General features: G+C 70.7%; 52 protein-coding genes and 6 pseudogenes (2 of these 58 only partly in view). 32 read left to right on the top strand and 26 right to left on the bottom strand.

The annotated features are described in order from the left end of the window. The 4 genes and pseudogenes from OHA81_RS02190 to OHA81_RS34565 form a co-directional block, all read right to left on the bottom strand. A protein-coding gene (locus tag OHA81_RS02190; RefSeq protein ID WP_329192174.1) for a hypothetical protein crosses the window boundary here: on the bottom strand, positions 1-354 show its beginning. It extends 489 nt beyond the left edge of the window; 354 of the gene's 843 nt are visible here — the first part of the coding sequence; its start codon is at positions 352-354; the stop codon falls past the left edge of the window. Beyond that, a complete protein-coding gene (locus OHA81_RS02185; protein ID WP_329192172.1) occupies positions 351-878 on the bottom strand; it encodes a SigE family RNA polymerase sigma factor in 528 nt (175 codons plus the stop codon). Before OHA81_RS02185 ends, OHA81_RS02190 begins: the two co-directional genes overlap by 4 nt. 125 nt (positions 879-1,003) lie before the next feature. After that, positions 1,004-1,888 (bottom strand): annotated as a pseudogene (locus OHA81_RS34570) (pectinesterase family protein); the annotation flags it as partial. Between the two features lie 114 nt (positions 1,889-2,002). After that, a pseudogene (locus tag OHA81_RS34565) lies at positions 2,003-3,346 on the bottom strand (pectate lyase family protein); the annotation flags it as partial. A 454-nt stretch (positions 3,347-3,800) separates the two neighbouring features. Here OHA81_RS34565 and OHA81_RS02175 point away from each other — a divergent pair. Continuing rightward, positions 3,801-5,036 carry a hypothetical protein gene (locus OHA81_RS02175; RefSeq protein ID WP_329192168.1) on the top strand — a complete coding sequence of 412 codons (1,236 nt, stop codon included), beginning with the start codon at positions 3,801-3,803 and terminating at the stop codon, positions 5,034-5,036. 162 nt (positions 5,037-5,198) lie between these two features. On the opposite strand, the gene OHA81_RS02170 is transcribed toward OHA81_RS02175, so the two are convergent. Beyond that, on the bottom strand, positions 5,199-5,801 hold the full coding sequence (locus tag OHA81_RS02170; RefSeq protein WP_329192167.1) for a VOC family protein: 603 nt from the start codon (positions 5,799-5,801) through the stop codon (positions 5,199-5,201). A gap of 211 nt (positions 5,802-6,012) precedes the next feature. On the opposite strand from OHA81_RS02170, the gene OHA81_RS02165 reads away from it, so the two are divergent. Genes OHA81_RS02165 through OHA81_RS02155 form a run of 3 tightly spaced genes read left to right on the top strand, consistent with a single transcriptional unit; the run spans position 6,013 to position 9,604 of the window. Continuing rightward, positions 6,013-7,203: a lycopene cyclase family protein gene (locus tag OHA81_RS02165; RefSeq protein WP_329192165.1), complete on the top strand. Its 1,191-nt coding sequence runs from the start codon at positions 6,013-6,015 to the stop codon at positions 7,201-7,203. 50 nt (positions 7,204-7,253) lie between these two features. After that, the gene (locus OHA81_RS02160; protein WP_329192163.1) at positions 7,254-8,039 is read left to right on the top strand and encodes a class I SAM-dependent methyltransferase; all 786 of its coding nucleotides are present in this window, start codon (positions 7,254-7,256) and stop codon (positions 8,037-8,039) included. Continuing rightward, positions 8,036-9,604, top strand: coding sequence for an FAD-dependent oxidoreductase (locus OHA81_RS02155; protein ID WP_329192161.1), 1,569 nt, complete (start codon positions 8,036-8,038; stop codon positions 9,602-9,604). The genes OHA81_RS02160 and OHA81_RS02155 overlap by 4 nt, the downstream gene beginning before the upstream one ends. A 22-nt stretch (positions 9,605-9,626) precedes the next feature. Here OHA81_RS02155 and OHA81_RS02150 read toward each other — a convergent pair whose 3' ends face one another. The 5 genes from OHA81_RS02150 to OHA81_RS02130 all read right to left on the bottom strand — a co-directional run bounded on the left by OHA81_RS02150 (position 9,627) and on the right by OHA81_RS02130 (position 15,241). Beyond that, positions 9,627-10,652: a DUF5914 domain-containing protein gene (locus OHA81_RS02150; protein ID WP_329192159.1), complete on the bottom strand. Its 1,026-nt coding sequence runs from the start codon at positions 10,650-10,652 to the stop codon at positions 9,627-9,629. Next, positions 10,649-11,668 carry a phytoene/squalene synthase family protein gene (locus OHA81_RS02145; RefSeq protein WP_329192157.1) on the bottom strand — a complete coding sequence of 340 codons (1,020 nt, stop codon included), beginning with the start codon at positions 11,666-11,668 and terminating at the stop codon, positions 10,649-10,651. Before OHA81_RS02145 ends, OHA81_RS02150 begins: the two co-directional genes overlap by 4 nt. Then, a complete protein-coding gene (crtI, locus tag OHA81_RS02140; protein WP_329192155.1) occupies positions 11,665-13,194 on the bottom strand; it encodes a phytoene desaturase family protein in 1,530 nt (509 codons plus the stop codon). The genes OHA81_RS02145 and crtI overlap by 4 nt, the downstream gene beginning before the upstream one ends. After that, positions 13,191-14,396 (bottom strand): polyprenyl synthetase family protein, encoded by a 1,206-nt coding sequence (locus OHA81_RS02135; protein WP_329192153.1) that lies wholly within the window; start codon positions 14,394-14,396, stop codon positions 13,191-13,193. Before OHA81_RS02135 ends, crtI begins: the two co-directional genes overlap by 4 nt. Before the next feature lie 521 nt (positions 14,397-14,917). Next, complete coding sequence (locus OHA81_RS02130; protein ID WP_329192151.1) at positions 14,918-15,241, bottom strand: hypothetical protein; 324 nt, start codon at positions 15,239-15,241, stop codon at positions 14,918-14,920. Positions 15,242-16,170: 929 nt separating this feature from the next. Here OHA81_RS02130 and OHA81_RS02125 point away from each other — a divergent pair. Then, positions 16,171-16,782: pseudogene (locus tag OHA81_RS02125) on the top strand (IS5 family transposase). 73 nt (positions 16,783-16,855) lie between these two features. Then, positions 16,856-17,149 (top strand): hypothetical protein, encoded by a 294-nt coding sequence (locus OHA81_RS02120; protein ID WP_329192149.1) that lies wholly within the window; start codon positions 16,856-16,858, stop codon positions 17,147-17,149. Positions 17,150-17,164: 15 nt separating this feature from the next. Here OHA81_RS02120 and OHA81_RS02115 read toward each other — a convergent pair whose 3' ends face one another. Further along, positions 17,165-18,148 carry an IS481 family transposase gene (locus OHA81_RS02115; RefSeq protein ID WP_329192147.1) on the bottom strand — a complete coding sequence of 328 codons (984 nt, stop codon included), beginning with the start codon at positions 18,146-18,148 and terminating at the stop codon, positions 17,165-17,167. Between the two features lie 144 nt (positions 18,149-18,292). Here OHA81_RS02115 and OHA81_RS02110 point away from each other — a divergent pair. The 3 genes from OHA81_RS02110 to OHA81_RS02100 all read left to right on the top strand — a co-directional run bounded on the left by OHA81_RS02110 (position 18,293) and on the right by OHA81_RS02100 (position 21,543). Then, a protein-coding gene (locus tag OHA81_RS02110; RefSeq protein WP_329192145.1) for an IS5 family transposase occupies positions 18,293-19,152 on the top strand; the annotation gives its coding sequence in 2 pieces (ribosomal slippage) (positions 18,293-18,653 and positions 18,653-19,152; 861 coding nt in all). A 98-nt stretch (positions 19,153-19,250) separates the two neighbouring features. Beyond that, positions 19,251-20,372 carry an IS630 family transposase gene (locus tag OHA81_RS02105; protein WP_329192143.1) on the top strand — a complete coding sequence of 374 codons (1,122 nt, stop codon included), beginning with the start codon at positions 19,251-19,253 and terminating at the stop codon, positions 20,370-20,372. Between the two features lie 268 nt (positions 20,373-20,640). Further along, positions 20,641-21,543 carry a hypothetical protein gene (locus OHA81_RS02100; protein ID WP_136227622.1) on the top strand — a complete coding sequence of 301 codons (903 nt, stop codon included), beginning with the start codon at positions 20,641-20,643 and terminating at the stop codon, positions 21,541-21,543. 376 nt (positions 21,544-21,919) lie between these two features. Here OHA81_RS02100 and OHA81_RS02095 read toward each other — a convergent pair whose 3' ends face one another. Further along, positions 21,920-22,426, bottom strand: coding sequence for a DinB family protein (locus OHA81_RS02095; protein ID WP_329192139.1), 507 nt, complete (start codon positions 22,424-22,426; stop codon positions 21,920-21,922). Between the two features lie 238 nt (positions 22,427-22,664). Between OHA81_RS02095 and OHA81_RS02090 the strand changes: the two genes are divergently transcribed. From OHA81_RS02090 to OHA81_RS34560, 8 genes and pseudogenes are all read left to right on the top strand, one after another. Then, the gene (locus OHA81_RS02090; protein ID WP_329192137.1) at positions 22,665-24,326 is read left to right on the top strand and encodes an FAD-dependent monooxygenase; all 1,662 of its coding nucleotides are present in this window, start codon (positions 22,665-22,667) and stop codon (positions 24,324-24,326) included. A 136-nt stretch (positions 24,327-24,462) separates the two neighbouring features. Continuing rightward, complete coding sequence (locus OHA81_RS02085) at positions 24,463-24,951, top strand: cupin domain-containing protein (protein ID WP_329192135.1); 489 nt, start codon at positions 24,463-24,465, stop codon at positions 24,949-24,951. A 368-nt stretch (positions 24,952-25,319) separates the two neighbouring features. Next, positions 25,320-25,856, top strand: coding sequence for a hypothetical protein (locus OHA81_RS02080; RefSeq protein WP_329192133.1), 537 nt, complete (start codon positions 25,320-25,322; stop codon positions 25,854-25,856). A 404-nt stretch (positions 25,857-26,260) separates the two neighbouring features. After that, entirely contained in the window at positions 26,261-26,677 is a 417-nt protein-coding gene (locus OHA81_RS02075; protein ID WP_329192131.1) for a CBS domain-containing protein, read from the top strand. Positions 26,678-27,028: 351 nt separating this feature from the next. Then, entirely contained in the window at positions 27,029-27,427 is a 399-nt protein-coding gene (locus OHA81_RS02070) for an SsgA family sporulation/cell division regulator (protein WP_329192129.1), read from the top strand. 122 nt (positions 27,428-27,549) lie between these two features. Further along, positions 27,550-27,939 carry a dihydrofolate reductase family protein gene (locus OHA81_RS02065; RefSeq protein ID WP_329192127.1) on the top strand — a complete coding sequence of 130 codons (390 nt, stop codon included), beginning with the start codon at positions 27,550-27,552 and terminating at the stop codon, positions 27,937-27,939. A 333-nt stretch (positions 27,940-28,272) separates the two neighbouring features. Further along, the gene (locus tag OHA81_RS02060) at positions 28,273-28,641 is read left to right on the top strand and encodes a nuclear transport factor 2 family protein (protein ID WP_329192125.1); all 369 of its coding nucleotides are present in this window, start codon (positions 28,273-28,275) and stop codon (positions 28,639-28,641) included. A gap of 487 nt (positions 28,642-29,128) precedes the next feature. Beyond that, positions 29,129-29,536, top strand: a pseudogene (locus OHA81_RS34560) (hypothetical protein); the annotation flags it as partial. A 113-nt stretch (positions 29,537-29,649) separates the two neighbouring features. Here the strand turns inward: OHA81_RS34560 and OHA81_RS02050 are convergent. After that, positions 29,650-30,252 (bottom strand): dienelactone hydrolase family protein, encoded by a 603-nt coding sequence (locus OHA81_RS02050; RefSeq protein ID WP_329192123.1) that lies wholly within the window; start codon positions 30,250-30,252, stop codon positions 29,650-29,652. A gap of 186 nt (positions 30,253-30,438) precedes the next feature. Continuing rightward, complete coding sequence (locus OHA81_RS02045; protein WP_329192121.1) at positions 30,439-31,686, bottom strand: M20 metallopeptidase family protein; 1,248 nt, start codon at positions 31,684-31,686, stop codon at positions 30,439-30,441. Positions 31,687-32,207: 521 nt separating this feature from the next. Between OHA81_RS02045 and OHA81_RS02040 the strand changes: the two genes are divergently transcribed. The 3 genes from OHA81_RS02040 (at position 32,208) to OHA81_RS02030 (ending at position 34,249) form a co-directional block, all read left to right on the top strand. Further along, on the top strand, positions 32,208-32,552 hold the full coding sequence (locus tag OHA81_RS02040; protein WP_329192119.1) for a hypothetical protein: 345 nt from the start codon (positions 32,208-32,210) through the stop codon (positions 32,550-32,552). 112 nt (positions 32,553-32,664) lie between these two features. Further along, positions 32,665-32,919: a hypothetical protein gene (locus OHA81_RS02035; RefSeq protein WP_329192117.1), complete on the top strand. Its 255-nt coding sequence runs from the start codon at positions 32,665-32,667 to the stop codon at positions 32,917-32,919. A gap of 46 nt (positions 32,920-32,965) precedes the next feature. After that, positions 32,966-34,249 (top strand): flavin-containing monooxygenase, encoded by a 1,284-nt coding sequence (locus OHA81_RS02030; protein WP_329192115.1) that lies wholly within the window; start codon positions 32,966-32,968, stop codon positions 34,247-34,249. A gap of 144 nt (positions 34,250-34,393) precedes the next feature. Here OHA81_RS02030 and OHA81_RS02025 read toward each other — a convergent pair whose 3' ends face one another. Both OHA81_RS02025 and OHA81_RS02020 read right to left on the bottom strand, forming a co-directional pair. Next, a complete protein-coding gene (locus OHA81_RS02025) occupies positions 34,394-35,167 on the bottom strand; it encodes an ABC transporter permease (RefSeq protein ID WP_329192113.1) in 774 nt (257 codons plus the stop codon). After that, entirely contained in the window at positions 35,164-35,772 is a 609-nt protein-coding gene (locus OHA81_RS02020) for an ABC transporter ATP-binding protein (RefSeq protein ID WP_329192111.1), read from the bottom strand. The genes OHA81_RS02025 and OHA81_RS02020 overlap by 4 nt, the downstream gene beginning before the upstream one ends. Before the next feature lie 339 nt (positions 35,773-36,111). Between OHA81_RS02020 and OHA81_RS02015 the strand changes: the two genes are divergently transcribed. The 5 genes from OHA81_RS02015 (at position 36,112) to OHA81_RS01995 (ending at position 41,323) form a co-directional block, all read left to right on the top strand. Then, a complete protein-coding gene (locus tag OHA81_RS02015; RefSeq protein ID WP_329192109.1) occupies positions 36,112-38,154 on the top strand; it encodes a M4 family metallopeptidase in 2,043 nt (680 codons plus the stop codon). Between the two features lie 246 nt (positions 38,155-38,400). Beyond that, the gene (locus OHA81_RS02010; protein WP_329192107.1) at positions 38,401-39,039 is read left to right on the top strand and encodes a hypothetical protein; all 639 of its coding nucleotides are present in this window, start codon (positions 38,401-38,403) and stop codon (positions 39,037-39,039) included. A 38-nt stretch (positions 39,040-39,077) separates the two neighbouring features. Further along, positions 39,078-39,464: a GNAT family N-acetyltransferase gene (locus tag OHA81_RS02005; protein ID WP_329192105.1), complete on the top strand. Its 387-nt coding sequence runs from the start codon at positions 39,078-39,080 to the stop codon at positions 39,462-39,464. 316 nt (positions 39,465-39,780) lie between these two features. After that, positions 39,781-40,224 carry a transglycosylase SLT domain-containing protein gene (locus OHA81_RS02000; protein ID WP_329192104.1) on the top strand — a complete coding sequence of 148 codons (444 nt, stop codon included), beginning with the start codon at positions 39,781-39,783 and terminating at the stop codon, positions 40,222-40,224. Between the two features lie 148 nt (positions 40,225-40,372). Beyond that, positions 40,373-41,323, top strand: a complete 951-nt coding sequence (locus OHA81_RS01995; RefSeq protein ID WP_329192103.1) for an aldo/keto reductase — start codon at positions 40,373-40,375, stop codon at positions 41,321-41,323. Between the two features lie 75 nt (positions 41,324-41,398). Here OHA81_RS01995 and OHA81_RS01990 read toward each other — a convergent pair whose 3' ends face one another. The 3 genes from OHA81_RS01990 to OHA81_RS01980 form a co-directional block, all read right to left on the bottom strand. Further along, positions 41,399-42,094 (bottom strand): hypothetical protein, encoded by a 696-nt coding sequence (locus OHA81_RS01990; protein ID WP_329192101.1) that lies wholly within the window; start codon positions 42,092-42,094, stop codon positions 41,399-41,401. 161 nt (positions 42,095-42,255) lie between these two features. Beyond that, complete coding sequence (locus tag OHA81_RS01985) at positions 42,256-42,642, bottom strand: VOC family protein (protein WP_329192099.1); 387 nt, start codon at positions 42,640-42,642, stop codon at positions 42,256-42,258. A gap of 237 nt (positions 42,643-42,879) precedes the next feature. Beyond that, on the bottom strand, positions 42,880-43,785 hold the full coding sequence (locus OHA81_RS01980) for a LysR family transcriptional regulator (protein WP_329192097.1): 906 nt from the start codon (positions 43,783-43,785) through the stop codon (positions 42,880-42,882). 144 nt (positions 43,786-43,929) lie between these two features. Between OHA81_RS01980 and OHA81_RS01975 the strand changes: the two genes are divergently transcribed. Together OHA81_RS01975 and OHA81_RS01970 are read left to right on the top strand one after the other, a co-directional pair. Continuing rightward, the gene (locus OHA81_RS01975; RefSeq protein WP_329192095.1) at positions 43,930-44,748 is read left to right on the top strand and encodes an inositol monophosphatase family protein; all 819 of its coding nucleotides are present in this window, start codon (positions 43,930-43,932) and stop codon (positions 44,746-44,748) included. A 57-nt stretch (positions 44,749-44,805) separates the two neighbouring features. Further along, the gene (locus tag OHA81_RS01970) at positions 44,806-45,402 is read left to right on the top strand and encodes an NADPH-dependent F420 reductase (protein WP_329192093.1); all 597 of its coding nucleotides are present in this window, start codon (positions 44,806-44,808) and stop codon (positions 45,400-45,402) included. 142 nt (positions 45,403-45,544) lie between these two features. Here OHA81_RS01970 and lpdA read toward each other — a convergent pair whose 3' ends face one another. The 3 genes and pseudogenes from lpdA to OHA81_RS01955 form a co-directional block, all read right to left on the bottom strand. Next, positions 45,545-46,957 (bottom strand): dihydrolipoyl dehydrogenase, encoded by a 1,413-nt coding sequence (gene lpdA / locus OHA81_RS01965; protein WP_329192091.1) that lies wholly within the window; start codon positions 46,955-46,957, stop codon positions 45,545-45,547. A gap of 603 nt (positions 46,958-47,560) precedes the next feature. Beyond that, positions 47,561-47,734 (bottom strand): annotated as a pseudogene (locus OHA81_RS01960) (DinB family protein); the annotation flags it as partial. Between the two features lie 55 nt (positions 47,735-47,789). Continuing rightward, complete coding sequence (locus OHA81_RS01955) at positions 47,790-48,329, bottom strand: MarR family winged helix-turn-helix transcriptional regulator (protein ID WP_443056400.1); 540 nt, start codon at positions 48,327-48,329, stop codon at positions 47,790-47,792. A 228-nt stretch (positions 48,330-48,557) separates the two neighbouring features. On the opposite strand from OHA81_RS01955, the gene OHA81_RS01950 reads away from it, so the two are divergent. Together OHA81_RS01950 and OHA81_RS01945 are read left to right on the top strand one after the other, a co-directional pair. Further along, entirely contained in the window at positions 48,558-49,628 is a 1,071-nt protein-coding gene (locus OHA81_RS01950; RefSeq protein WP_329192089.1) for an alkene reductase, read from the top strand. Positions 49,629-49,921: 293 nt separating this feature from the next. Continuing rightward, positions 49,922-51,139, top strand: a complete 1,218-nt coding sequence (locus OHA81_RS01945; RefSeq protein ID WP_329192087.1) for a M4 family metallopeptidase — start codon at positions 49,922-49,924, stop codon at positions 51,137-51,139. Positions 51,140-51,305: 166 nt separating this feature from the next. On the opposite strand, the gene OHA81_RS01940 is transcribed toward OHA81_RS01945, so the two are convergent. Continuing rightward, complete coding sequence (locus OHA81_RS01940) at positions 51,306-51,506, bottom strand: hypothetical protein (protein ID WP_329192085.1); 201 nt, start codon at positions 51,504-51,506, stop codon at positions 51,306-51,308. Between the two features lie 153 nt (positions 51,507-51,659). Here OHA81_RS01940 and OHA81_RS01935 point away from each other — a divergent pair, with 153 nt between their 5' ends. After that, complete coding sequence (locus tag OHA81_RS01935; protein ID WP_329192083.1) at positions 51,660-53,039, top strand: hypothetical protein; 1,380 nt, start codon at positions 51,660-51,662, stop codon at positions 53,037-53,039. A 27-nt stretch (positions 53,040-53,066) separates the two neighbouring features. On the opposite strand, the pseudogene OHA81_RS34555 reads toward OHA81_RS01935, so the two are convergent. Both OHA81_RS34555 and OHA81_RS01930 read right to left on the bottom strand, forming a co-directional pair. Next, a pseudogene (locus OHA81_RS34555) lies at positions 53,067-53,213 on the bottom strand (YxiG-like protein); the annotation flags it as partial. A 34-nt stretch (positions 53,214-53,247) separates the two neighbouring features. Beyond that, positions 53,248-53,745: a DUF4232 domain-containing protein gene (locus tag OHA81_RS01930; RefSeq protein ID WP_329192081.1), complete on the bottom strand. Its 498-nt coding sequence runs from the start codon at positions 53,743-53,745 to the stop codon at positions 53,248-53,250. Positions 53,746-54,303: 558 nt separating this feature from the next. Between OHA81_RS01930 and OHA81_RS01925 the strand changes: the two genes are divergently transcribed. Next, positions 54,304-54,771 (top strand): fibronectin type III domain-containing protein, encoded by a 468-nt coding sequence (locus tag OHA81_RS01925; RefSeq protein ID WP_329192080.1) that lies wholly within the window; start codon positions 54,304-54,306, stop codon positions 54,769-54,771. Between the two features lie 28 nt (positions 54,772-54,799). Further along, entirely contained in the window at positions 54,800-55,258 is a 459-nt protein-coding gene (locus tag OHA81_RS01920) for a hypothetical protein (protein WP_329192076.1), read from the top strand. A 96-nt stretch (positions 55,259-55,354) separates the two neighbouring features. On the opposite strand, the gene OHA81_RS01915 is transcribed toward OHA81_RS01920, so the two are convergent. After that, a protein-coding gene (locus OHA81_RS01915; protein ID WP_329192075.1) for a DUF2278 family protein crosses the window boundary here: on the bottom strand, positions 55,355-56,232 show its 3' portion. 124 nt of this gene lie beyond the right edge of the window; the window shows 878 of its 1,002 coding nt (coding positions 125-1,002); the start codon falls outside the window, past its right edge — the gene reads right to left on this strand; its stop codon occupies positions 55,355-55,357.

Here is a 56,232-nt window from a genome sequence, read left to right as displayed (position 1 = left end):
GCTGGGCTCGGGCGGGGCAGGGGAGGTCGGCGGCGCGGCGGAGGGAGGTGCGCCCGTCGGCGGAGGTGCGGGGGCGGAGGTGCCGGCGTCGGTGGCGAGCGTGGACTGAGCCGGGCCGGTGGCGCGGACGACGGAGACCACCGCGAAGCCGCCCACCGCCAGGACGGCGGTGGTGGCCAGGGTCGCGAGTACGACCTTCGGCCAGGACAGGGCCCCGCGGCGCTCGCGGTGGTCTGGGCGGCCGGGTGACTGCGGCCGGGCCGTGCCGCGCTCCACCCGGGCGAGCACGCGGGCGCGGTCGGGGCGGTGGCCTTCGGCGCTCTCGCGCAGCAGGCGGCGGAGTTCGTCGGTCATCGGCTCTTGCTCCCCACCAGTTCGCCGGCGGCCCGGGCGCCGAGCAGCCGCTGTAGTTCCGCCGTTCCCTTGGAGGTCTGGCTCTTGACCGTACCCACCGATATGCCGAGCACGTGCGCGGTGTCCTTCTCCGAGAGGTCGAAGGCGTAGCGCAGGACGACGCAGGCGCGCTTGCGGAACGGCAGCCGGCCGAGTGCCGCGCGCACGTCCATGACGGCCGCCACGTCCGGCCCGTCGGTACGCTCCGGGCGGTGCGACCAGAACAGCAGGACGCGCCGTCTCTCGCGCACCGCGCTGCGGATCCTGCTGCGGGCGAGGTTCGCGACGACCCCCCGGGCGTAGGCGGCGGGGGAGTCGGCGGCGCGGACCCGGTCCCAGCGGTGCCAGAGCGCGACCATCGCGTCGGCGGCGAGGTCGTCGGCGGCGTCCGCCTCGCCGGTCAGCAGGAAGGCGAGGCGGGAGAGTTCGGCGTGGTGGCGTTCGAAGAAGTCGTGGAAGTCGTCGGACGCCTCATCGGTGGTCATGGCCTCGGTGCGGCCTCTCGGTGCGATGTGGGCCGTTCCCGGGCAGGTGCGGGAGCGTGGCAGCCGGTTGGACGGTCGTTCGGCGGGCTCGGCCCGCCGGGGGCGGGTCGGTGTGGTCGTGCCCATCAGAGCGTCGGGTTCCAGCCGTCGGTGCCGGCCAGGTAGGAGCGGGCGGTGTGGGTGGTCGCCTGGGCCGCTGTCAGCTGGGGGCGGTTCGCTCCGCCACCGGCGCCGGGGCCGGTATTGGCGTACTCGGCGAAGTGGGCGGACTTCCAGGAGAAGCCGCCCATGTCGGTCCACGGAGCCCCGGTCTTGACGGCTGCGGGCAGGACCGTGTTGCGGATCACCAGCCGGCCGACGGCGTCCGGGCCGGGGTGCCAGGGCCGGCCGAGGTAGAAGGTGCCGGCTCGGGCGGCACTGTCGACCGTGCTGTCGGTGATGAGGATGCCGTACGGTTTCGCCGAGTCGGTGTTGGGCGCGGCCAGGTACCCGTTGTTCCCGCCGGCGGCGGCGCCCCGGTCGCGCAGCGTGATGTTCACGTGGTCGTACACGGCGGTGGCGTTGCCGAAGACGAAGTCGACGTCGCCCGCGACGAAGCAGTGGCGGAAGTACTGCCGGTACTGGGCGGTGGCGTGCGGGGCCCAGTTGAGGACGGTGTCCTGGTGGGCGATGAAGCGCGAGTCGACGTACTTCTGGCGGTCCCCGGAGGCGTTGAGCGCCACCGCCTGGGTGTCCTTGACGTCCGGGTGCGCGGACCTTTCCCACGTGTTCTGGATCGTCACACCGGTCACGGTGACGTCGTTCGCCGAGAAGGTCGCGGTGGCGCTGCCCGCGGTGCCGTACCGGCCGCCTCCGGGCTTGGCGGTGCCCGCCGCGTTGTCGTACGTGATGACCACGTCCTCGGGGTTGCCGGTGGCGCCCTTGAGCGTCAGTCCGCGCTTGGCTGCGGGGACGTCGATGGTCTCGTGGTAGGTGCCCCGCGACACCAGGACGGTGTCGCCCGCGGCGGCGGCGTCGATGGCGGCCTGCACGCTCCGGTGGGCCGCGGAGCCGTCATGTGCGACGGTCAGCGTGCGGCCGGTGGCGGAACCGGGCGCGGGAGCCGCGGCGTTGCGACCCGTCCCGGTCAGGACACCGGCGCCCGCCTTGGCCGCCAGCTCGGCGGGCAGCCCGTCGGCGGGCTCCAGGCCGGCGGTGAGGGTGGGCGTCCAGGAGACGGTGGTCTTGATCTTCTTCGTGGGGTGGGCGGCGTTGTAGGCGCCGGCCAGGTCCGTGGGCTTGCCGTCGACGAGGTTGCCGCTGCCCGCTACGGCTCCCGTGCCGTCGCCGCTGAGCAGGTCGGCCACCTCGCGGTCCGGTGACAGCTTCCAGTGGTTGTTCTGGGCCACGATCTGGGCGCCCGCACGGGAGTTGACGCTGTAGCTGTGCGCGTAGCCGTCCGACTTCGTGGTGTCGTAGTAGTTGTCGTACAGGTGGACCTGGCCCACGCGGGTGAGCGGGGCGCGCTGGACCACACCGCGGAAGACGTTGTGGTGGAGCGTCACCCGCAGCTTGGTGTCCTTGTCGCTGCTGCCGATCAGCATGGTCTTGTCGTGGTTGCTGAACGTGTTGTATCCGACGGTGACCAGGTCGGAGGCGTTGGTGATGTCGAGCGCGCCGTCGTGGACCTGGTACTCGCGCCCGAAGCGGGTCGGGTTGCCGGAGTCGGGGTGCGGGGCGTCGGAAAAGGTGTTGTGGTCGACCCAGACGTGGCTGGCGCCGCGCAGACTGACCGCGTCGTAGGCGGAGTTCCAGTTCCCGGTGGAGCCGTCGGTGGGGTCCCACTGCGGGAAGCAGTCCCGGACGTCGGTGAGCGACAGGTTGCGGAGGATCACGTTGTCGGCGTTCTTCACCACGAGGCTGCCGCCGACGATGCCCGCGCCGGTGCCGGGTACGCCGACGACGGTGGTCCGCGCCGGAACGTTGAACGTGATCCGCGAGGCCTGCCTGGCCTGGGCCGCCTTGCGGGCGTTCTCCTGCGCGCCGGACGGCACCTTGGAACGGCCCCAGACGGCCGGGTCGTACGCCTTGAGGTAGGCGTCGAGCGAATAGGCCGTGCCCCGTGCGTAGTCGGCGCAGCCCAGCGGTTTGCCGGCGTCGTCGGTGTTCGCGTCGATCACGCCCTTGACCTTGATGATCCGGGGACTGTCGGCCGGGCCGGCGGCCAGGGCCCGCGCCAGCTCGGTCCGGGTGGAGACGGTGAAGACACGGGCGGAGTCCGCGGCCCGGCCGCCGGTGGTGCCCGCGCCGCTCGCAGCCCAGCCGTCGCGGGCGGGCAGCACGTCGTGGGCGAGGTCGGCGGGCGCCGCGGCGCCGGCGCTCACGACCAGAGGTGCGGCACCGAGCCCGGCGGCGGCCACGGTGGCCGCCGCGAACAGGGCGAGCCTTCGACGGCCGGCGGGGCGGCGGTGGGGGGAAGCGGGGGACATGCGTGGTCGCTCCTAGGGGTGAGGTGCACTGTTCTCCCCTCAGTTGCCGCCGCGTACGGATTGGTTGCCGCTGACGGCGGGAATCCTGGGCGGTTCGCCGTCCCGCCGGACGGGGCTCAACCGGGCGACACCGTGTGCCGGCCCAGCGGCCCTTCGACGTCCTGCGGGCCCAGCCGACTCGCGCGACTCCCGGGACTTCGGCGACTCACCGGGCTCCCCCGGCGCACGGGCGTCCGGCGGCGATACGTATGATCTCGCTTCCCCCAGAGCGAAGGTCGAAGAAGCAGCGATGCCACTCCGTAAAGCCCGTGCAAGATACGCCGGTTGGATCGCCACCGCAGTCGCGGTGGTCCTCTCGGTTCCGGTGATCGGTTCCCCCGCCCAGGCGGCCCCAGGGGACGCGGCGACCGCGTCTTCCTTCAATCTCAGGTCCGGACCGGACCTCAGTGCTCAAGTGGCCTCTCTGAAAGCGGCGTTGCCCACGCAGGGCGTTCAGGACCTGCTCGACCAGGGCAACCGGGTAGCGCGGACGGGCGCGTCCTGTACCACCGACCCGTTCGGCTCGGGCGACGACGGCAAGGTGCTGGCCCCCGCCAGGAAGCTGTGCTGGGATCCCGGTGACTCCTCCACCGCGGACTGGATCCCCCAGGGCATCACCGGCGTCTCGGACGCCCAGGCGGACGAACTGTGGGGCACCCGCAAGCCACTGGTCACCGCCTGGTACGACAAGGCCGGCGGCAAGGGCGTACGGCTGTCGTTCCTCGACCCCGAGACCGCGATCCCGGGCGACGCCGACGGCCGGCGCTACCGTCACGTCCTGCTGGTGGAGCCGTACTACAACAGCTACGACCACGTCTCCTACAAGGCGGTCGACGTCCACGCGGGCGGCATCGCCTGGTACAAGTACTACCTCTACGTCGCGGACACCATGAACGGCCTGCGGGTCTTCGACATGCGTTCCGTCCTGGACCTCAACCCGGACCAGAACGCCTCGGTCGACGACACCACGCTGGACGGCCTCAAGAGCAACGTCCGGGACGACACCCAGATCGGCCGGCAGAACAACGTCTACTACAGCTACACGTACCGGTACGTGATGCCGCAGGTGGCGTCGTACAAGTTCGTCAGCGCCCAGGGCAACTCCTCCGCCGGGACCTGTGTGGCCACCGGAGCGCCGAAGGCGTCCTACATCTCCGTCGACCGCAGCGACACCGCCGCTCCTGCTCTGGTCATGGGGGAGTACTGCGACTCCGACGACGCGCACCCCGAGAAGGGCCGGGTCGGCACACTGCCGATCGATGACGGCACCGGCCTGCTGAGGTCGACCAACGGCGTGGTCAGCGCGACGGGCGCGTTCTACCTGCCCCGCGACCTCACCCAAGGCGCGGCGCGCTACGACGGCATGTACTACTTCAACCGCAGTTGGACCACCCACAGCGGAAGCCTGCGCCGGGCGACCGTCTCCGGCGGCCGTCTGGTGGACTACGGCGCCAACATCACCAACGCCGTCGGTCCGGAGGACCTGTCCTTCGAGCACGGGCAGGGCGTGCCGGGGGGCGGTACGCAGTACCTCTGGTCGCTGACCGAACACCGCGCGGACGCCACGGACCCGACCTGCACGGACACCGGCTCCCCGTGCGGCCGGGTGATCTACGCGCACAGGGTGACCGACATCCTGGCCCGGCCCTGACGGGCCGGCACGGCTCTGCCCGCACGCCGGCGCCGGCAGTCGAGCACGTCGGCGCCGGCAGTCGAGCACGCCGGCGCCGGCAGTCGAGCACGTCGGCGCCGGCAGTCGAGCACGCCGGCGCCGGCAGTCGAGCACCAAGCAGCCCAGTGCCCGTCGCCACGGTCAACACGTGATGTGGAACTCGTTCCCGCCGGGGTCGAGGAACTCGCCGTACTCCCCGTCACCTCCGGTGACCTTGGTGACCTCCAAGCGCAATCGGTTCCGGCCCGCCTTCGGTGCCGCCGGCGGTCCCCTCACCAACGAGACCGTGCTGAGGGGACTCCGGCGCAACCGAACGCACCGGTCGTGGTGCTCGGCCGCGTGCCAATTCGCCTGGGACTGCCAGAAGGCCGACTGGGCGTCGCGGTTCTCCTCGGCGACGTCGAGGCAGATCGCGACGAGCCCGGAGTCGGCGAGCACACCGGGGTGACCGGGGCGCAGCACGCAGAACTCGTTGCCCTCGGGATCGGCCAGCACGTCCCACGGGACGTCCCCCTGGCCGATGCCGACCCGCGTCGCACCGAGTGTGAGCAAACGCGCGACCTCTGCCTCCCAGTCCGGCCCCCCGGCCAAGTCCAGATGGAGTCGGTTCTTGTGCACCGCCCTCGGGACGGCGGACGACACGAACCGCAACCGCAGGCCGCCCGTCCGCCCCTGCGTGGCGTTCAGCCAGAAGTGATCCATGCGCGCCACATCCGTCGCGTCGAACACGATGCCCGTCAGCATCTCGTTCCCCCCCGAAGCAGTAGGACACTTCCCTTGCCGTTCTGGCCGGGGTCCGGCCCCAGCACCGCGGGCCACGGAGCGGCCCTCGACCGGCTGGGCGACCACGCGGCCACACGGCCACACGGGCGAGAGTGCATCCGTGACGGCCCGACCCGGGGAAGGAAGACAGTGGCAGAGGTCGGTGCGGCGCGGAGCGAGGGGGTCGGGACGCGTGGACGAGCACGCGGACGTGGTGGTCATCGGGGCGGGCGCCTCCGGGCTGAGCCTCGCGATGCGGCTGAGCGCCGCCGGGGCGTGGGCCACGCCCCGGCCCTCGGTGGTCGTCCTGGAGGCGTGCCCCGGCCCCCTGCGTGCACCGGACCGCACGTGGTGCTTCTGGGAGGAGGGGCCGGGTGAGTACGAGGCCCTGCTCACCGGCCGCTGGGACAAGCTCAGGGTGACCGGACCCGACGGTCGCGCCGCCGACTCGGAACTCGGTGCGTGGCGGTACAAAATGCTGCGCTCCGCCCCGTTCGAGGCCGCCGCCCGCCGCACGCTGGCGGACCGGGGTTGCGAACGCGTCCAAGTGGACGTCGAGTCGGTGCGGGAGTGCCCGGGCGGGGCGGAGGCGCGCGGGCACGACACGGACGGGCGCCCGCGTACGTTCCGTGCACGATGGGTGTTCGACTCGCGCCCCCCGCGGCCGCTGCCCCCGTCCCGCAGCGCGCTGCTCCAGCACTTCAAGGGGTGGTTCGTGCGGACCCCGGCCCCGGCGTTCGATCCGTCCTACGCCCACCTGATGGACTTCCGGACCGCGCAGCCCCCGTCGGGCCTGTCCTTCGCCTACGTGCTGCCGTTCAGCCCCACCGAAGCCCTCGTGGAGTACACCCGCTTCTCGCCGCGCGTGCTGCCCGACGCGGCCTACGACGAGGAACTGCGCCACTACTGCCGCGACGTCCTCGGCCTGGGCGCCTTCACGGTCACCGCCACCGAGTCGGGCGTCATCCCCATGACCGACTCCCGCTTCCCGCGCGGGCGGGGCCGCTCCGTCGTGCCCATCGGTGCGGCCGGCGGTGCGACCCGGCCCTCTACGGGCTACACCTTCGCCGCGATCCAACGCCAGACCCGCGCCATCGACCTGGCGCTGCGCCGCGGTCACGACCCGGTCGCCCCCGCTCCCTACGGTGCCCGTCCGCTGGCCATGGACGCGGTGCTGCTGCGGGCCCTCACGACGGGACGGCTGGACGGGGCGCGCTTCTTCACCGACCTCTTCCGCACCGTGCCGGCCGACCGCCTGCTGAGGTTCCTGGACGGCACGACGAGCTGGTGGGAGGACCTCCTGCTCGGCTTGCGCACCCCGGTCACACCCATGCTCCTGTCCCTGCTGGAACTGCCTCTGGTGCGCCGACGGACGCACCCGTGAACCGCCGAGGACGCTTTGGCGGCCGTCCCATGGAAGGAACCACGCACGACATGCCCACGCACGCCTTGCGCCCCCACCCCGTGCACACCCGCCCCGTGCACACCCGCCCCGTCCTGCGCGACGACGACCTGTCCGCGGCCTTCGACCACGCCGCGTCGACCTACGACCTGCTGGTCGGCGCCCATCCCGGCTACCACAGCCAACTGCGCCGCTCGGCCCGCCGCCTCGGCCTCCCGTCGCTGCCCCCCGGCAGTCGGCTGCTCGACCTGGGCTGCGGCACGGGTGCCTCGACCGCCGCGCTGCTCGCCTCGGGTGGCCAGAGGTGCCGGATCACGGCCGCCGACGCATCGGCGGGAATGCTGGAGCGGGCCGCGACGAAGCGATGGCCGGCCAACGTCACCTTCGTCCACACGCCGGCGGACCGTGTGGGTGACGTCGCGGCGGACGGCCCCTTCGACGCGGTCTTCGCCGCCTACCTCTTCCGCAACGTCACCGACACCGACGGCGCGCTGGCGGCGGTCCTATCCGCCATGGCGCCCGGCGGCCGCATCGCCGTGCACGAGTACACGCTGAGCGGCAGCCCAGTGCACCGGGCCGCCTGGAGCGCCGTGTGCCGAGGCGTGGTGATGCCGCTCGGCCGCGCGACGGGAAACGCGGCACTGTACGCGCACCTGTGGCGCAGCGTCGTCGCCTTCGACACGGCCCCGCGGTTCGCGGAGCGGATGCGGCGCGCGGGCTTCGCCGACGTACGGGCCCTGCCGCTCGCCGGATGGCAAGGGGGCATCACCCACACGTTCGTGGCCCGGGCCCCGAGGCGCGCAAGGCCGGCGGCATGACGTCCAGGGGCCGGGAGCGCCGCTACCCCGGAAGGGACCGGCGGGCCCACGAGGTGCCCGGGCACCCGGGCCGGGAGCGGATCGACGGGCCGGCACCCCGCGTCGCGGTGGTCGGCGGCGGCATCGCGGGGCTGGCCGCGGCGGTGCCGCTGGCGGAGCGCGGGGTGGAGGTGACCGTGTTCGAGCGGGAGCCCGGACTCGGCGGGCGACTGGCCGGCTGGCCGGTCCGTCTGCGCGACGGTTCGCCCGCCACGATGAGCCGCGGCTTCCACGCCTTCTTCCGCCAGTACTACAACCTGCGCGCGCTGCTGAGGCGTACCGATCCGGGCCTGCACGGTCTCGTGGGACTTCCCGACTACCCCCTACGGCACAGCGGTGGCGGCGTGGACGGCTTCGCGCGCGTACCGCGCACCCCTCCGCTCAGCGCGCTGGGGTTCGTCGCCCGCAGCCCGTCCTTCGGCTGGCGGGATCTGACGAGGATGGACGCGCGGGCCGCGCTGCCGCTGCTGGACGTGGCGGTGCCCGAGGTCTACCGCAGGCTCGACGGGGTGAGCGCAGCCGAGTTCCTGGCCGCCATCCGGTTCCCGGAGGCCGCGCAGCACCTCGCGTTCGAGGTGTTCTCCCGCAGCTTCTTCGCCGACCCGGCCCGGCTGTCGGCCGCCGAGCTGGTGCTGATGTTCCACATCTACTTCCTCGGTTCCAGCGAGGGCCTGCTCTTCGACGTGCCGCGCGAGCCGTTCCCCCAGGCCCTGTGGGAGCCGCTGGGTCGTCACCTCACCGCACAGGGGGCCGACGTGCGCACGGCGACGGCCGTGGAGGAGGTCCGCCCGGCGGGGGCCGCCGGCTTCGAGGTACGGGTGGCCGGCCGGGACGAACACTTCGACGCCGTGGTCCTGGCCATGGACGTCCAGGGCCTGCGGCGGGTCGTGGCGGCCTCGGAGGACCTCGGTGACGAACGGTGGCGCGAGGACATCGCCGGACTGCGTACGGCCGCGCCGTTCCTCGTCTCACGGCTGTGGCTGGACCGCCCGGTCCGGCCCGGACGGCCGGGCTTCCTCGGGACGAGCGGCTACGGGGACCTGGACAACGTCAGCGTCCTCGACCGCTGGGAAGGAGAGGCCCACCGGTGGGCGCTGCGCACCGGTGGCTCGGTGGTGGAGCTGCACGCGTACGCCGTGGATCCGACGCAGGAACGTTCGGCGGTCGAGACGAGGCTCGTGGAGCAGTTGCACAGGGTCTACGGGGAGACCCGGGAGGCCGGAACGGTCGACGTACGGCACGAATGGCGAGAGGACTGCCCGCTGTTCGAGATCGGCGGCCATGCCTCCCGTCCCGGGGTGCGCACTCCCCATCCCCGGCTGCTGGTGGCCGGCGACATGGTCCGTACGGGGCTGCCCGTCGCGCTGATGGAGCGGGCGGCCACCAGCGGGTTCCTGGCCGCCAACGCGCTGCTGGAGCAGTGGGGAGTACGGGGCGAGACGCTGTGGACGGTGCCGCGACGGGGGCGGTCCGCGCCGCTGCGGACGCTGGCGCGGCTGAGCCGCGCCCCGGGACAGGACGGTTGAGCCGCCGCACGCTCCCCGGGTGTCAGCCGGGGAAGCGGCCGCAGTCGCGCAGCTGCCACCGGCGTTCCGCGTAGGCCAGGTCGTCCTTCCACAGCCGGCCCGCCGCCCGGCGCATCAGCGGCCGCAGCAGGGTCGCGCCGGCCCGGGCGACGGCGAAGCCGGGACGCTCGGAGGCCGCGATCACGGCCTCCGTCACCCTGGTCCGGGGCCGGCCGTCGCGGCCCGGCCCCAGGGGGGTCGCATGGGTCTCCACCACGGAGCCCCGCCCTTCGCCCTCGGTGATGTGCATGACGACGGTCCGCGGATCCGGGGCGGTGAACTCGGCGGTGACGGGAATGACGATCCGGTCGGTGAGGCGGAAGGACACGCGGACGACCAGGGCTTCCCCCCGTGACGACGATGACGGTGTCGAAGACGGGTCCGGAGCGTCCAGGACGCGCAGGTCGACGAAGGAATACGGGTGGAACCAGGCCCCGTGCCACGGGTCGAGGCGGTTGGCGACGATGTCCTCGGGCTCGCAGATCCCAGTGGCCTCGTAGACGCAGGCCACCGCGCGGCCGGGGCCGGGGCGCCGGGGCACGACGGGCAGCGGCGACGGCTCCTCCTTCCCGTGAGCGTCGAGCCGGACCCAGCACAGGACGCCGTCGTCGTGAGCCGGGTAGGCGTTCCAGCCTGCCGAGGGGCCGCCGTCCAGGGCCATTCCGTGCCAGTGGCAGACGAGTGTCCCGCAGTGGACCCGGGCCTGCGCCAGCGGGGCCCCGAGGTGGGGACAGATCCCGGAGCCGGCCAGCAGACGGCCCCGTCCGTCGCGCCACACGACGATCTCCTCGCCGGCCACGGTGAATCCGTGCGGCTCGTCGGGTCCGATGGCCCGGGAGGCGCCGAGGACGTACCAGTTGCCCGACGGCCGGGCGAGCGCCCGCTCCAGCGACGCACCGATGATGCGGGGAGCGGCGGCGCGCCAGGTGGGTTCCTGCCGCTCCCAGGGGACGGGCGCCCGGCGCAGGCTGAGGGGGTAGCGGCCGCGGCGGGTGCGTTTCGCGCTCACCGTGCTCCCTCCGTCACGTTCTGCGCCGCGCCCCCGGCCGGGGGAGTGGGCACGGGTCGGGCCGACGCCGACTGCGGTGGCGCGCCGGGGCGGCGACGGCGTGCGGCGACGGCGCGCACGAGGCCCCGTCCGGCGATCGCCGCCCGTCGGCGCCGGGGCACCGTCGAACGCCGGTGGAGCGAGGCGTACCCGTCACGGGCGACGGCGTCGAGGATGTCCCCGTACAACACGAAAGCGGTACGGATGCAAGGGCGGCTCGCGGGCTGCAGCATGCCGATGCCGGGCTCGGCCCGCGCGTACACGCCCCGGGTGTGCGCCGCCGCGGCCTTGAGCGCCTCGGTGATGCGCGGATCGCCGCGCCCCGTCCCGCGGCTCCACAGCAGCAGGTCGCGGTCCACGCCGTGCGCGGACAGGAGGTCCGACGGCAGGTAGACACGGCCGCGGTCGAGGTCCTCGCCCACGTCCCGGATGAAGTTGGTCAACTGGAAGGCCTCGCCGAGCGCCGCGGCGTACGGCGCGGCCTCCTCCGGGGAGCCGACCGTGCCGAGGACCGGCAGCATCTGCAGGCCGATCACGGCGGCCGAGCCGTGCATGTAGTCGCGCAGGTGCCGCATCGTCGGATAGTGGGTGACGCTCAAGTCGCTGCGCATGGAGGCCAGGAAGTCGGTGAAGTGGACGGCCGGGATGCGGTAGCGCACGGCGGTGTCCGCCAGCGCGCGCACGACCGGGTCCTCGGTGCGGCCGCCGGCCAGAACCGACGTGAGCGAGGCGGTGAGGTCGCCCAGGAGCCGCGAGCGCTGCTCCTCGGTGGCGCCGTCGAGGTCGTCGACGATGTCGTCCGCCCAGCGCGCGAAGCCGTAGAGGGCGTGCACGGCCGGGCGCCGGTCGGCGGGCAGCAGGCGCGTGGCGAGGAAATACGTCCGGCCGTGGCGGGCGTTGAGGCGGCGGCAGGCGGTGTACGAGGCACGCAGGGCCGGTTCGGTGATGCCGGCCGCGTCGAGTTCGCGTCGCGTCACGCCGGTGCTCCGTTCTCATCGGCTCGGGCGCGCGGGAGGGGCCGTACGGCCGCCCCCGTGATGCGTGCGGCGGCGAGCTTGCCCGAGATCAGGACCGTGGGAACGCCGACACCCGGTGTCGTACCGCAGCCGGCCAGGACGGCGTTCGACGTGCCCCGCACGAGGTTGCGCGGGCGGAAGGGACCGGTCTGGGCGAAGGTGTGGGCGGCGGAGAAGGGAGTGCCCGCGGCGTGGCCCTGCGCGGTCCAGTCGGCCGGCGTGAACAGGGCTTCCTCTTCGACGGAGGCCTCCAGACCGGTCAGGCCCCGGCGTTCGAGCACGCCGAGGAGTTCCCGGCGGTAGTGGGGCCCGAGCACGGCCCACCGGTCTGCCGAGGGACCGATGTCGGTGTTGGGGCACGGCGCCAGGACGTAGTGGCTGTGCCGCCCCGCCGGCGCCAGCGAGGGGTCGGTGGCGGTGGGGCGGGTGACGAGGAGGGACGGGTCGCTCATGAGCCGCCCCGACCGTGTCACCTCGTGAAAGGTCTCCTTCCACCGGGAGCCGAAGAAGATCGAATGATGGGCGAGCCGGGACCAGCTACGGTCGGTTCCCAGGTGCAGGACCACGGCCGAGGGGGAGTGACGCAGCCGGAGCGGCCGTCGCGGCGCTCCGCCGAGGAGCCCGTAGACGACCGGCAGGTCGGGAGTGAGGACGACCGCGTCGCAGGCGATGCGCTGCCGGTCGGTGATGACGGCGGTGATCCTCTCGCCGCGCCGCTCCAGCCGTGTCACCTCCTGCCCGTACCACAGGGTGGCGCCCGCGTCCGCGGCGGAGTCGGCCATGGCCCGCGGCAGGGCGTGCATGCCCCCCGTGGGGAAGTAGACACCGGCGATGGTGTCCATGTAGGCGATGACCGCGTAGGCGGCAAGGGCGCGGGCCGGCGGCACGCCCGCGTACAGGGCCTGGAAGGAGAAGACCCTCCGCAGCCGCTCGTCCTTGACGAAACGTCCGATGGCGGGGTCCAGGCGGCCGAAGCCGCCGAGCGCCGCCAGCCGGGCCAGGTCGGGGTGCAGCAGCTGCCGGGGCGAATCGAAGTTCGTGTCGATGAACCGCCGGATCTGGGCCCGGTAGAGGTCCTGGAGCCAACGGCGCAGCCGCCGGTACCCCAGCGCCTCCCGGCTGCCGGCGAACCGTTCGATCTCCGCTTCCATCGCCTCGGCGCCGGTGTGGACGTCCAGCGTGCTCCCGTCGGCGAAGGAGGCCCGGTAGGCGGGGTGCAGCGGCGTGAGCTCCAGCCGGTCCTCCAAGCTGTCACCGACGGCCGCGAAAGCCTCTTCCAGCAGGTGGGGCATGGTCAGCACGGTCGGGCCCGTGTCGAAGCGGAAGCCGCCCTTCTCCAGGTACCCCGCCCTGCCCCCCGGGACTGCGGCGCGTTCCACCACGGTGACCCGCCGGCCCGCGCCCAGCAGGTGCAGGGCGGCGGCGAGGCCCGCGAGACCGGCCCCCACGACGACCACGTGGTCCGTACGACCGTCGACGGTCCTCATCGGTCGCCTCCCGCGCGCCGAACCGCTGCGGCCGGGGCCGACGCGGGGAGGCGGGAGCCCTCCTCCGGAGCGGGGTGGGGCGAAGCCACCTCGCGCAGGAGACGCACCAGGGCCACCTGTCCCGGGCCGCGAAGCTCCGCCCGGGACAGGTGGCGCTCGGCGGCGGCGGCCAGCCTCCGGATGCGCCGTTCGACGCGGGCGACCGCACCAGTGGTCCGAAGGACCTCCCCGACCTCGGCCAGACCCTCCTCGGTGAGGGAGCGGTCCCCCAGGAACCGGTCGAGCAGGTGCGTTGCGCGGGCATCGGGACCGGCGGCGGCGAGGGAGACCGCCAGCGCCGCCACGTAGGTGTTCTTGCCGGCCCTGATGTCGTCGCCCGCCGGCTTCCCCGTGACCTCGGGATCGCCGAACACACCGAGCAGGTCGTCTCGGAGCTGGAAGGCGACCCCGGCGCAGCGCCCGGCGGCGCCCAGTGCCGCCGCGGTGGCGGCGTCCGCCCCGGCCATCGCCGCCCCCAGGGCCATCGGCCGCTCCACGGTGTAGCGGGCCGTCTTGAGGCAGGCGGTGCGCAGGGCGAGCGGGGCGGAACGGGTGCCGGTGGCCTGGGTGTACAGGTCCAGGTACTGTCCGGCCACCATCTCCGTCCGCATGAGCCGCCATATGTCCAGCACGGAGTCCCGTGTGCCGCGCGGCAGGTCGGCCGCGGCCACGAGATCGTCGGCCCACGCGAGGGCCAGGTCGCCGGCGAGGACGGCGGCGGACGCGCCGAAGGCACTGGGGGCCCCGCAGCTGTCGGCGTACCGCGCGGCGACCTGCGTGTGGAAGGACGGGCCGCCCCGGCGGAGCGCGGACCGGTCCATCACGTCGTCGTGGACGAGGGCGCACGTCTGGATGAGTTCGAGGGCCGTGGCGACGCGCAGCAGCGCGGGTGTCAGATCCTCGCCGGCCCCGCAGGCACGGGCGGTCCACCACAGGAACCTGGACCGGGTGCGGCGCCCGCCGCGCAGGGTGAAGGCGGCAAGGCGTTCGGCCACGTCGGAGGCGAAGACGGGGTCGAGCGACCGGGCGCGGGCCAGCAGACCGTCCAGCACGGCTTCGAGTTCCCCGCGCACCGCTGCGGGCACGTCCGCGTCCACCCGCTCGCCCGTCGACCCGGCTCGTGCGGGGGTGGGTGCGTGTGCGAGAACGGCCTTCGCAATCATGTGCGTTCCTCCGTCGGATGGGCGGCTGCGCTCTCGTTTGTTCGGCGGCCGATGCGCCGTTGGATGCACCTGCCCGCCCGGATTGCTGTCGTCCGCGGCCGTGATCCACCTCTGTCCTTCCCCGCCGGGCGGTCACCGGACTGCGTTTGCGCCCGGACGGCCCAACCGGCGACCGCGATCGTCCCTCCATCCGGTAATCCGGCGCGTGGGCGGGCTCACGGCGTCCGGCGGCGTCCTGCGCGCGGCGTGGGGCGGCAGGGGGGAGGGGGGCCGGGACCGGGTCACGGTCGGCCGGGGAGCCGGGGAGCCGGGGGCCGCCGGGGGCGCGGTGTCGGGGGAGCAGTGCTCGCCGGCGCCTTTGGGGAACCGCTCGCGGCAGTGGGAGGAGCCGTCATCCGGCGAGTGGAGGAGGTGATGTGGAGGAAAACGGTGACCGCCGGCGGGCCGACCTCAGGCGGACGTCGGGCGCGTGCCGCTTCCGGCACGCGCCCGTACCGGCGGAGCGCTCCGGTGCCTGCGGGTCAGCACCACTTGTCGGCGAGGTGGGGGACGACCTTGCGGCAGTAGTGGCAGGTGGCCCCGGCCTCCAGGTTCTCGGTCGCGCCGGAGCAGGTGGGGCAGTCGCCCCGTTCGAGGACCGGCCCCCGTCCGGCCGCGCAGGCGGGGCAGAGGTGTGCGAGGACGTCGGGCGCGGCCGGATAGCCCGGCAGGGCCACGGCCGCCGGCCGGAGGGTCCACCCGGCTTCCGCGATCGCGTCCTCGAATCGGGCCTTCACCGGCTCCTCGGACTCCAGGTACAGGGCGAGGCAGCGCTCACGGTCGCAGGTCACGGCATGGCGGATCATCGGGTCTCCTGACTCTGGGTGTGGTTGATCCGAACCAGGCGCGTGCCCGGGGCGTTGCTGTTCCATGCGCTCGTGGAGCGGTGAGTGAGGGGCGTCGGCAGACCGGGCCCGGCGGACGGCGAGGCCGCTGCCGGCGAAGTGGGCGGCCTGGACTCCGCTACGGGGCCGGGCGCCGATCTTGCGGAACCGGTTCTGCTCCGGCTCGTTGAAGGGAACGGGATGCGCACCCCTCCCCCTCCCCGGTTGCCCCGAGCTTCCGGGGAGGGGCTCCGGTCCTACCGGTCGTCGTCCTTGGGCCTTCTGGGAGCACCGTGGCAGACCGGCAGCGCTGTCCAGCGGCGGCGGCGCCCCGGACGCGCGATCGGTCCCTGGGGAGCCGGGGGGGATGGCTTCCCAGGGACCGGATGTCGCTCGACCGCGGGGGGATGCGGTGTGCATTTCCGATGCGACGTCAGGTTGAACGATTCTCCAGCGCGCTGGTCACGGTCTCTCCTGCCACGGTCTGTCGGAGGAAGCCTTGACGGCATGCGGTACGCAGCCGGCGTGCGTGGGCGCGGCCTACCGCGCCCGCCCCTCGCCTCTTCGGGACAACCTCCCGGCCCATGCGCCCGGAGGTCCGCGGCTGTCGAACGCACCCCGGGGCAGTCGTGCTCTCCTGGGCCGTCCCTTCCGGATCTTGCTCCCCCAGCACCGCTGGGAGGTACCCCCGGACCCGCGCCGCCCGGCACCACACCTCTCCCCCGGCTACCGCTGGGAGGTGCCCCCACCGTTGTCGGGGCGCCGGAGTACGTCCAGTACACCGGCGCCCCTCCGCCTTGCGATGCACGGCGCCGGACGACGCGGGCTTGACCGGCAAGATCCGAAAGAGACGGCTATGCACTGTCCGGCGGATCATGCGGCTGTCGGATTGCTGGCTCGTTGATCCCGGCATGGGGCGGGGTGATCTGACGAATGCCGAGTTGGACCGGTTGGAGCCGTACTTGCCAGCGTCGGGGCAGCGTGGCGGCCGGTGGAGCGATCACCGCAGGGTGATCAACGGGATCCTGTTCCGGGTGCGAACGGGTCCCGGGGCGGTCTGACCTGCAAGATCCACCTCGCCGGTGAGGGTGGATGCGGGCCCATGGCCTTCCTGGTCACGCCCTAGCCAGTGGGGCGACGCGCCGCAGATGATCGAGGGCCTCGAACGCATCGCCGTTCCCCGACCGCAAGGCGGACGGCCGCGCACCCGGCCGGACCACATCGGCGGCGACAAGGCATACAGCTCGCGCCGCAACCGCCGCTACCTGCGAAGACGCCAGATCAAGCACACCATCTGCGAACCAAAGGACCAGCGGGCCAACCGCACAAGACGCGAAAGCAAGGGCGGCCGACCCACCGGCTTCGACCTCGAGATCTACGACCGCCGCAACGAGGTCGAGCGCACGATCAACCGGCTCAAGAGCTCCCGGGCCGTCGCCACCCGCTACGACAAGAGGGCCTACGTCTTCCATGGCACTGTCGCCGTCGCCGTCGCCGCGATCCGGCTCTGGCTCCGCCCGTGAGATACGCCCAGCACCTGGTCACACCCAGGACTCCTTCGCCGCCAGCAGCGTCGTCCCATACAGTGCGGAAGCTATGACGGCACTTTCATCCTTCACCTTCGTGCGCCACATCGACGGGCTCCGCTACCACTTCGAACGCGACGGCGAGCGCAACGGCCGCCCCGCCTACCGCCGAACGGACGGGAACGTGTGGTGTGTCTGGTCGCCGACCGACGGCTGGCACTGCGAGATCGCTGACGGCCTCGTCACCGCCCATCCCCTCGACAGCCACGTCGACGAACCCGAACCCCCCGCCACCGTCTGGCGCAGCTTCAAAAACGACCGCTCCTACCTCTACGACCTCCGGACCCTCGACCCCGAAGCATGATCCGCCGGACAGCGCCTAGTTGTATTGACCCGCAGGGTTGTTGACGCGGGTGATGGGTGGGTGTCCGCCGAGTGCGGTGTGGCAGCGGTGGTGGTTGTAGGTGTGGAGGAAGTCTGCCAGGGCCGCTGTCCGCTCGTCGTTTGACCGGTAGGGCCGCTGGTAGGCCCACTCGTCCAGGAGCGTGCGGTTGAAGCGTTCGACCTTGCCGTTGGTCTGGGGCCGGTAGGGCCTGATCTTCTTGTGGGCGATGCCGGCCGCGGTCAGGGTCTGGGTGAAGAGTTTCGACTTGTAGCAGGCGCCGTTGTCGGTCAGGACGCGTTCGACGGTGATGCCGTGGTCCTGGAAGAACGTGTGAGCCCGGGTCCAGAAGGCGATGGCGGTGTGTTGGCGTTCGTCGGTGAGGACCTCGCTGTAGGCAAGGCGGGAGTGGTCGTCGACGGCGGAGTGGACGTAGCTGTAGCCGATCACTGGCGTACTGTTTTTGCGCTGGGTGGTGGTGGCCTGACGGTTGTGGTCGCCGTCAGTTCGGCCCACTGCCCGCCAGCCGCCGCCGTGGGGGATGTTGCCGAGCTTCTTGATGTCGACATGGACCAGCTCGCCGGGCCGGGCACGCTCGTATCGCCTGATCGGCTCTCCGGTGGGCCGGTCCAGCCAGGCCAGGCGGTGCAGGCTGTGCCGGACCAGGATCCGGTGGACGGTCGAGGCGGGCAGGCCGAGGATCGGGCCGATTCGTGCGGGGCCGAGTTTGCGGCTTCGTCGCAGGTCACAGACTTGGGCCTCGGTCGAGGGCGGCGTCCTGTGGGGGGTCGAGCGGGGGCGGCTGGAGCGATCGTGAAGCCCGGCGTTGCCTTCCGTTCGCCAGCGGCGGACCCATTTGTGGGCGGTGGCCCGCGATATGCCCATCTCGGCCGCCACATGGGCGACCGGACGCCCGGCGAGGACACGTTCGACCAGTAGCCGCCTACCGAAGACAGTCAACCGGGCATTACGGTGGGACACGAAGGCCTCCGTGCGGTGAGTTCCTAGACAGCTCCCACCTCACCGGAGGTCTTCGTCATGTTCAAGACCAGCCGAATGTCAACAACGCTCGTGATCAATACACCTAGCGCGTGTCTCTTTGGACGGTAAGTCAGTTGATCGGATATGTCTGTCCGATTAGTGATCACTGATGCGATGTGGGACCGGATCGAGCCGCTGATGCCGGCCGATCCAGTCCGTGGCCGGCGGTGGGCCGACCACCGCCGAACACTCGAGGCCATCGCGTGGAAGTACCGCACCAACTCGCCCTGGCGGGATCTCCCCGGCGAGCTCGGCCCGTTCCAGACAGCCCACAAACGGCTGATCAGGTGGGCCGTCGACGGCACTTGGGAGATGATCCTCGTCGCCGTCCTGGCGGCGGCGGACGCCGACGACGACATCGACTGGACGGTGTCGGTGGACTCCACGGTCGTCCGCGCCCACCAGCACGCCGCCGGGGCACGTAAAAGGGGGCGGCTCGCTCCGGTGAGCCCGCCGATCACGCTCTCGGACGCTCCCGTGGCGGGCTGAGCACGAAGGTCCACCTGGCCGCGGACGGTGGGGCACGGCCTCTGGCTTTCACCATCACCGCAGGTCAGGCTGGTGACGCACCCGCCTTCAAGACCGTGATGTCCCGCATCCGCGTGCCCCGCACCGGCCCTGGAAGGCCACGAACCCGGCCTCTCGCTGTGCTGGCCGACCGGGCGTACTCCTCCCGCGCCATCCGCAGTCACCTCCGGCGCCGGGGAATCCGGGCGGTGATCCCGCAACCTTCCGACCAGATCGGCCACCGCCTGCGGCGGGGCCGACAAGGCGGCCGCCCACCGGGCTTCGACCGTGAGGTCTACAAGCAGCGGAACACCGTCGAGCGGTGCATCAACCGGCTCAAGCAGTGGCGCGGCCTGGCCACACGAACCGACAAACTCGCCATCGCCTACCAGGCCGCACTCCACCTCGCCGGCATCCTCATCTGGACCCGACGCTGACCAAAGAGACAGAACCTAGTGCTGTGACCGGGAAGGTTCGCCGGGTTGCTGGTTGTGCTGGTTGGAAATGAATTCTCCGACCAGCATGGGGAGGCGGGATGGCGCAACCGGTCCGGTTTCGCAGGCTGACCGAGCAGGAGGGGCAGAAACTGCAGCACATCGTCTGGCGGGGCAGTACCAGTTCTGTGCGGTTTCGGCGGGCGATGATGCTGCTCGCTTCGGCCGGTGGCAGCAGGGTCCCGGTGATCGCACGGCTGGTCCAGGCGGACGAGGACACTGTCCGCGATGTGATCCACCGCTTCAACGAGATCGGGCTTGCATGCCTGAACCCTCAGTGGGCGGGAGGCCGTCCCCGCCTACTCAGTCCTGACGACGAGGACTTCGTCGTCCAGACGGCCAGTGCCCGACCGGCCCAGCTCGGCAAGCCCTTCACCCGCTGGTCGATCCGCAAGCTTGTCGATCACCTGCGGCGCAACATGGCCAGGCCTGTCCGGATCGGCCGAGAGGCACTTCGATGCTTACTTGCCCGCCGGGGGATCACCTTCCAGCGCACGAAGACCTGGAAGGAGTCCCCGGACCTGGACTTCGACGCCAAGCTGGACCGGATCGAGTACGCGATCAACCAGCGGCCGGACCGCACGTTCGCGTTCGACGAGTTCGGCCCGCTCGGCATCCGCCCCACCGCTGGCTCCTGCTGGGCAGATCGGGGCCGGCCCGACCGCCTTCCGGCGACCTACCGCCGCACCCACGGAATCACCTACTTCCACGGCTGCTACTCCGTCGGCGACGACAAGCTCTGGGGCGTCAACCACAGACGCAAGGGCATCGACCACACCTGGGCGGCCCTGAGAACGATCCGGGCCGCACGCCCGGACGGCGGACCGATCTACGTGATCCTCGACAACCTCTCCGCCCACCTGAACTGGAGAATCCGCAGGTGGGCGGCCCGGCACAAGGTCGAGCTGTGCTTCACCCCGACCTACGCGTCCTGGGCCAGCCCCATCGAGGCCCACTTCGGACCCCTGCGGCAGTTCACCCTGGCCAACTCCAACCATCCAAATCACACGGTCCAGACCAGGGCCCTGCACGCCTACCTGCGCTGGCGTAACCAGAACGCCCGCCACCCCGACGTCCTCGCCGCACGACGACGCGAACGCGCCCGCATCCGCAGCGAGAAAGGCATCCGCTGGGGCGGCAGACCACTACCCGCCGCGGCCTGACCACCCGACCCGGCAAACCTTCCCGGTCACAGCACTAGGCGCCGGGCCTGGATGCGACGGGTCCCGATGCGGCGCAGAATGGACGAGGGCGTTGCACATGGGCGGGAATCGCCGGTGGGCGCCCTGTTGGAGCTCAGGTCGTGCCGCCCGTCGCAGCCTCGGTCGACCCGTGACGTCGGCCGCTGCGACCGCATCCAGGCGGGGAACCCCCTACGCACGGGCGACCCCACGACGCCCGACGCGCGCGCCCACCCGACGAAATGGGGCAATGATGAGGAAATCCCTGGTGGTCACGCTGGCGACTTCTGCAGTGGCGGTTCTGCTGGCGGGTCCCGTCACCCCCGCGTCCGCTTCCGCGTCCTGCTTCGGCACCAGCGGGAACACCTCGATCCTGTTCTACCGGACCGGTAGCGGCTCCGCCGTCACCGGAACCCTCTCCGCCGGCCACTGGGAGTCCAACGGGGAGTTCCACCTGCCGCGCGGCTACACGCACGCGGCGGCGAGCCACGATTCGCTGCTGCTGTACAACAAGATCACCGGGGCTGGGGAGGTCGGCACCTTCACCGACGGCGAGTACGCGCGCACCCGCACCTTTGGCAACTTCCCGACGGGTTGGACCCAGGTCGAGGCCTCCGGCGACTCGGTGCTCTTCTACAACGGCCAGACCGGCCACGGCATCACCGGCACCCTGCGGAACGGCAAGTACCAACAGGTGCGCACGTACGACGACTTCAAGAAGGGCTGGGTGACCATGGCCGGCTCGTGCGACACGCTGACCGCCGCGGCCCGGCCAGGGGCGGCCACCTTCTCGTGGGACAAGAGCGAGTACGGAACCCTGGAAGGCGGCGTCTACGGGCGCAGGGGCAGCTTGGTGGGGGAGGACCACCTGGGCCAGCTGACCGCCACCAGGGACTCGGTGCTGTCCTGGGCGAAGGCGGGCGGGAAACTCGACTTGCGGGCGGGCACGGCGACCGACGGCTGGGTCTTCCATTTCCGCGGGGTCGGCACCTCCGACCTCTGGGAGAAGGTGGGCCGAACCTCGGACAGCCTGCTCTTCTACAAGTCCGACGGCACCGCCTCGGCCTCGAAGCTGGTCGACGGCGACTACAAGAGCGTCGGGCCGCTGGACGACATCTCCCCCGGCTGGACCCTCATCGAGGGCGGCGTATAACCAGGGCATGGCCGCCCCCGCCCCTGGGCGTCAGGGCTTCGCCGCCGCCGTGGCCTTCACGTAGAGCTGGGCAACGTACGGCGCTCGCCGGTCGCTCCGGCCCGGTGAGACGCGACCGCCTGGCAGGCCCCGACAGGATCCCGGTGGCGGGTAGGCGGCACCGCGTCCCGTGTCCGGCCATTCGGAATGGCGATCCCCCTGAAGTATGTGGGGCCCAGCGCGCCGAGGGCCACCCTGGCGGCGGGCATTGAACCTGCTGCGTGGCGCCCTGAAGGTGAGGGCCCCGCGGTCGGTGACTGCGGGGCCCCATGCCAGTCGAAGTCGTCACATCCGACCAGCACAACGAGCAACCCGGCAAACCTTCTCGGTCACAGCGCTAGTCGCGGCGTTCCAGCTGGCGACGCATGTCGAGCAGGTGGTGGCGCAGCTCGTGCAGGGTGTGCACGGCGACCCAGCGCAGTGAGCGCTCCGTGGGCTCGGGGTAGCTGTACACCAACGTGCGATCCCAATCGGAGGGAGAGAGCCGGTCGAGAACGTCGTGGAACAGCGATGCTGCGTCCTGGAGTTGGCGCGCGACATCGGTGGGCGTTTGCTGCGCATATCCGTCGTGCTCGACCCGCTCGTCCCGCCCCATGGACTCGGCGACCGGCGTATCAAGGCGGCGAGCGGCCAGCACCCGTTCCCTCTGGACGAGCAGCACATCGCGCATGTGGCAGGCGTACTCCAGAGGTGACCATACGTGCGGCGAGGAGCGCTGCCGCAGCACCGGCGGCGCGGCTTGCAGCAGGTCCGCGTACTCGCGCGCGTGGCCCCTGGCGAGGATCGGGACACTGGTAGCCAGGGCGAGGTCGTACTCGAAACCGCATTCCGTACAAGCCGTCATGTACTCACGTTAACGGTCGGATGATCCGAAGCAAACGGCCTGGCCCCACCGAGCCGGGGGACAGGCGCTACGCCAACCTGGCAGCGGCCGGATGAGTGAACCTGAAACTTCGTCAACCCGTCCTGACCAGCACGTTAGCGGCTACGCCACGGCGGCCGAGCCGCCAATCCGCCGGTCGGTGCAACCTGGTGAAGCAGACTGGCTCGCGGACTAAGCCGGATGACGAAGGGTCCTGATCATGGCCGATATCGACGTACTCGTGGTGGGCGCGGGCCCGGTGGGCCTGACGGCGGCGGCCGAGCTGCGGCGCCACGGAGTGGACTGCCGCATCGTCGATCGGCTGGCCGGCCCGCAGCCCTATGCCAAGGCCATCGGCATCCAGCCCCGCACGCTGGAGGTGTGGGACGACATGGGCCTCGCCCGCGGGGCGCTGGATCACGCGGTGCCGCACCGGGGCCAGCTGGTCTTCATCGACGGCAAGCCGAGCCCCCAGGTCGAGTTGACCCTGCCGCCCGAGATCCCCTACCCCTTCGCCACGCTGCCCCAGTACGCGACCGAGCGGTTGCTCGGCGAGCATCTTGCGCGCTTCGGCACGGAGGTGGAGCGGCCGACCGAGCTCCGCTCGCTGGAGACGCACCCGGACGAGGTGGAGGCCGTCCTCGCGCACGCCGACGGCCGGACCGAGCGTCTGTCCGCCCGCTACGTCGTGGGCTGCGACGGCGCGCACAGCCTGGTCCGCAAGGCGGCCGGGCTGACCTTCGAGGGCGACGCCTTCCCCGAGCAGTACATGATCGGCGACGTCGAGCTCGACTGGGAGCTCCCCGTCGGCTACAGCATGCGGTCCGTGAACATGGACGACAACGGTTCGATGGCCGACATGCTCATTTGCATTCCGATGCCGGGCGTCCGGCGGTACTGGCTGTCGATGCTGCGCCCTGGCGCCGACGCCGGGGACGAAAACTCATTGAGCGCGCCGGACGGGATGGGGGACGGCCACGGACCGGACCTCGGCCAGATCCAGGCCGTGCTCGACCGGCTGTCCCCGGAGCCGACAACCGCCTCCACGCTGCGCTGGTCGTCCGCCTTCCGGGTCAGCCACCGCCTGGTGGACCGCTACCGGAACGGCCGTCTCTTCGTCGCCGGGGACGCCGCGCACATCAACCCGCCGATCGGCGGACAGGGTCTGAACACCGGCGTGCAGGACGCCTACAACCTGGCCTGGAAGCTGGCCCTGGCCGTCCGTGGTGTGGCCACGGACGAGGTGCTGGAGAGCTATCACGCCGAACGCCACCCGGTCGCGCAGGAAGTGGTCAACCGCACCGTCCGACACGCCCGCTCCGCTGGTCATGCCCGCTCCGGCCTCGGCAACAAGGGAGACGACCCCGAGACGACGCTGCGGCGCCAGGCCCAGCTGCTGGTCGCCTACCCGGACAGCCCGTTGATCCAGCCGAAGGGTGCGGACGGCACGCCCGTGGCCGGTCCCGCCACGGGCGACCGGGCACCGGACTGCCGCGGCCTGCTGAGCGACGTCGCCACCTACCCGTGGCGGCTTTTCGACCTGCTGCGCACCCCGCGGCACGTGCTGTTGCTGTTCGCGGGATCGGAGCACGCCTCGGGCGACAGCGCCGCACGGCTCGAAGCCTGCGCCGCCGAGGCGCACCGCGCCGCCCACGGCCTGCTCGACACCTACCTGATCACCGCCGCAGAGGTACCGCGGGACACCGGGCCGGTCTCCCTACGGCTGCCGCGTGTGTGCGACGCGGCGGGCGAGTTCCGCGACGCCTATGCGCCGCGCGACGGCGAGGCCCTCCTGATCCGCCCGGACGGCTACGTCTCCGGACGCTTCCACCCGGCCGTACCGGAACACCTGGCGGAACACCTGCGCCGCACCTTCGCCTGACCCGCGCTGCGCCCGGGGCAGGTCGCTGTGGCCGTCCACCGTCGGTGGACGGCCGGCAGCGTGCCCGTCACATCTCGACTCGCCGGTCCGTCAAGGAGACGGAGCCGCCGAACAGGCCGAGACGAGGAGCGCAACCATGACCAACACCCCTGACGCGGATGACGAGAAGCGTTTCGTCCTGCTGGAACCCGGTGCCGTCCGGCCGGGCCGCGTACCGCTGCCACCCGCCTTCGCCGTCAAGGCCGCCACGGCCGACACCGAGGGGCGGTTGTCGCTCCTCGAAGTGACCCTGGCGAAGGACATTCCGCGCCACGTCCACCGCCGGGCCGACGAGTGCGTCTACGTCCTCGAGGGCGTCCTCGCCATCGAGTTCGACGACCGCACCCACTCGGCGCCGCAAGGGACCTTCGCCTTGCTGCCCCGTGGCGTCCCGCACGCCCTGCGCCGCGCCTCCGACCCGCCCCCGCGCGTGCTGCAGATCTCCTCCCCGGGCGGCTGGGAGTGCTACGTCGAGGACCTGGTCGAGGCCGGCCCGAGCGTCCTCACCGGTGGGGAACTGGACCCCGAGAAGATCAACCCCATCGCTGCCCGACACCACATCCACTACGAGGAACGGCGCCCCTGAGGCCCCGCTCGTGCGACTCTTGCGGTCGCGCCGCAGGTCACGGCTGCCGGGGTGAGGTGTGGAGGGAGCTATGGTGTCCGGAGAGCAGGCTGTGGACGAGGAACGCTGGTCCAGGTGGCCGGGGATCCCGCGACAGCGACGCCGCAGCCGCCGGGCGGGCGTTGCGGCAGCTGCGGACGGATCTTCACCATCAAGGCAGCACGATCGCGGTGGCAGCGTTGGCGGTGCCTTTCCTGCTCCGGCTCGCGGCCGCCGGCTCTCCCGGGCTCCGCGCGGAAACCCTTCGCCTGGTCGCCGAGATCGGACGATGCCAGCACGATGGGGACGGAACACGCGAAGGCCTCCTCCAAGTCGCCGAGGACCCCTTGATGAGGGAGGGCACCACGGACTGCCCGGTGGACTGGACGATCCGGGCCGCGCGCGACGCCCTCACCGCCGACCTGCACCTCCTGTTCCCGCTTCTCCCCGACCCCGATCCCGATGTCCGCGCCGTGGCCGCCTTCGCCCTGGCGGCGGCGACCAGCGGGATTCCACGCGTTTCGTCAGCCCTGCGCGGCAGGCTGGCAGTGGAGGACGACCCGGTGGTCCAGGTGAGCTTGATCCTGGCGATCGCCCAACTCGCCCGGGAGCAAGGGGACGTACACGCTCCCGCGTGGGCCCGGGGCCTGTGGTCGGATCCCGGCCGAACGCCCGAGATCCGCATCGGCGCCGGGCTCGCCTGGCTCTGTCTGGTCGACGACCCCGTCCCTGACGAACTCCGCACCCTCCTGACCGACCTGAGCACCGGGCAACGCGGCGATCTGCTCCAGCGGGTGCCGTGGCTCCCACCGGTCGACACCACCAGCGGACTGCGCCGCTGCGTCCACGACATGCTCACGCCGGACATCCCCTGGCACAGCGGTTGACGGTTGACGGCCCTGCGCCCGGAGGGGCGCAGGACCGGGGCCTTCGGCTGAACGGGAGGGGGCAGCGCGCCGGCACACCCACGGCCAGGCCGGGTGCATCTCGATGTTCTCCATGCCAACCTCGGACGGCCGGACGGCCGGGCGACCGGGCGACCGGGCAGCCCAAACGGCCGACCGGGCCGGGCGACCGTCGAGCCCACCGGCGCGGGCGCCCCGGGGCCACCGATACCGTGCGCGCCCGCCCCTCGCGCGGCCGGCCGACTGGCATTGGGGTCGCCGAGTCGCGCCAAGGGGTGGCTGGGCGGCATGTGGCGTTATGCGTCCGTGGCTCGGGGCACACCTGGTTGCATCCCGCGGCTCCGCTCATCGGGCGGCGTCGCATCGCCGAGGTAAGGAGTGTCGTAGTGACGACGGCCCGCGAGATCATGACCGAAGGCGCCGAGTGTGTCGGTGCCGAGGAGACGGTGCTGGAAGCGGCGAAGAAGATGACACGGCTGGGAGTCGGTGCGTTGCCCATCTGCGGCACGGACGACAAGCTCAAAGGGATGCTCACCGACCGCGACATCGTGGTCAAGGTCCTGGGCGTGGGCAAGGACCCCGGTCAGATCAAGGCCGGTGACCTCGCGCAGGGTGAAGCGGTCACGATCGGAGCCGATGACGACGCCGAGGAAATCCTCCGCACGATGACCTCGCACCAGGTGCGCAGGCTGCCCGTGATCGACGGGCACCGCCTGGTGGGCATCGTCGCCCAGGCCGACGTCGCCCGCGCCCTGCCCGACCCCAAGGTCGGCGATCTCCTCCAGGCCCTGTCCACCGACTGACAGCCGGCAGCAGCACGCCGGTCTGTCGTCCCGGGGCGCCGGCCCCACCGGCCTGCGCCCCACCGCGGGCACGGACGCACGCCGGTGCCCCTCTGAGGGCAGGAGGACGCAGCATGAGGGAGTCCCGTGCGGAGTCGGGCAGCCGGCGCCGTGACTCCCCCCGGACGGTTCCCCGAGGGAGCGGGTCGGCGGTCGAGGAGCCCGTCGGGACGGCCGCCCGTCCTCCGGGGAACCGGGGGTTTCGCCGGGGTCGGAAACGAGGTGGTGTGGTCGGCGCCGGGATGGGCACACGCGGATCCGGCGCCGACGGCAGGTGCCCCGTCCTCGTGGAGGCCTTCTGTGACGTCCGGCATGACCTTTTTGATACACGCCCGCGTGGCCACGGCCGGCGGGGCGCCACTGCTGGTGCAGCTCTCCTACACCGCGTCGGACCCGGTCGCGGTACGGGCGGTGATCCTCCACGCCGGTGAGCCGCTCGCCTGCTGGTACTTCGAGCGGCAGATGCTGGCCGACGGACTACACCGGCCGGTGGGGGAGGGGGCCGTGCGCTTCCGGCCCGTGAGCAGTGGGCCGAAGCGAGACCTCCGCATCGAGTTGCGCGGAGCAGATCGGGCCGGTCAGGACCGGGCGGTGCTGCTCGCGAATGCCGACGGCGTCGCCGCCTTCCTGAACCGGACGTACGCGGCGGTCCCCGCCGACAGCGAGAGCGCACACCTCGATGATCAACTGGACGCGCTGCTCAGCCGTTGACCCGCCGCCCTCCTCCTCGGTGACCGAGGCCGGCCGAGACAGGCTGATCGGCCATCCGTGGTTTCGGTAAGTTGACGGATCGCGGGACCGATGAGTTTCTCCGTGATCAGCAGTCAGTGACCATGGCTTTGGCGCAATGCCCACGCAGGAGCGGACGAAGCGTGCACGGTCGAAGTTGCGGCACCTGGACGCGAGAGACCGAGGAACCCTCAGATGCGCACCCTGACCAGCACCGCGTTCATCTCACGATCCTGCGCCCGCTCGAGGAGGTCGCCGCGCTCAAGGAGACCGAAGGCGGCCCGATCATCCTCCACGGCAGCGCCTCGCTGAACCAGGCCCTCTCGGACGCCGGCCTGATCGACCACTACCACCTCATCGTGTACCCGCTCCTGCTCGGCGCCGGCAAGCGCCTCTTCAGCGCCACGGACAAGGACACCCAGAAGCTCAAGCTCGTCGAGCACGAGGCCTACCCCAACGGCCTGCAGAAGAATGTCTTCGACGTCATCCACTGACACGTCACGGCACCCGCACCCGCCCTGCCGTCGCATCCCCGGACGCGTACCGAGGCTCGACCGGCTCACCACGGAATCAGTCCTGCCCTCGCACTCTCCGGGTAGCGGCTGGTCAGCCGGATGCGTCGCAGATCCCGCAAGACCTGGACGGCCCGCATGCCCATCCATGCGTGCCCGAGTAGGTCGGGACTGCCATTACCTGAGTGGTAATCGCATGGTCGGGCGTGACGCGGCAGAGTGGAGCCATCGGACGTCGGGCCGGCCTCCTCCGGCCCGTCGACCGAGCCAACTCGCCTGACCTACAGGCGACTTCGACCGACAGGGAGTTCTGTCATGCCGATGCACGCTGCCGCCGTATCCCGTTACTTCGAGGCGTGGAACGCCACCGACGCCGACGGCCTCGCCAAAGCGGTCGCCGCAGCCTGGTCCGAGGAAGGCACCTACACCGACCCGCTGGCCGACGTGCGTGGTCACGAGGCGATCGCGGCGGTCATCCGGGCCGCGCACGAGCAGTTCCCGGGCTTCGAGTTCAAGCTGACCGGCGAGGTGGACGGCAACCATCACATCGCCCGCTTCAGCTGGGAGCTGGTCTCCACGGCCGACGGTTCCGCTCCGGTCGCCGGCTCGGATGCGATCACCCTGGCCGAGGACGGCCGGATCACCTCGGTCCTCGGCTTCCTCGACCGGATCCCCGCCGCCTGACGCTCCGCCCGACGGCCGCTGGTACCCCGCCTGGCGCGTACACCTGCTCCGCTGATTCGAGCCTTCCGGACGGGGTCCTCGTCCGGAAGGTCACCGCACTTCGATCCTGGCCTTCCAGGGCACGACCACCAAGGGACAGACCCGGTCTTGGTCGGCGCGACAGCGGGGTACGGCCGTGACGGTTGCGGTACCACCACCTTCCGCATGGAAGACGGCTGCGGCGGCCCCGCTCGGTGTCGTACTGCCGGAGGTACGCCGGAGAACAGCGGGGTCGCTGGAGGTGGGAGTGCCCCACGTGTAGGTGAGACCGTTTGCCCGGTGGGCGGTGAGCCGGACTTCGACGTCGTCTCCAGGGCTCGCGGTCACGGTCCGGCCGGCGTCCGCGTTGGTGAGCACCGTGCGGTGGGCGGACGGGGCTCGGTCGGGTGCCTGACCGTGGGCAGTCGTCGGTGCCGCAGCAGCGGTGACGGTCACCAGGGCCACGGCCATGCCCCGAGAAGCGGTGGACCACTTCGTTCCCACCATGGATCCTCTCTTCGGTTCCGCCGAACCGGATGTCATCCCGGCCGGCAACAGCGGGGCCATCCTTCCAGGTGGCTCGCCCTGCTACCGAAGGGCCGCGTCCAAAACCACCCGGGTGGCGGAGCCTGCCGGGCAGCGGCTGGAGCCTTCTACGTCTTGCGGGGAGTCGACGACCACGGTCACGCAGGCGACCGCCTACACCCTGCGGGATCTCGCCGCCGACGCGGCGGACCTTGCCGGGGCGCTCGGCGGGCGGCCTGCGCACCTCGCGGGGATCGGCGTGGGCGGGATGGTCGCCCAGCTCGCCGTACTCGACCATCCGGGCGCGTTCTCGGCGTTCACCCTGGTCGGCGCCCGCGCGGTTGCCCCCGGACCGCCCGACGACGACTTCCGTGGTGGCCCCTCTGACCAACGTCACGCGCGAGCGGCCGTCCCCCTACCGATCCGGCCGTTCTCGCGTTCGACTCACGGCCACAGCGGTCCCGGTCAGGCGGGTGCAGTCGAGGTTCCCTGCTTGATGTGGTCGAGGAAGTCGAGCACGCGGTGGGTGACCTGGGTTGCAGCGTGCTCGTCGTGCGACGCCAGGCTGCTGTCGGTGAACAGATGTCTGTCTCCGGAGTACAGGAACAACTCGGCACCGGCCACCGTCTCGACGAGCGCGCGGGCCGCGTCCACATCCCCCTCACCGGAGAAGAACGGGTCTGCGTCCATGCCGTGCACCTGGACCGGGACGTCCTGGGGCCAGGCGCCACCGAACTCCGAGACAGGGACGCATGCCTCCAGCAACAGCGCGCCCTTCGCGCCGGGGCGGGTCTGAGCCAGCTTCTGCGCCGGCAGGACGCCGAGCGAGATCCCGAGGTAGACGAGCTCCGCAGGCAGCTCCCCGGCGGCAGCGGCTCCGCGCGCGAGGACCGTATCGAAACCGACCCTCGCGGTGTAAGCGATGCCCTCTTCGAGGCTGTCGAATACCTGCCCCTCGAACAGGTCCGGGGCATGGACAGTGTGGCCGTACCGTCGCAGCCGCTCGGCGAACCGGTCTACGCCGCCGGTGAGTCCGTGCCCGTGATGGAAAAGCAGCACCTCAGCCATGTCGCTCCCCTCCTCCTGCGTTGCCGGGGCGGCGCCGCAGCACGAGTGTCACCGGCAGCACTGACAACCGCGCCGGGGCCACGTCCGTCCTCGACGGCCTCGAAGAGCGGTGGACCGTGCCCGACGGCGAGGGGCGCGGTGCGTGCACGGCACTTCGACCGGGTGGGCCGGGCCGGTGACCGGGCGTCAGGTCGGCGGCCCGTGTTGACCGGTGGCTTCGAGAGCCGTGGCCGCGTAGAGGGCCGCTCCGGTGGCCAGGGCGTTCTCGTCGAAGACGACCCGGTTGGAGTGGATGTCCGGTGTTTCCCCGGCTGGGAGGCCGGGTGGGCGGGCGCCCAGGAACGCCATCGCGCCCGGCACCTGCTGCAAGACGTAGGAGAAGTCCTCGGCACCCATCAGGGGCTGGGCGAGGTGGTGGACGCGGTCGGGGCCCAGGAGCGCGCTTGCGGTGGCGTGGAGGAGCCGGGTGCGGGCGGGATCGTTGATGACGGGTGGGTAGCCGTCGGTGAGGGTGACTTCGGCCGTGGCCGCGTGGGCGGCGGCGACGTGGTGGGCGACGCGGGTGATGCCTTCGTGCACCAGCCGACGGGTGGCCGGGGAGAGGCTGCGCACGGTGCCGTGGATCTCGGCGCAGGCGGGGATCACGTTGGTCGTGGTGCCGGCATGGAGGGAGGCGACGGTGACGACCGCCGGGTCGAAGACGTCGATCGTGCGGGTGACCATCGCCTGGATCGCTTGGACGATCTCACACGCGACAGGGACCGGATCGAGTGCCAGGTGCGGGGCGGAGGCGTGACCGCCACGCCCGCGGACGGTGATATGGAGCAGGTCGGACGCGGCGAAGGTCGGTCCGGGCCGCAGGTGGATCGTGCCGCTGTCGAAGCGGGTGGTGATGTGCAGGGCGAACGCCGATTCCACCCTGCCACCGGCGAGCTCCAGGACCCCCTCGTCGATCATGTGCCTTGCACCGCCGCCGGATTCCTCCGCCGGCTGGAACATGAACACCACCCGACCGGCCAGCGTCGAACGCCGGGCGGCGACCAGGCGGGCGGCCGTGACGAGCATCGCCGTGTGGGCGTCGTGTCCGCAGGCGTGCATGGCGCCCGGCACCTGTGAGGCGAACCCCAGGCCGGTCTCCTCCTGCAAGGGCAGGGCGTCCATGTCGGCCCGCAGCAGCACCGTCCGGCCGGGCGAGGCGCCTTCGAGGGTGGCCGTGACGGATGTGAGGCGCGACCCCGTGGCGATCTCCAGACCCAGGTCCGCCAAGGCGTCCAGCACGGCCCCTTGGGTGCGGGGCAGATCCAGGCCCAGTTCGGGGAAGCGGTGCAGGCTCCGGCGCAGCGCCACGGTCTCGGGCAGCAGGGTGTGCGCCTCGGTGAGCAACCCTGCCCACGCCCTCCGGGGCGCGGCGGCGCCCTCTCCTGACGCGCTCACCCAGCGGCCTCCCTCAGCCTCGACCTCGGACAGGGGAGAGCCAACCGTGTCCGGCCCGGTGAAGGCCGGTGACCAGCAGGGCTACGCGCACGACGTCTCCTCCAGCTGCGGGGCATTCGGTGTCGAGTGTCTTGACTGCCCGGTGCCGGCCACTGCCACTCCGCACTTCACCCACAAGGCACATCAGCCGCGGCGAACGGAGGGGGCGGTCTCGTGGACAGGCCGGTCGCGTTGCCGGACCCGGCCGAAGTGGGCCCCCACCCGAATGGTGGCAGTGGGCAGGACGCGGCCTCGGTGTCGTCCGACGCGCGGATGCGGACTGCACCCACGCAGATCGCGGAGGCACCGGTGACCGCGGCACGCCGCTTTCCGCACCGCGGGGCGAGGCCACGCGGCGCGGGCGCCGTCTGGGGTAAGGCGGATCGTTTCACTGCCACCCGTAAGCATGAGGCAGGGCTGTGAGGGTGCTCAGCGGGCATTGATGGCCAGGCAACGTTCCTCATCAGCAGAAAGACTCGTCGATGCGTCTTCGTTCCGCCTTCACTGCCGTTCTCGGTGCCGGGCTGCTTCTCGTTGCCGTCCCGGCTTCCGCCTCTGCCGCTTCGGGGCAGTTCCGCTACGACTACGTCACCGTCGAGGGCAATGAGGCGTCAGGCTTCCTCAACGCCCCGCCCAGCGACCGGTGCCTGAACCTTCCCGGTGTGGGTGAGGAGAATCCCGAGCCCGCTCATTCGCCGAAGAACCGTACGGACAGCTGGGCGAGGGTCTTCGCGGACCCGAACTGCGAGGGGCCTTCCTTCGATCTCCGCCCCTACGCGGGCGGCGGTTCCGACCGGCTGAAGGTACGTTCGGTCGTCTTCGGCTGACTGCCCCGCGGGAACCCCTGCGGCCGATAGGCGGTGTCGTCGTGTCCGTCGGCACACCAGATGGACTGTGGGCGAACCGCCCTCGGCATTGACCGGGTGCTCGACTGCTCCTGTGGCATCGGCGCAAGCCATCGGCCTCGCGCTGCGCGGCCATCGGCTCATCGGCTCACCGGGTCGTGGGCGTCGCGGAGCGCGGGAAGCCGGCTGCCCCACCACCGACATCGCGCACACCGTGACCAGCGGTCTGGTGCACCTCACCGTGTTCGCCTCCATGACCGCCCCCGCAGTCCACGCCCGTTCAAGCGGCCCGGTCTTGCGCACGCCCTGTTCCACCCGGCCGCTCCCGATCACCGCGTACTCCGCATGAGTGGTGGGCGGCACCCTGCGCGGTGCGGCTGTCGTTGCACCGGACGATGCACACCGTTGAAGATCTTCGCAATCAGACCGGCCGTGCGCCGGTACTCGTCGTCGGTGCCGGCTCGAGCGGGCTGGCCACCGCCGCCATGCTCGGCAAGGCCGGCCTTCCCGCCGTGGTCCTGGACGGCGCCGACCGCGTGGGCTCGAGTTGGAGCGAGCGGTACGACCACCTGGAGCTGCACACCACCCGCAGGTTTTCCGCGCTGCCCGGTCTTCCCGTTCCCCGGCAGGCCGGCTGCTGGGTCGGCCGTGACGACTGGGTGCGGTACCTGCGGGACTACGCCGATCACCACCGGCTCGACATCCGTACCGCCACTGTCGTCCGCCGTATCGAACCCGCCCCGCCGGCCGTGTCGGGTCGCGGTGCGCTGTGGCAGGTGTCCACTGCCGGGGGTCCTCGGCTGGCCGCGTCCGCGGTGATCGTGGCCACCGGTCGCAACCGCGTGCCGCGGATGCCCGACTGGCCTGGTCGCACTTCGTTCACCGGAGCTCTGCTGCACGCCGCCCAGTACCGACACCCCGGGCCCTACCGCGGGCGGGCGGTGCTGGTGGTCGGCGCCGGCAACAGTGCCGCCGAGATCGCGGTGGCCCTCAGCAACGCCGGTGCCGGACCGGTGTGGATGGCGGTGCGGACGCCGCCGCACATCGTGCCGCGCTCCAGCAACCATCTCCAGGCATTCGCCGGCGTGACCCAGCACATGCCCCGCGCATGGGGCGACTGCGCCACCGCGGTGATGCAGCGCCTGACACTGCCGGACCTGACCCCTTTCGGGCTCCCGCGCCCAACGGTCGGCATGTATACGCGCGCGGCCCGTGAAGAAGTCAACCCCGTGCTCGACCACGGCCTGGTCGACGCCATCCGATCCGGGGGTGTGCGCGTGACCGCCGCGGTGACGGGTTTCGACGGCCCCCGCGTACTGCTCGCCGACGACACCAGCCTGACTCCGGAGGTGGTCATCGCCGCCACCGGCTACCGCACCAACCTGCCCGAGTTGCTCGGACCGTCACCGGTCCTTGACGCCGCCGGTCTGCCGCTGGTGCGCGGCGAGCGCACCCACTCCAGCGCCCCGCACCTGTACTTCGCGGGCTTCGGCAATCCGCTCACCGGGGCACTGCACCACCAAGGCGTCGAAGCCCGCCGTATCGCCCGAACCCTGAGCCGCACCGCCCGAGCCCTGAGCCGCACCGCCCCGTCCGGGCGCGACGCAGCCACCGGCGACGGGGTGATGATCCCCCGCCAGGCATCCCGTACGCGCAGCATCTTCGCCCGCAACAGATGAGGAAGCAGGCAACACCGTACGGTCGTACCCCGCGCAGAAGGCGTCCCGGGCGGGGTGCGACCCGGAGCAGGACCCCAGGCCGTCAGCCGTCAGCCGGCAGTCGTCAGCCGTCCCCCGTCACGGCACCCGGCAGCCCTGAACGGTTCAGGTACGGGGAGTCCGGGCGTGTGCGACCCGGGTCAGCCGATGGAAGGCGGCCAGGGCGACGACGGCGGCGGCGGTGAACCACAGGCACTGGACGGCCACCGCGGGCACCGCAGACCGCGTCGTGAACGCGGCGGTCGTCGCGGCCTGGACCGCCCCGTAGCTGGGCAGCAGGATCATCAGCGGGCTGTCGGCGATCGCGCTGGCGACCGGGGTCTGCAAGGAGACGTCGACCAGGCTGATCATGACAACGGCGAACATGCCCGTGACCTCACGACGCAACACGGTTCCGAGGACGACACCCATCGCGCCGTAGGTCATCGCGCCCGCGAACAGTGCCCCCGCCACCCACACCGGCCTGGCCGGTGCGATGAACACGCAGAGCGAGGCAGTGGCGTACGCGGCGGCGAGAGCGCAGGCCAGCGACAGGGAAGCGAGTTTGCCGAGAACGAGGCGGAAGCGGGAATAGCCGGCGAGCGCGAGACGGTGGTCGAAGGCGTGGCTGGCGAAGGTGGCGGCGAAGGTCAGGAAGCCGATGATGAGGACCACGGCGTTGAGCGCGCCGGTCAGTTGCATCAACCGGTTTCCGGCCACCACCACGCTCACGTCGTCGGCGCGCAGCAGGAACGACACCGGCGTGGTGTGGGTGTCCAAGTAGATGGTCGTCGTCCACCCCGGGATGAACGTCGCCGCCAGCAGGATCGCGAACCGGTTGCGGCCGTATTCGATCAACGTGTAGCGAGCCGTCGTCGCGGCCTGGCCCACAGCGCTCACCGAGCCACCACCGATCCCTCCCTCTCCAGCACCCCGTCGCTCAGACGCCACAACACGTCGAGGTGGTCGCAGTCGTAGGCGAGGTGGGAGACGATCAGGACACGCCGGCCCTCGTCGCGCAGCCGGGCGGCCAAGGCCCAGAACTGCTGGTAGGTCTGCCAGTCGAACCCCTGGTACGGCTCGTCCAAGAGCAGCACCGCAGGATCGTGCATTACCGCCAGCGTGAGGTTCAGCTTCTGCCGTGTCCCGCCGCTCAGCCGGTCGGCCGGCACCCCCGCGTACCCGGCGAGTCCGAGTTCCTCCATCACCTCCCAGGCCCGCTGCGCGGTGGGCAGCCGGTAGGCGCTCTGGAAGTACCGGACGTGCTGGGCGACGGTCAAGGCGTCGTTGAGCACGACGTGCTGCGGGCAGTACCCCAGCTTCCCGCCGGGCTCGACCGAACCCCGGTCGGGCCGCAGTTGACCGGCCAGGATCTTCAGCAGCGTGGACTTGCCCGCACCGTTCTCCCCGACGATCCCCGCCAGCGTGCCCGGCCCCAGCCGAAGGTCCACGCCCCGCAGCACCCGGCGGCTTCGGTAGGCATGGTGCACGTCGTGTACGCGCACGGTGGACTCCTTACCCCGGGACCGGGCCGAGCGCCCCGCCGCAGCGCTTAACGACCCTGCCGGGCAAGCGTTTCGCCGCCGCGGACACCGAAATTCGGACTCCTTCGCCCGCGGGGGCAGGTGCGGCCACACCGGCTGTGCGCACATCGATCTGTCCGCTCAGCGGACTGCGAACGCCGATTTCAGGACTCGATTCGGCCGATTCATGACGCGCTCCTGACAAAGATCGAGATCGCTGGCAATCTCTCCCCATCCCCAGCACGAACAGCTCCGCACGCTCTGCCCCGGTCGGCCACTTTCCAGCCACCCGGTAACCCCCCACACGCAGAAGGAGTCCGCGTGAAGTCCACGCACCGTCGTCACGCCACCACCACGGCCACCCTGCTCACCGCAGCCGCCCTGCTCACCGTTGGCGTGCAGGCGGGCAGCGCCAGCGCGCAGCCCGAAGGAACCGCGAACGCCGCCGGCCCCAAGGGCCAGCCGGTACGTAACCCGGGCGCGCTGCCCGCACAGCTGTCCCCGTCCCAGCGCGCCGAGCTCATAGCCAAGGCCCAGAGCACCGTGGCCGCCACGGCCAAGGAACTCGGCCTCGGCGCCCAGGAGAAGCTGCTCGTCCACGATGTGGTCAAGGACCAGGACGGTACCACCCACACCCGGTACGAGCGCACGTACGAGGGACTCCCGGTCCTCGGCGGCGACCTGGTCGTCAGCCGTACGGCGGCCAACACGACCAAGAGCGTGACCAAGGCGTCCGGCGCCCAGCTGCAGGGCCTCTCCACCTCCGCCCCGGCCGACGCTCCGACGGCCGCCTCCAAGCAGGCCCTCGACGCCGCGAAGGCCGTGGGCTCCAAGGCCGCGCAGGCCGACGTCGCGCCCCGCAAGGTCGTGTGGATGGCCAACGGCGTGCCGACCCTCGCCTACGAGACCGTCATCGGCGGGCTCCAGGACGATGGCACCCCCAACCAGCTCCACGTCATCACCGACGCCAACACGGGTGCGAAGCTCCACCAGTGGCAGGGCATCGAGACCGGTGTCGGCAACACCCACTACAGCGGCCAGGTCACCCTCGGCACCTCGCAGTCCGGTTCGAGCTTCACGCTCAACGACGCGGGCCGCGGCGGTCACAAGACGTACAACCTGAACCACGGTACGTCCGGTACGGGTTCGCTCTTCACCCAGTCCACCGACACCTGGGGCAACGGCGCCAACTCCAACGCCGCCACGGCGGGCGCCGACGCCGCCTACGGCGCCGGGGTCACCTGGGACTTCTACAAGAACGTCCTCGGCCGCTCCGGCATCCGCGGTGACGGCGTCGCCGCCTACTCCCGCGTCCACTACGGCAACGCGTACGTCAACGCCTTCTGGGACGACAGCTGCTTCTGCATGACGTACGGGGACGGGACGGCCAACAACGACCCGCTCACCTCGCTGGACGTCGCCGGTCACGAGATGACGCACGGCGTCACCGCCGCCACCGCCGGCCTCAACTACAGCGGTGAGTCGGGCGGCCTGAACGAGGCGACCTCCGACATCATGGGCACCTCGGTCGAGTTCTACGCCAACAACCCCAGCGCGCCCGGCAACTACCTCATCGGCGAGCAGATCAACATCAACGGCGACGGCACGCCGCTGCGCTACATGGACAAGCCGAGCAAGGACGGCGGGTCCGCGGACAGCTGGTACTCCGGCGTCGGCAACCTCGACGTCCACTACTCCTCGGGCCCGGCGAACCACTGGTTCTACCTGGCCTCCGAGGGCTCCGGCGCCAAGACGGTCAACGGCGTCAGCTACAACTCGCCGACCTCCGACGGCCTGCCCGTCACCGGCATCGGCCGGGACAAGGCCCAGCTCATCTGGTACAAGGCGCTCACCAGCAAGTTCAACTCCAGCACCGACTACAAGGGCGCCCGCGACGGCACGATCGCCGCGGCCACCGAGCTGTACGGAGCGGGCAGCGCCGAGGTCACCAACGTCACCAACGCCTGGGCCGCCGTCAACGTGGGCACCCGCTCGAACGGCGGTACCCCCACCCCGGGGAACGTCTTCGAGAGCACCACCCGCGTGGCCATCCCGGACTCCCCGGGCCCCGCCGTCACCTCGTCGGTGAACGTCACCGGGATCAGCGGCAACGCGCCGAGCACCCTCAAGGTCGGCGTGAAGATCACCCACACCTACATCGGTGACCTGCAGATCGACCTCGTGGCCCCCAACGGGACCTCGTACCGCCTGCAGAACTCCTCCTCGGACTCCACGGCGAACCTCGACAAGACGTTCACCGTCAACGCCTCGGCCGTGGCCGCCAACGGCACCTGGAAGCTGAAGGTCCAGGACAAGGGCGCCGCGGACGTCGGCACCATCACGGACTTCAAGCTCACCTTCTGAGCAGCCGACCGAGCATGACCTGACAGGTGCCCGGGGCCCCACGGCTCCGGGCACCTGCGTTCGTGGTGGCAGCGTGGGCCGCGTCGGGGTCGACGCCGCCGGGTCCGGTTCCGCACTGCCGTGCGCCGGGGCCACGGTTGCCGCTTTGCCTGTCGCCCGTGTGAGACACTCTGCGGCACCTGTATGTCATGGACCGGACATTCGTGCTCCCTCACGGGGTGCACAAGGAGAAGGGGCTACGACACCATGAACAGAACCGCCTCCAGGGGTCTGGGCCGGGCGAGCCTCGCGCTCGGTGCGGCCCTGGCGTCGACCGTGCTCTGCGCCACCGTGAGTGCGGCGGTGCCCGCGGGGGAGGGCGGAGTCACGGGCAAGGGTTCCGTCGCGCGTCCGGTCGGTGAAACCGCCTGCCCCGTCGTGTACTTCGACCTGGGCGAAACCCTCGTACATACCGCCGACGACGGCAGCATCACCTATCTGCCAGGAGCGGCCTCCTATCTGCGCGCCCTGCGCGAGCGCCACATCGCCATCGGCCTGATCACCAACGTCCCGCCCTCCTGGGGCGCAACCGACGCCGAGCGCGCCGCCAGGCTGAAGAAGGAAGTCGACGCCGCGTGGAAGGGCTCTGCGCCCTTCGCCTGGGAGGACTTCGGCGACCGGATATTCACCCCCCGCACGGAGGCGGAGCGCAAACCGGCTCCTGCTCTCTGGCAGCGCGCGAGGGCCGCGTCAGGGCGCTGCCGCCTCGTCTTCCAGGCGGAGACGGTAGAAGAGGTCCAGGTCGCCGCCTCGCTGGGCTACGTGCCGTACCAAGTCGCACAGCCCCACCGGCCCGAGTTCCTCCCGGTCGGCCTGATCCGGCTCCTCGGCCACCGCTCCTCCTGACCGGAGCCGAAGCATCACTGGTACTGGACCTTGCCGTGGTGGAGCAGTCGACGGGCAACGTCATCGGCGAGGCGGTCCTGAACGAGTGGGATCCGCGCAACGAAAGCTGCAGCTTCCGCATCGGCCTGGTGCCCGGCACCCACGGACACGGTCTGGGCACCGAGGCGATCCGGTCGATCGTCGGGTACGGCTTCGAGCGACTGGGGCTGCACCGCATCTCGCCGGAGGTCTACGCCTTCGATCCGCGGGCTCGTCGCGTCTACGAGAAGGTGGGGTTCGCCGCCGAGGGCGTGTTGCGCGATGCACTGTTCTGGGAGGGCGAGCGGGTGGACGCGGTGGTGATGTCGATCCTGGCGCCGGAGTGGTCCCAGCACCGTGGGTGGCCGGAATCAGCCGGCCCTACCTGTGACTCACGCGGGCGCTGAACGTATTTGATAGGTCGCAAAGGGTGACATTCTGCCTGCCTGCTGGTGACACGGCCCATAGGAGCCGCGTCACATACGAGCCGGGATAGTAGGTCTGGGGGCCTTGTTCCGCCGACGAGGGCCCGACGTGCACGGCCCTGACAGGACGGCGCCGCGGGCCGTGAAGCGCTCGGTATGAAAGTGCCTAGTAGGAGAGGTCGTTGCCAGGTCCGCCCAAGCCTGGCTAACTGGTTGATGTCGCCGGGCGGCACGGGTGCTCCACCCGCCGCCGACGAATCCCTCTCCCCCGCGTGAGTGGTTCACGCATGTCTTCGGCATGCCGCGACCGTCCTCGTCCCCTTCGGAAGGTTCGTCCGTGTCCAACGCAGTCATCCGTCGCATCGCCGTTTCCAAGAAGACCCTCGCCGGTGGCATCGTCGCGCTGGGAGTGGCCGGCTCGATGCTCGCCACGGTTCCCGCTCAGGCGGCCCCGACGAGCGCCAAGGCGATCGCGCACCAGATGATCAAGGACCCGGCGCAGTTCGCGGCCTTCGACAAGATCATTTCTCACGAGAGCGGCTGGGACCACACCGCCACGAACGCCTCTTCCGGCGCGTACGGCCTGGTCCAGGCCCTGCCCGCCTCGAAGATGGCCTCCGCCGGCTCCGACTGGAAGACGAACCCGGCCACCCAGATCAAGTGGGGCCTGGACTACATGAACTCCCGCTACGGCAGCCCGGTAGGCGCTTGGAACTTCTGGCAGGCCAACCACTGGTACTAAGCGACCGGCGGGTAGCGAACACACGAAGACGCTCGGCAGGGACCTCCCGGCCGGGCGTCTTCGTGTATGCGGCCGCCGAGCCCATGACGGCGCGGTGCAGCGTCCGGCCTGCGCGCGACGGTTGACCGGCTGTCGTTAGGGTGCGGGTATGACGATCTCCCTGGACTCGCACAGGCTGCTCTACGGATGCATGGGGGTGGGTGGTGAGTGGGACGACACGCCTTACGGCGCGGCGGACCTGTCGCGGGCCGAGGAGGCGGTGGAGGCCGCACTCGACAGCGGCATCACCCTTTTCGATCATGCCGACATCTACCGTCACGGAAAGGCCGAGGCCGTCTTCGGTGAGGTCCTCTCCCGCGCGACGGGCCTGAGGGAGAAGATCGTCATCCAGACCAAGTGCGGCATCCGCCTGGGAGACGGTGTCAGGCCGGGAATGTACGACCTCCGGGGAGAAACCATCGTCCGCAGGGTCGAGGGGAGCCTGGAGCGTCTGCGCACCGACGTGATCGACGTGCTGTTGCTGCACCGGCCCGACCCATTGGCCGATCCGGAGGACGTCGCCGCGGCGCTGACGTCTTTGCACCGTCAGGGGTTGGTACGCGGCTTCGGCGTGTCCAACATGGGAGCGGCGCAGGTCCAGGAGCTGCAGGGCTTCCTCGACGTCCCGTTGGTCGCCAACCAACTGGAGATGAGCCTGGCGCGCCGCGACTGGCTGGAAGCGGCGGTGCTGGTCAACACGACCGCCGCCACCGGCAATGGGTTCCCTCCCGGGACCCTGGAGTACTGCCGCAAGAACGGTGTGCAACTGCAGGCCTGGGGCGCGCTGGCACAGGGGCGTTACACAGGGCGGTCACAGACGCGGGAGGACGAACGGACTGCGCGACTGGTCGCAGCGCTCGCCGAGGCCAAGAACACCACTCCGGAGACCATCGTCTTGTGGTGGCTGCAGCGACACCCGGCCCGTATCGCCCCGGTCGTCGGCAGCGCGCACCCCGGCCGTATTCGTGCCTGCGCCGATGCCGCCGGGCGGACGCCGGAACTCACCCACGAGGAGTGGTACGACTTGTGGCTGACGGCGCGCGGCACCCCACTGCCCTGATGGGTGGCAGGGTGGCGGCTGCGTGCCGCGTTCGAGGCGTGCACGCACCGCGGACCACCCTCCTCACCGTAGGCCTCAGTTGTCGGCGCAGATCACGTCGTAGGGCCGACCGATGGCGATGGTCAGCCGCATGGGTTCGCTGGTGCCGGCCGGGCACTCGTTCTCGTCCTTGACGAGGCCGAGCACCTTGTACGTGTCCGAACCGCCTGTGGCGCAAGGGGTTTCCTGGGCCTGCGAGGTCACGCAGTCACCCTTGACCAGCTGACCGCCGCCCGCGCCCGCGTCCCCGGGGTGGTCGTCGGCCAGATTGCGGCCGCACACCGTGTTCGTGGGGATGCCGCCGCCCTTCTTGCCGCCGTAGGAGATGCTCACCTGGATCATCAGGTCGGTGCCGGCAGGGCACTGGATGGTGCCCGGGATGATGCTGGCGTCCTTGATGTCGATCGCCTTGAAGGTCGCGCCGGACGCGCCACAGCGTTGCGGCCGGTACCCGTCGGGCTTGTCGTCCGGGTCGGGTCCGCCGCAGTCACCGACCTTCCACGAACTGGACGTGTCCGACGACGATTCGGGGGAGCCCGGGTCCGTGGAACGCTTGGGAGAGGGGGACGCGGTAGCGGAGGCCGACGCCGAGGGCTTCTTGTCGTCGCCGAGCCACTTGGAGAGGCCGAAGATCCCGCCGAGGATCAGGGCCAGGACCAGGAAGCCGGCGAGGCCTCCGCCCGAGCGGCGTCTGGGCGGCGGCGGTGGCGACACCTCGTACGGGTTGGCCATGCGCTCCTCCTGTGAGGGTGGTGGGGCCGGGGGGACGCGCGGACAGTCACGCGTCATGAACACCTCATGATTTCACGGTCGGGGCCCTCTCCCGACCGGTGCCGGGGCACCCCCCCCGGCGGCCGCCACGCGCGCCCGAGCCCCGGCCACACCCGACTGGCTTAGGCCTGCTCCTTGTACACGGCTTCGATGTTGTTGCCGTCCGGGTCGTCGACGAACGCGCAGTAGGCGCGGTACTCGGGCCAAAGCCGGGGTTCGTACCGGGACGTGCCCCCAGCGGTCAGGGCGGCCTCGAAGAAGGCGTCAACCGAGGCGCGGTCTCGTGCGGTGAACGCGATGTGTGCACCTCGGGTCACCGTGGCGTCGCCCGCCGGGTACAGACCGAAGGACGGAGTGTCCAGCTCCTCTTCCCAGAACTCCGCTCCGCCGTCAGCCGCTTCCCCGATCACACCGAGAGGCTTGAGTGCGGCAGTGTAGAAGCGGGTGCTCGCCTCGAGGTCCGAGGCGATGAAGGTGACGTGGTGGATGAAGGGCCATCGTTGTGTCATGACCGCGCAGTCTACGAGTGCCAACGTCAGTTCCGGGTACCGGGCTTGCTGTAGCGCCGCGTACGGCGACCCTGGAGGCCGCAAGGGCTCATGCGCTGCATTTCGTCCGCACCCACCACCTGGCAGCGTGGTCGGTGGGGGCATCTCCTTGCTGCGCGGCGTGGGCCGGACGGCCCACGGCCGGCGACCGGCCGGGCGTGCGCCGCGATTGCGGGTCAAAGCCCGGGACCACGCCGCTTACGACGTTCCGCAGGAAGTCAGCGCGTCGCGCGCCAGCCCGCGCAGCCAGGCATGGGCGCTGTCGGTGTCGTAGCGCTGGTGCCATGACAGGCATATCGGTGCCGACGGCAGGTCGAGCGGCAGGGGGAGTACGACGAGGCCGAGGTCGGCGACCGCCGAGCGCGTGGTGGCTTCGGGAACGCTGATCACCAGATCGGAGTCGCGCGCGAACTCCAGCGCGGCCGCTTCCGTGGGCGCGGTCGCCACCACGTGGCGGCTGAGGCCGAGCCGGCCGAGGGCGTCGTCGATGGCGTTGCCGAGGTTCCCGCGTCGCGAGACGGTGACGTGCTCGGCTGCTGCGTACCGCTGCGCGGTGAGGCTCTTGGCGCGGGTGAGGGGGTGCCCCCGTCTCACGACGATGACGAGGCGGGTTGCGCCCACGTCCTCGGTACGTACGTCCGGTGCGGTCGGGCGGTTGGCGTTCGCCTCCAAGTCGACTTCACCGCGCCGCAACTCGTGGGTGTCGACGCTCGATTCCGCGAGGAAGCGCAAGCGCACGCCGGGCGCCTGCCGGCGCACGGACGCGAGCAGCGCGGGCCCGCTGAGGGCGACCAGGGAATCGTGCCAGCGAAGCGTGAAAGTGCGCTCCAAGGTCGCCAGATCGAGTTCACGGCTCGGCGCCAACACCCCTTGCACCTGGTGCAACAGCTCGTGCACCTGGGCCCGGACGGCGATCGCATACGGCGTCGGGGTCATCGTGCGGCCGGTGCGCACCAGGATCTGATCCCCCGTCGTACGCCGGATGCGGCCCAGACTCCGGCTCATTGCCGGGGCGGTGACATGCAGGCGTGCGGCCGCCCCGGCCACACTTCCCTCCTCCAGCAGCGCGTCGAGCGCGGTGAGCAGGTTCAAATCCAATTGCATGCCGGTAATCCTAGCCGTGCTTGACATGCAGTTGTGGTTAATGCCCGGGCTCCATACCGTTGAGGCAAGGCGAAGAGCACGACGCAAAAGCGCGGCTCGGCCTGGTTCCACCTCACCAACCCTTCCTCAGACAGGAGCACCACCATGTCCGAAACGCTGCACACCCCGGCCGTCACCACCTCCGACGCCGAGCTGCTCGCCCAAACCGAGATTGCGGTGCGTACGGCCGGCTCGGCGCTGCACGAGCGCTTCGGCGAGGTGATCCGCTACCAGACCCGCGAAGAGCTGATGCACGCCCTCGCCGCCAACGACGACACGGCCCTCGACATCCTGCGCCCCCGCCTCTCACAGCTGCGCCCGAACGCCGGCTGGGTGGAAGACGAACTCGACGGCGGGGCGCTGCCGTCCGGCGAATGGTGGGTCGTGGACCCGGCCGAAGGCAACGTCAACCACCTCCACGCCCTGCCCGAATGGGCGGTCACCGCCACCCTCGTCCGCGAGAACCAGCCGGTGCTCACCGTGGTCCACCTGCCCATGACCGGAGAGACCTACACCGCGCTCGCCGGAGCGGGAGCCCACCTCGACGGCCGGCCCCTACACGTCTCCCAGACCGCGAACCTGGACCTGAGCATCGTCGCCACCAGCCAGGCCCGGCCGGACGAAGACGAGGAAGTCGTGCGGCGCGTCGGCTCCTCGATCACCGCGATGCTCTTCGACGCACTCGTCGTCCGCACCGCCGTGCCCGCGACCCTGCACCTGGCGAACGTCGCCGCCGGGAGGACCGACGTCTTCTGGCAGTTCGCCGGGGCCCGCGCGGACCTGCTCCCCGGGGCTCTGCTCGTCCGGGAGGCCGGCGGACGGATCTCCGACGCCCAGGGCCGTCCCTGGACCCCGCAGAGCGACAGCTTCCTGGCCGCCGCACCCGGAGTGCACGGCGAAGCCGTATCGACGCTCTCCCGCTGACCCCGTACGAAGACCAGAAAGATCAAGAAGTTCAGAAAGATCAAGAGGAGCGCATACATGAACGAGATCGCAGTACTCGGCAATGGCCGCGTCGGCGGCAACCTGGCCGCCGCACTCACCCGAGCAGGGCATCACGTCACGGTGGCGGACAGCACCCGGGGCGCCGCCGCGGACGCCGCCCGCGCAGCCCGGATGGTCATCAACGCCACACCCGGCGCCGGCTCACTGGAACGCCTCGCCGCGCTGCGCGAGGAACTGCGGGGCAAGATCCTCGTCGACGTGTCCAACGCCACCACCGACGGCCCGGACGGACTGCCCGCCGACCTGCTCTACCCCGGCTCCAGCCTCGCCGAGCGGCTTCAGGAAGCGCTCCCGGATACCCGCGTCGTCAAGACGCTCAACACCATGCTCTTTCCGGTGATGACCGCGCCGGCCATGCTCACCCGTCCGCCGACCGCGTTCCTCTCCGGCGAGGACCCGCAGGCCAAGCAGACCGTCCACGACCTGCTCACCGACCTCGGCTGGCGAAAGGAATGGATCAGCGACCTCGGTGGCATCCGGACCGCCCGCGCCACGGAGGCCGCGATCCTCTTCGTGCCGCATGTGATCCGCTCCAGCGGCTTCGCGCCGTTCGCGCTCTCCATTGCCCGCTGACCGGTGGGTGCGGGCGACTGCCGGGGTTGCGGGGCGCGGCCGCCGTGGCGGCGACCCTGGGATGCGGGTACGCCGCCCCGGCGGTGCTGCCGGTCCTCGGGTCCGGTGCTCGCCCGGGCGGAGCGGACACCGGCGACCCGCTCTAGAAATTGATCATGTGGCCGGCGAGTCCGTGGACCGCCTCCTTGACCGCCTCGCCCAGCGTCGGGTGGGCGTGGACGTTGCGAGCGACCTCGTGGACGGTGAGGTCCCACTGCTGGGCCAGGGTCAGCTCGGGCAGGAGCTCGGTGACGTCCGGCCCGATGAGGTGGCCGCCGATCAGCTCGCCGTACTTGGCGTCGCTGATCAGTTTGACGAAGCCGGTGAAGTCGCCGAGGCCGTGCGCCTTGCCGTTGGCGGTGAAGGGGAACTTCGCCACCTTCACGTCATAGCCGAGGTCACGGGCCTGGGCCTCGGTGTAGCCGAAGCTGGCGATCTGCGGCTGGCAATACGTCGCGCGCGGGATCATCGCGAAGTCCAGCTCCATGGTCTCCGCGTCCGCGATGGTCTCGGCCGCGATCACGCCCATGGCCTCGGCGGCGTGCGCCAGCATCAGCTTGGCGGTGACGTCGCCGATGGCGAAGATGTGCGGCACGGAGGTGCGGCAGCGGGCGTCGACGTCGATCGCGCCGCGCTCGGTGACCCGGACGCCGGTGTTCTCCAAGCCGTAGCCCTCGACGTTCGGGGCGAAGCCGATGGCCTGGAGCACCTTGTCGGCTTCCAGCACCTGCTGCGAGCCGTCCTTGGCGGTGACGGTGACGCGGACCTGCGGACCGGACTCGTCGATGGCGTCGACGCGGGTGGAGGTGAGCACGTCGATACCGAGCTTGCGGTACTGCTTGGCCAGCTCGGCGGAGACCTCGGCGTCCTCCAGCGGGGCGACCCGGTCCAGGAACTCGACGATGGTGACCTTCACGCCGTAGTTGTGCAGCACGTACGCGAACTCGATGCCGATGGCGCCGGCGCCCGCGATGACGATGGACCGCGGGAGGTCCTCGGCGAGGATCTGCTCCTCGTAGCTCACCACGCGGGCGCTGCGCTTGGTGCCGGGCAGCAGCTTGGGGGTGGCTCCGGTGGCGATGATGCAGTGGTCGAAGCCGATCGTGCGGTTGTTGCCCTCGTAGTCCGCGACCTGGAGGGTGTGCGCGTCGAGGAAGGTGCCGCGGCCGTCGAACTCCGTGATCTTGTTCTTCTTCATCAGGTAGTGGACGCCCTTGACCCGGCCGTCCGCGACCCGGCGGCTGCGGCGGAAGGCCTCGCCGTAGTCGAAGCTGATGGGGCTGTCCGACGTGATGCCGAAGGTCTTCGCCTCACGGGTGACGATGTGCGCGAGCTCGGCGTTGCGCAGCAGCGCCTTGGTGGGGATGCAGCCGACGTTCAGGCAGACGCCGCCCCAGTACTTCTCCTCGACGACGGCGACCCGCTTGCCCAGCTGCGCGGCACGGATCGCGGCCACGTATCCGCCGGGGCCCGCACCGAGGACAACGACGTCGAAGCGCTCGTCCTGCTCGACCATGAGGACTTCCTTTTCGGTGTGCTGTGAAGTGGTGTCCCCCGGATTGTTTCTCCCCCGACTCCGCCTCGCCACGCCGATCGCCGATCTGCCTCCGGGAGGAGGTGTGATCTTCGTTGCCTTGCTCGCGGGCGCAACATCTGTGGTGCGCGGCACCCGGGGCGGGCGAAACATCGCCTGCTGCGGGGTGCGGGACGACGAATCCGTCTGCCGCCGCTCTCTTCCAGGCGTGCCTGGACGAGAGCCGACAGCCCGACCGGTACGACGCCCGGCCGGACGCCGCAGCGTCTCGGCAGACCTCATCGACACGACGGAGGCCGTGCCAGGGCGTGGGTGACGGCACCCGGCACCGCTGCGCCGCTGCGCACGGACCCGTCCTGCATCCCGGCGTGGCGCCACGCACCCCCCGGTACGATCCGGGGCCGCGGCCGTCCGGCCGTGAGCAGGGTCGCGGGCGCGACTTGGGCCCGGCGGCGGTCGTGAGTTCGGTGACGAGGTGGCCCGCGCCCCCGGAGGCTCCGTAGAAGCGCGCAGCCACTAAGTGCCGTGGAGCCCACGTCGGTTGCCGAAGCCCGATCGCCCGTTGGGCAAAGCCATATGCGGAGCGCGGACCCCCGCGCTTCCCTCCCCACACATCGCAGCGAGCTGTCTCAGCGCCTCGTCAGCGGTCCCCGCGTAGGCGAACGTCTGGGAGTCCACCGTCCACTCTTCCGAACCTACCGACATCGGTGCGGCCGACGTGCCACGTCGGCGGATGTGCCGGCAGCCGCGCACCGGCTCCAGAAGTTCGCCGCCTCGCCCGGTCCTCCGTCCCGCCGGCGCCCGGCGGTCTGCGTCACCGAGTGGGGCCGGTGGCCTGATCGGGGGAGGCGACCGCTGCGGACAGTGCTGCTTCGATGCCTTCCAAGGCCCGCAGGGTCTCCCTGCGTTCGTCCGGGCTCAGGCCGGTGGTTGCGAGGCTTTCCAGCCGGCCCCAGAGCTGTTCGACTTCCCGGCGCAGCGCGTGGCTCGCGGGAGTGGGCTCGATGAGGGACGCGCGCTTGTCGGTAGGGCTGGGGCGCCGACGCACGAAGCCCGCAGTCTCCAGGCGGCGGACCGTGCGGGTCATGGTGGCCGCGTCGGAGTCGAGGAGACGGACGAGATCGGCCTGACGCTGGGGCCCGAGCTCCCACAGCTGCATCATCACCAGTTCCTGACCGGGATGCAGGCCGACGCGGCGCAGCAGCTGGCCGGCGAGCATGCGGTGCAGTCGGGCGACACGGAAGATCGCGTGGCTGATCGGCCCACTGCCGGCGGAAGCCGGTACCGCCACCGTCGCGTCAGCGCCGTCGGCCGGATCCGGCCCCCCGTCGCGAACCGCGTCACTGCTCTGCACAACCCGCTCCCTGCACCACGCTGACTGGCCGGACAGGAAAAGGGTAGCGCAGCTACGTCCGGTGCACGGATCCGTCCGCTCCGCCCTGGTCACGTCAGGGGACTGTGGTCGCCATCACACGGGAAAGGGAATGGGAGAGCCTACTTACCTGTTTGGACAGGTATTGGATTGCTGTCCGAACAGCTATCGGCCCCAGCGCCTCAGTCCTCCACGAAGGAACCGTGAACCATGAAGACCGCATTCGAACCGTTCGACCTGGGCGGGATCCGTCTGGCCAACCGCATCGCGATGGCTCCGATGACCCGCAGCCGCGCCTATGGCGAAGGAGCTTCCCCCACCGCGTCGACGGCGACGTACTACGCCCAGCGCGCCGGAGCCGGCCTGATCATCACCGAGGGCGTGCAGCCGTCGATCGTGGGCCAGGGCTACCCCGACACCCCCGGCCTGCACTCGGCCCGGCAGGTGGCCGCGTGGCGCCAGGTCACCGACGCCGTGCACCGCGAGGGCGGAATCGTCTTCGCGCAGCTGATGCACACCGGCCGGATCGGCCACCCCAGCCTGCTGCCCGACGGCATGCTTCCGGTGGGCCCCTCTCCCATCGCGGCCAAGGGCCAGGTATTCACCCACCAGGGTCCCAAGGACATGGTGGTCCCCAAGGAGCTGACAGAGGCCGGGATCCACCAGACGATCGCCGACTTCGTCGACGCTGCGCGCAACGCGATCGCCGCCGGCTTCGACGGGGTGGAGATCCACGGAGCCAACGGTTACCTCATCCACCAGTTCCTCGCCCCCGGCACCAACCGGCGCACCGACGCCTGGGGCGGCAGCACCGAGGGCCGGATCCGTTTCGCCGTCGAGGTCGCTGCGGCCGTCGCCGACGCGATCGGCGCCCACCGCACCGGTATCCGCCTCTCACCCGGAAACCCCTACAACGACATCGCCGAGGATGACCTCGAGGAAACCTACGGGGCCCTCACCGGCCGCCTCGCGAGCCTCGGCCTTGCCTACCTGCACCTGATGGAGGGCCCGGACCGGGAGCTGACCCACCGCCTGCGCAAGGCCTGGCCCACCGCCTTCGTCCTCAACCCCTTCACGCACCCGGACCCCACCGGGCCCGACGCCCTCGCGCTGATCGAGGACGGCACCGCCGACCTCGTCTCCTTCGGCGCGATGTTCCTCGCCAACCCGGACCTGCCACGCCGCCTGCAGCAAGGCGGCCCGTACAACGCCCTGGACGCGGCCACCCTGTACGGCGGCGACGACCACGGATACACCGACTACCCCGCCCTGCCCGCCTGACGGGCGAACCTCCTGCGCTGCCATCCCGGCTCGCCCGTTGCATGCTCGCGCTGCGATTGCCAGTGGCTACGGGCGGTCCGAGACTGGTGATATGAGCACGGCCCCGGCTCTGGAAACCGGGCTGGTCGGCGCCAATGCTTTTCTGCCATCGCCACATCCAGTCGGCTCTTGCCGTTCGCCCACGAGACCCTCGCGGAGGGCCGTGGCCATGCTGCGTCCGGCCGCACCCGACCCGACCACTTCCGGGCGTCGATGCGTGCTCGCCCGTTGCTCCTCTTCCCAGGAGGTGTCCTATGAACAGGACCTCCCGACTCAACTGCGTCATCCCCCCGTACCTGCTCAAGAAGCTTCTGGACAGCGAAGACGGCGAGGTGCGCCAGGCTGCCTTGGCCACCATGCTGACCACCGCGCGCCTGCGGGGCGAACGAGCGGTCCGGGCGTCCCTCGCCGGCCCGGCCGCAACCGCGACCGGTAACGGTCGACGCACCGTCTTCGACTGTGACCAGGGGAGCTTCCTGGCATCCGCAGTCCTGGCCAGGTCCGAGGACGGACCGGTGTCCGCGGACGAGTCCGTGGACCGGGCGTTCGACGGGCTCGGCCTGACGCGCGATTTCTACAAGGAGGTGTTCCGGCGCGACTCGATCGACGGCCACGGTATGCGCCTGGACGGGTACGTCCACTTCAGTGTGAAGTTCAACAACGCATTCTGGGACGGGCGCCAGATGGTCTTCGGCGACGGGGACGGGAAGATGCTGGGAGACCTCACCAGATCCCTCGATGTGATCGGCCACGAGTTGACGCACGGAGTCACCGAGCACACTGCGGGACTGGCGTACCACAACCAGCCCGGGGCCCTGAACGAGTCGATGTCGGACGTCTTCGGTTCGCTGGTCAAGCAGTGGTCGCTGAAACAGTCGGCCGAGGAAGCGGACTGGCTGATCGGGGCCGACGTGTGGACCCCGGGGATCGATGCCGACGCCCTGCGCTCGATGAAGGCCCCGGGGCACGCGTACGACAACGCGCTGTTCGGGAAGGACCCCCAGCCGGACCGGATGAGCAAGTTCGTCCACCTGCCCGACACGGAGGAAGGGGATTCCGGCGGCGTGCACTTCAACTCCGGGATTCCGAACAAGGCGTTCTTCCTCGCCGCCATGGGCATCGGCGGGTTCGCCTGGGAACGCGCCGGGACCATCTGGTACGAATCGCTCAAAGCGTCCGGCGCCGAGACCCAGTTCCAGGATTTCGCGGACACCACCTTCCAGAAGGCAGGTGAACTCTTCGGAGCCGGCAGTGCCGAGCAGTCGGCTGTGCTGGCGGCATGGCAAGGAGTGGAAATCCCCATCAGGGGCGTGCCGACCGGAGTCGCCCGGGCGCGGAGCCTTGCGGTCAACGGGGAGGCCGGGATGGGGCGACACGACGGCCTCGGAGCCCTGAACAGGCAGGTGGGGGAGCTGAGTGCCGAGATGGCGAGGCTGGCCAAGGACGTGGCCGCACTGAAGCGCGCCGGCTGACCACCTCCACTCCGGAGCGGACTGCACACCCCGGGCGGTCGAAGCGGAATGCACTCCTGCCGCCGGGGGCACCAGCCGTGTGGTGTCGAGGCCCGTGTGGTGCCAAGGCCGGGAATCACGCCGAGCAGCCCACGTGGTGGGGCAGGGGAGCAGGTCCGGCCGGCACTCAGGTCGTGATGGGTTCGTCGTCGTACCTGCCGCCTATGCAGGTCCACAGTCCGGTGCCGGAGTCGTACACCACCTTTCCGTGGGCTGCCACGCACGCCGGTCCGGTGACAGCCGGTGCCGCAGCCTGAGCGACGGGAACCGCGGCCCCGAGAGCAGCCAGTACGAGGGCGCTGATGAATCCGAGAAGTCGAGTACGCATGGGGAACTCCTGCAAGGACGAGCACTTCAACACATCACACAGCAACACAACAACTCCAGACTCACCCTGTGTTGGGTCGAGCGCACCCTGGAGGGGTGATCAAGAGGCGCGCTCCGGGCGGCGTTCCCTGCGGACGAGCGGCAGGCTGGAGTTATGGAGAACACGCCTGAGGTGACCGTCGGCGGGAGTGACGGCCTCGGTTTGCGGAAGGTCCTCATCGACGGCAGGCCCGTCGGCAGCGTTCGGTCCCGCAGGGAGCTCCGAGGACTCCTGCGTCGTGCCGGTCTGCCGCCTGACCAGCCGGTCCGTTGGTTCGGTGCGGACGACACCGTCTGGCCGGACCGAGCGTGGCGGCGACGGGCGATCGGCTCCTTCATGGTTCTCGGGCTCCTGGTGACCGCGTACCCGCTCTTTCGGATCGGACTCTCGGACAGCGGTGACGCCCTGACCTACGGCGGGAGGATCGCTGGATTCACCGTCCTCGTTGCCGCCCTGATGGAGTTGGCTGCGGCCGCAGCCGCTGTCGACTACTGGCGGAGGAGACGATGGAGTTACTCGGGGGTGACGGTTCTGGCCGGAGTGGTCCTCTCCCTCGTCTGCAGCATCCTGTTCCTCTCCCTGCAGATAGGCGAGTGCTTCACCGGCTACACCCTGATCGGGATGGCCCTCGCGGCGTGGTCCTCGGTGGCGCTGTTCAGGCTCATCAGGTGCCGGGCGTGGCAGGGTCTTCACGTTCCGAGGAGAATCGCGATCGGGGTGATCGTCTCCACCCTCCTCGCCGTTACCAACCTTGCCTACACGCAGCTCTACGTTCCCTACGTGATGCCCCCGGTGCTACAGAGTGGGGCCGAGTTCAGGGACTCGGTCCTGGCGAGGGGAGGGAAGCGCATGTACGTGACGGTCCATCTGCACGTGAAGAACGCCGGCCAGGTCCCTGTTTACGTCCTCGACAGCATCTACTGGATCCACGGTGGTTCGGCCAGCAGTTTCTCCGACGGCAAGGCTGCGAGAGACGATCTGATCTACGACGGCGCGTTCGTCACACCGGTGGGGCGCGTGCTGAACCCGGGTGAAGAAGTCCTGCAGGATGCGGTGGTCGAGATCAACGATCCGCAGGCGCGCAATTACGAAGCGATCAAAGCGCAGACCGAGGTGTACGTGATCAGGAAGGACAGAATGACCATGCCCGCCGATTACGAGCGTTCCAAGGCGGTGGGCGCGAGGATCAGCAGGGAGGCCGGAGGAGGGGATCCCCCCAATGCCGAGTACAGGTATCGGTCTGACATCTCGAACAGTAGTGAAATCCTCAACTTGACCCGGCGTCGGCAACGCATCTCAGTGTGGAAGGTCAACTATGGGGAGTGGCCTGCCATCGTGGTGGACGTGTCACCGCCGGGTGATCGCATAGTCTTCGACCCCGTGAGCGTCTACAAGAACCAAAAGGTCATCGACCGGTACGGCCTCACGCGGGTCCGCGGTTCCATGGCGCAGATGCCCTACCGTGAGCTCCTCGACAAGGCCCGCTCCGACTAGGACCGGCGGCGATGGCCGCAATCGGTCCTTCGCGCCCCAGACGTACCCGCCGAGGTCTGGGTCAGCGGTTTCGCGGTCGAGGAGACGGTCGTCCAAGGAGGCCCGCCAGACGTCCGCGGAAGGGAACGTCTTGCAGCGGGCCTCGACGCAGTACCGGAAGAGGTACCGCAGGTAGAGATCGTGGGGGAGCCGGATGGTGGGGGCGCGGTCAATCCGAGGCTTGTACCGGGCTGATCTCGAAGGCCCCGCACAGCCGCAGGTGGGAGGGGATCTGGACGGCCTGGAAGCTGTTCGGCGGGTAGACCTTGACGTAGGTCGACACCGGGCGGCAGCTCGGCACCACGCTCCGGCTGTTCGTGCGGAAGACCGCAGTCACGGTCTGGCCGGGGGACACGGACACCGTGTTCACCGGCTCGCCGGTGCGGATCGCCGAGGTGCCGATCTGCCGGTGCTGGACGTCGATGACGCTGACTCCGGGGTATCCGCGCAACGCGCAGGTGTGGGTTGAGGTATTGGTGAACAGGATCGGGTAGTAGAGGGATCCTGCGGCGCCTTCCGGCTCGCCGACCGTCAGGTGCAGGTCGGCCACGTGGCAGGTGGGGGCACTTGGCAGGGCCGTTGCCTGGGTGGCGCCGACGGAGACGCCGGCGGTTGCCAGGAGGGCTGCGGCAGCGATGGTCGTTGCCCGGTTCACGACGTTGCTCATGACGCCAACTCCTCTGTCATGACGAGGGTATTACTGGCATTCGGCGCACACGAATGGGGCTGTGCCGGCGCTTTCGCGGTTGCCCGGTCGAGCGGTGCACTCCGCGGCGGGCACTGCACGCCTGATGGCGCCATTCTACCGGCGCGGGGTCCTCGCGGCTTCTCGGCGGCGGGAGCACGGAAAGGGCGCGCGCCACACGGCCCGGCAGCTCCTCCCGCCTCCTGTGCACCAGTTGCCGGCGGTGGAGGTCTCCTTCACACCCGGGTGCGGCCCAGGACCGGAACGTCGGCCCGGCAGGCGGTCTGCGCCTGTCCGACTTAACTTGGAACCGTGGTCTCACGGTGAGTGCGGGCAGCACAGCGGGCGGCAGACGGTATGCGCCGCCGGCGTCAAAGGCCATCGGCTCCACTGCCCAGCGATGCCGTACCAACCTCTCCTGAAGTCGGCCCGAACGCGCCGCCGAGCAGGAGTTCCCATTTTCCTTCGGAGCGCATCATGAGTGCTTTGAGATGGCGTAGCACACTAACGGTACTTACCTCAGCTGTCTTCGTTTCCGGCATGGTCGCCGCACCGAGCGTCGTCGCTGCCGGGCCGCGGGCACCGCAGAGTACGACCGTCCACGTCCTCGGCGGCGCCTCCGGGCAGTCGCCGGACCTGAAGAAGGGGTGTTTCTTCCGCGACGGTACGGCGCCGAACGGAGGAAGTGACATCGGAGGTACGCCTCCCCGCTTCCAGTACGGCAACAGCCCCTACCTGGGCGCGCAATTCGACTCGTGCGGCGACGTCGTCAGGGTCTACTTCGGCGGATACAACTCCACCCACTACAACATCCGCTATGTATCGCCCACCTCTGGACGCTGGGTACAGACAGAGCTCACCGGAGGCCCCCGGAGAGTGTGGACCATCACCGCCGAGGCGGGTGACTACAACTTCGTCGTCCAGGCGTGCAACCGCGGCGGCGCTCTGAGCCACTCTTCCTGCACCCGTTGGTCCCCGCAGATCTACCTGAACGCCCGCCCGTGGTGACGGATTCGAACCGGTTGAAGGAGCAGTCATGGGCACGCTTCCACGTTCGGCCTCCCACTGGCCGCGACGCTTCGTGCTGAGCGCGACAGCACTGGCCGCGATCGGCCTCGCCGCCTCGCCGGCCGGCGCAACTCCCCCCGACGCAGCCACCCCGGCCGCGTCAACCCGAGCCGCTCTGCACAAGGCGCCGGGGAACCTCTATTTGTTCCAGTACACCTACCGGGGGCACCTCAAGATCGGCGGAGGTAACTTCACCCTCGGCGGCAAGGTCTATATAGCCGTCAAGTACAACTTCGGGCAGGTCAGGTACCAAGACAACGTGATCGCGAAGACGAATTCGGGCATCCCCGGCGGAGCCGTCTACCTGGAGACGAACATCTCCGCTCCCTGCGCCCCCGGCAACAACGGCTACGCCCAGGCGTACGACTACAACACCAGGACCTGGTCGCCGAAGCTACCGGTGGCGATCTGTGTGCGGTTCGACTGAACCACCGGTGCGCAGCGCGCAAAATACCGCCCTCGTCGGCCGACCAGATCGCTTTGGCCGGCCGGCGAGGGCGCCGTCGTTCTGCCGGGCCGGTGTTCAGAAGGTGATGGTCCGTCCCTCGGGTTCCGCCTGTCGCGCGGTGTAGGCGACGCCGTGGACTTTGATGCCGTCCGGGTTGAGGAGGGTGATCGTGCCGCCCTGGTCGCCGAGGCGGAAGCCGTTGCCGCTCGCGACGGTGAGGGTGGTGCCGGGTTCGAGAGTGCCCGCCGGCAGCGGGAGGGGCTGCCGGTTGCGGTCGGTGAGCTGCCAGCCGCGCAGGTCGACCGGGGCCGGTGAGGTGTTGAGCACGGTGACGGCTTCCGGTGCGGAGCCGGATGGGTTGACGAGTGCGGCCATGATCCGCAGGGGTTCGTCGCGGTCGCTGGAGCGGGGCGGTGCGGTGTCGATGGAATGCCCGGTGTTGTCGTCGGTGTGCCAGGACTGGGACTGGAAAGCGAGGAAGATGCCGACCCAGCGGTTTTCGGCGGGGAGGTGCACGAGCATGGCGCCGTCCTGCCGGACGCCGTCGTCGGAGCGGAAGCGCCCGCTGTTGCCCTGGTTCATGTGGATGTCGTGTACGCCGTTGCCGGGCCGGAAACCGAACACCTTGTCGGGGATGTTGGCCTCGGGGCCGAACCGTTGCCCGAAGACGTAGAGGGTGGCGGTGGGGTCGGCGATGGCACGCTGCACGTAGTGGTCGAGCAGGTCGGCCAGGTCATTGTCGGCGCCCTCGACATCGGGCGGGAGCACTCGCATCGAGGCGGGGTCGAACAGGTTGCCGCGGATGAAGTCCAGGCCGGCCGTGCCCGGCCGTGACGCCAGGGCCGTCCATCCGCTGCCGGCCGGCGGGAGCAGCTCGGTCACGGGGTGGCGCAGGTCGTCGTCGACCAGGTAGAGCAGTTCCGAGGGCGCCTGTTGCGACTCGACGTTGACGG

This window comes from Streptomyces sp. NBC_00667 (assembly GCF_036226825.1).
Lineage (GTDB): Bacteria > Actinomycetota > Actinomycetes > Streptomycetales > Streptomycetaceae > Streptomyces.
This window is presented reverse-complemented; position numbering and strand designations above follow the sequence as displayed.

Excerpts from the sequence above, each read along its gene's own strand:
- OHA81_RS02185 (WP_329192172.1), bottom strand. The coding sequence starts at position 878 with ATGACCACCGATGAGGCGTCCGACGACTTCCACGACTTCTTCGAACGC.
- OHA81_RS02170 (WP_329192167.1), bottom strand. The coding sequence starts at position 5,801 with ATGCTGACGGGCATCGTGTTCGACGCGACGGATGTGGCGCGCATGGAT.
- OHA81_RS02160 (WP_329192163.1), top strand. The coding sequence starts at position 7,254 with ATGCCCACGCACGCCTTGCGCCCCCACCCCGTGCACACCCGCCCCGTG.
- OHA81_RS02155 (WP_329192161.1), top strand. The coding sequence starts at position 8,036 with ATGACGTCCAGGGGCCGGGAGCGCCGCTACCCCGGAAGGGACCGGCGG.
- crtI (WP_329192155.1), bottom strand. The coding sequence starts at position 13,194 with ATGAGGACCGTCGACGGTCGTACGGACCACGTGGTCGTCGTGGGGGCC.
- OHA81_RS02135 (WP_329192153.1), bottom strand. The coding sequence starts at position 14,396 with ATGATTGCGAAGGCCGTTCTCGCACACGCACCCACCCCCGCACGAGCC.
- OHA81_RS02130 (WP_329192151.1), bottom strand. The coding sequence starts at position 15,241 with ATGATCCGCCATGCCGTGACCTGCGACCGTGAGCGCTGCCTCGCCCTG.
- OHA81_RS02120 (WP_329192149.1), top strand. The coding sequence starts at position 16,856 with ATGACGGCACTTTCATCCTTCACCTTCGTGCGCCACATCGACGGGCTC.
- OHA81_RS02105 (WP_329192143.1), top strand. The coding sequence starts at position 19,251 with ATGGCGCAACCGGTCCGGTTTCGCAGGCTGACCGAGCAGGAGGGGCAG.
- OHA81_RS02100 (WP_136227622.1), top strand. The coding sequence starts at position 20,641 with ATGATGAGGAAATCCCTGGTGGTCACGCTGGCGACTTCTGCAGTGGCG.
- OHA81_RS02095 (WP_329192139.1), bottom strand. The coding sequence starts at position 22,426 with ATGACGGCTTGTACGGAATGCGGTTTCGAGTACGACCTCGCCCTGGCT.
- OHA81_RS02090 (WP_329192137.1), top strand. The coding sequence starts at position 22,665 with ATGGCCGATATCGACGTACTCGTGGTGGGCGCGGGCCCGGTGGGCCTG.
- OHA81_RS02085 (WP_329192135.1), top strand. The coding sequence starts at position 24,463 with ATGACCAACACCCCTGACGCGGATGACGAGAAGCGTTTCGTCCTGCTG.
- OHA81_RS02080 (WP_329192133.1), top strand. The coding sequence starts at position 25,320 with ATGAGGGAGGGCACCACGGACTGCCCGGTGGACTGGACGATCCGGGCC.
- OHA81_RS02070 (WP_329192129.1), top strand. The coding sequence starts at position 27,029 with ATGACCTTTTTGATACACGCCCGCGTGGCCACGGCCGGCGGGGCGCCA.
- OHA81_RS02065 (WP_329192127.1), top strand. The coding sequence starts at position 27,550 with ATGGCTTTGGCGCAATGCCCACGCAGGAGCGGACGAAGCGTGCACGGT.
- OHA81_RS02060 (WP_329192125.1), top strand. The coding sequence starts at position 28,273 with ATGCCGATGCACGCTGCCGCCGTATCCCGTTACTTCGAGGCGTGGAAC.
- OHA81_RS02050 (WP_329192123.1), bottom strand. The coding sequence starts at position 30,252 with ATGGCTGAGGTGCTGCTTTTCCATCACGGGCACGGACTCACCGGCGGC.
- OHA81_RS02040 (WP_329192119.1), top strand. The coding sequence starts at position 32,208 with ATGCGTCTTCGTTCCGCCTTCACTGCCGTTCTCGGTGCCGGGCTGCTT.
- OHA81_RS02030 (WP_329192115.1), top strand. The coding sequence starts at position 32,966 with ATGCACACCGTTGAAGATCTTCGCAATCAGACCGGCCGTGCGCCGGTA.
- OHA81_RS02010 (WP_329192107.1), top strand. The coding sequence starts at position 38,401 with ATGAACAGAACCGCCTCCAGGGGTCTGGGCCGGGCGAGCCTCGCGCTC.
- OHA81_RS02000 (WP_329192104.1), top strand. The coding sequence starts at position 39,781 with ATGCCGCGACCGTCCTCGTCCCCTTCGGAAGGTTCGTCCGTGTCCAAC.
- OHA81_RS01995 (WP_329192103.1), top strand. The coding sequence starts at position 40,373 with ATGACGATCTCCCTGGACTCGCACAGGCTGCTCTACGGATGCATGGGG.
- OHA81_RS01990 (WP_329192101.1), bottom strand. The coding sequence starts at position 42,094 with ATGGCCAACCCGTACGAGGTGTCGCCACCGCCGCCGCCCAGACGCCGC.
- OHA81_RS01985 (WP_329192099.1), bottom strand. The coding sequence starts at position 42,642 with ATGACACAACGATGGCCCTTCATCCACCACGTCACCTTCATCGCCTCG.
- OHA81_RS01980 (WP_329192097.1), bottom strand. The coding sequence starts at position 43,785 with ATGCAATTGGATTTGAACCTGCTCACCGCGCTCGACGCGCTGCTGGAG.
- OHA81_RS01975 (WP_329192095.1), top strand. The coding sequence starts at position 43,930 with ATGTCCGAAACGCTGCACACCCCGGCCGTCACCACCTCCGACGCCGAG.
- OHA81_RS01970 (WP_329192093.1), top strand. The coding sequence starts at position 44,806 with ATGAACGAGATCGCAGTACTCGGCAATGGCCGCGTCGGCGGCAACCTG.
- lpdA (WP_329192091.1), bottom strand. The coding sequence starts at position 46,957 with ATGGTCGAGCAGGACGAGCGCTTCGACGTCGTTGTCCTCGGTGCGGGC.
- OHA81_RS01950 (WP_329192089.1), top strand. The coding sequence starts at position 48,558 with ATGAAGACCGCATTCGAACCGTTCGACCTGGGCGGGATCCGTCTGGCC.
- OHA81_RS01945 (WP_329192087.1), top strand. The coding sequence starts at position 49,922 with ATGAACAGGACCTCCCGACTCAACTGCGTCATCCCCCCGTACCTGCTC.
- OHA81_RS01940 (WP_329192085.1), bottom strand. The coding sequence starts at position 51,506 with ATGCGTACTCGACTTCTCGGATTCATCAGCGCCCTCGTACTGGCTGCT.
- OHA81_RS01935 (WP_329192083.1), top strand. The coding sequence starts at position 51,660 with ATGGAGAACACGCCTGAGGTGACCGTCGGCGGGAGTGACGGCCTCGGT.
- OHA81_RS01930 (WP_329192081.1), bottom strand. The coding sequence starts at position 53,745 with ATGAGCAACGTCGTGAACCGGGCAACGACCATCGCTGCCGCAGCCCTC.
- OHA81_RS01925 (WP_329192080.1), top strand. The coding sequence starts at position 54,304 with ATGGTCGCCGCACCGAGCGTCGTCGCTGCCGGGCCGCGGGCACCGCAG.
- OHA81_RS01920 (WP_329192076.1), top strand. The coding sequence starts at position 54,800 with ATGGGCACGCTTCCACGTTCGGCCTCCCACTGGCCGCGACGCTTCGTG.